The sequence below is a fragment of the Dietzia aurantiaca genome (genome assembly GCF_021033825.1).
GTDB lineage: Bacteria > Actinomycetota > Actinomycetes > Mycobacteriales > Mycobacteriaceae > Dietzia > Dietzia aurantiaca.
The window spans coordinates 1-55,965 of sequence record NZ_JAIFXZ010000003.1; the positions used below are offsets into that span (position 1 = coordinate 1).

A 55,965-nucleotide genomic window follows, 5' to 3' on the forward strand; every position below is an offset into this window, starting at 1 on the left:
GGTCGGCGGCCGGCTGACCGCACGCCTGCAGGGTCGGTCGGGACGGCCGGGACGGTCAGGCCGTGCCCGGGCCCCTCAGCGGGATTCGTCCAGCCGCGCCACCCGGCGGACGCCCGCGGTCTGGCGGTACGAGGACTCGACCAACTCGGCCACCTCGTCCCAGTCCACGGCGCCGGCGTCCAGCGGCAGGGCCAGCCACCCGGCTGGGCCGTAGTAGGCGGGCACGTGGAACCTCTCGTCCTGGTCCAGCGCCAGACGCTCGGCCGGGTCCGGAAGCACGAGGAGGGCCCGGTCGAGCAACGGATCGGCGTGGTCGCCCTTGACCTTGCCGCCGTAGACCGCGAACACCTTGGTCGTGAACCAGACCACCCGGCCGTGCGAGATCTTCTCCGCGGCGTCCGGGAACTCCATGCAGATGCCCCGCAGCCGTGCGAGCAGCGGATCGTCGGCGTCGAACATGATGGGATGTGCCACGCGGATAAGAATACGACCGGGATCGGGCCGGATTACGCGACTTGCGCGTACCGAATTTCGCCGAGTGGTCTGACCCGCTCACATTCTCCCAGAACAGGGCCCGGCACCAACATGATTTGCGACCACGCGACGACAGCGCGAGCGGCAGACCCGGCCCGGCCGGCGCCCTGCGCGACCAGGCAGCGCGGGCGGCAGACCTGGCCGGCGCCCCGCGGCCCGCGCCCCGCGGCCCGCGGCCTATCCCGCAGGCCGGTCAGAGATGGACGTCGTTGTAGGCGCGCTCGTCCTCGATCGGCTCGAGGTGGCTGGCGATGTGGGAGTTCGGCAGGGCCGCGTGGATTTCCTGCTCCACCGTCTCCACCAGGTCGTGCCCGCGATCGACGCTCCAGTCCCCCGGCACCAGGGCGTGGAACTCGACGAAGCGCCACTTGCCCGACTCACGGGTGCGCAACTCGTGGAAGTCGACGCGACCCGGCACACGATGGCGATCCAGTACCTCCTCAATCGCCCGGTTGTCCTCCTCCGGCAGGGTGGCGTCCATCAGCCCCATCCCGGATTCCTTCACCAACTTGTAACCGATGAACAGGATGTTCAGCCCCACTCCGATCGCCACCAGCGGGTCGAGGATCTCCCACCCGGTGAGCCACGCGAGCGTCAGGCCCACCACCACGCCGACGGAGGTGATCACGTCGGTGATGAGGTGCTTGCCGTCCGCCTTGAGGGTCGGCGAGCGGTGTGTGGTGCCGGCGCGCACGAGCGCCGCCCCGACGATCCCGTTGATCACCGCGGCGACCACCGAGATCGCCAGGCCGACGCCCATGGACTCCAACGGGGCCGGATTGATGATGCGCTCGACACTCACCACGAGAATGAACGCGGCGGCGATGAAGATCATCGCGCCCTCGACGCCCGCCGAGAAGTACTCGGCCTTGGAGTGCCCGTACTGGTGGTCGTCGTCGGCCGGTCGCTCCGCGACGGTCACCGCCCCGACCGCGATGAGGGCGGCGACCAGGTTGACCACCGACTCGGCGGCATCGGAGAGCAGGCCCACCGAACCGGTGACGTACCAGGCCGCCATCTTGAGCACGATGGTGACGATCGCCGTGGCCACCGAGAGCCACGCGAACTTCTTGAGTATCGACACGCGGACGAGCCTAGTCCGACCGCCACCGGTCTCGATCCGGACCTCCTCCGCCCAGATCCGGCCCTCGGGACCGCCCTCCCGGGCAGCTGATGCCGGTAGTCTCGTGACATGCACGTAGGACTGGTCTGGCTCGGAGCAGCAGTACTACTGGCCGCCGGAGAGGCGGCCGGTGGCGAACTGTTTCTGCTCATGCTGGCCGCCGGGGCGCTCGGAGGCGCGGGCGCGGCGTTCCTCGGCGTCCCGATCTGGGGCCAGGCCCTGGCGTTCGCCCTCGTCTCCGTCATCATGCTCGCCGCCGTGCGCCCGGTCGTCCGACGTCGTCTCCTCGCGGCACTGCCGGAGCACGACACCAACACCGCCGCGCTGACCGGACGGGACGGAACCGTCGTCGAAGCCATCGACTCCTCGAGCGGACTGATCGAGATCTCCGGGGACACCTGGACGGCGCGGCCGCTCATCGAGGGCGAGACGTTCGCCGCGGGCGACAAGATTCTCGTGCATGAGATCGAGGGCGCCACGGCCATCGTCGTGCGCGGCTTCTAGGACCGTCGCGGACTCCGCATCGGTCTGACCAATAAACCCGACACGCACGACACAACCAGAGGAATGCCATGGGTGGATTGATCTTCCTTGCCGTCATCGTCATATTGATCGCCTCGGTGGTGGTGAGCTCGGTCAAGCTCATCCCCCAGGCGGAGGCCGCCGTCATCGAGCGGCTCGGTCGCTACCAACGAACCGCCAGCGGTCAGCTGACGCTGATCATCCCGTTCATCGACCGGGTGCGCGCCAAGGTCGACCTGCGCGAGCGGGTCGTCACCTTCCCGCCGCAGTCGATGATCACCGAGGACAACCTCACGCTGAGCATCGACACGGTCGTCTACTTCCAGGTCACCGACCCCAAGTCGGCGGTCTACGAGATCAACAACTACATCATCGCTGTGGAGCAGCTGGCCACCACGACACTGCGTAACGTCGTCGGCGGTCTGACGCTCGAGCAGACGCTCACCAGCCGCGACATGATCAACAAGCAACTGCGTGGCGTGCTCGACTCCGAGACGGGTCGCTGGGGACTGCGTGTGGCCCGCGTCGAGCTGCGGTCGATCGATCCGCCGCCCTCCATCCAGGACTCGATGGAGAAGCAGATGCGCGCCGACCGCGAGAAGCGCGCCACCATCCTCACCGCCGAGGGCCAGCGCGAGGCCGCGATCACCACCGCGCAGGGCGCCAAGCAGGCCGCGATCCTCGACGCCGAGGGCAACAAGCAGGCGGCCATCCTCTCGGCCGAGGCCGATCGCCAGTCCCGCATGCTGCGTGCCCAGGGTGAGCGGGCGGCGCGCTACCTCGTCGCCGAGGGCCAGGCCGCCGCGATCGCCCGCGTCAACGCCGCGGTCAAGGCCTCCAAGCCGACGCCGGAGATGCTGGCCTACCAGTACGTGCAGAACCTGCCGGAGATGGCCAAGGGCGACGCCGCCACCATGTGGATGATCCCGTCACAGTTCGGCGACTCGCTGGAGAACTTCGCCAAGGCCGTCGCGAAGAAGGACGACGACGGGGTGTTCCGCTACGAGCCCTCCGAGGTCGACACGGATGCGGATCTGCCGTCCGCGCCGGACGAGTGGTTCGACACCTCCACCGATCCCGAGATCGCGCGATCCGTCGCCATGGCGGAGGCCGCGGCGAAGGGCACCACCTCGGTCGACGAGGAGGAGACCCGCGCGAGCAAGCCCAAACCCGGCGTCTTCGACATGGTTCCCGAATCCGAGGGTGGGGCCGCACCCGACCCCTCTACATCTGGTCAGGCCGCGCCCGGACAGTCCAGCACGCCCGCGATCGACGGGCCGCAGGCCCCGCAGCCTGGGGCTTCGCCCAGCGGTTACAGCGCCTACCCGGTCGAGGGCGAGCAGCCCCGCTGACCCCTAGCGTCGACGAGCTCCGAGGTGACGCCTCACATCTCACACTCAGGTCGTAACATGAGGGAGTGACACGTAACACTGGCCGCGGCGCCGACCGCCCTGCCGACGCAGTGCCTGACAGCACAGCGTCCGGTGATGCATCCTCCGACAGCACGTCTGCGGAGGATGCGGACGGCGGCGCCGCTGTCGTTCATGACGCGGAGGACATCCGCATCATCGAGGTGGCGTGTGCGGTCCTCGCCGAGCGCGGGATCAAGGCGTCGAGCACGGACGTCATCGCACGAGCGGCCGGCGTGACCCGGGTGACCCTCTACCGTCGGCTGGGGACGCGCGACCAGATGCTCCGGGCCATCTACGCGCACGAGGCACAGCGGTTGATGATGTCCGTCAACGCCCGGTTCACGTCGTTCGAGTCGCTGGAATGGGACCCGGTGCGGCACGTCGAGGATCTGCTCGTGGGCACGGTGTTCGACATCCGCGAGAGCGAGTTGGTCCGCCGGCTCATCGAGGTGGACAAGATCGAGACCATGGCTGTGCTGGCCGGGCAGTCCGACTCGGTGCTCGCCGCGATCACCGAGATCGTCGCGGAGTTCGTCCGCAACACCTGGGACGCCGACGTCCACACCCGCGCGATGAGCGACACCGAGGTCGAGGACTTGTCCCGCGAGGTCGGCAGCGCCGTCGGCCGGTTCCTCCACTCGCTGGTCGTGATGCCCGACGGCCCGCCGCTCGTGCAGTCCGAGGACGAGATCCGTGGCCTCGCGCGACGCGTACTCGTCCCGATGATCCTGCAGCGCTGAGAATCCTGCGGAGCTGCGAGACCCACGCCGGTGAGAATCCTGCAGCGATCCACGCCAATCGCAGCTACAGCGCGGTGGGCAGGCTCTCCGCACCCAGCTCGTGTTCCAGCGCCTCACGCAGTCGCGGGTAGCGGAAGTGATGATCGAGTTCGGTCAGGGCGTGGGGCAGGACCCGCTGATCCGCCAACGCGAGTTCGTCAGCGCCTCGCGTGCCGAGGAGCAGCCCGGGTGCCCACCCCGGCACCGGGACCACCGTCGGGCGATGCAGCACAGCGCCGAGTTCCCGCGTGAAGTCCGCGTTGGTGACCGGCTCCGGCGCGGTGCCGTTGACGACACCGGCGAGCGCCGGGTCGACGATCGCCCGCAGGTAGATGTCGGTGAGGTCGTCGAGCGAGATCCACGACATCCACTGCCGCCCGGAGCCGAGGCGACCGCCCAGGCCGGTCCGGGTGATCGCCGCCAGCGGCGGCAGCATCCCGCCGGCCGCCGAGAGCACGAGCCCGGTCCGGACGTTCACCACGCGCGCACCGGCCTGCCGGGCGGGTTCGCAGGCGCGCTCCCAGTCCGCGACGATCGCGGCGAGCGGCCCGGTCCCGTTGGCCGCCGATTCGGACAGTGGTTCCCCGCCGCGGTCGGCGCCGTAGAAGCCGACGGCCGACGCACACACCATCGCGGTGGCGCCGTCGCGCGCGGCCACGAGTTCCGCCAGCCGGCGGGTGGGGTCGATCCGGCTGTCGCGAACCTTCCGCAGGTGGCTGCCGGTGAAACGACCGGCGATCGACGCGCCGGCCAGGTGGACCAGGACGTCGACGCCGTCGAGCAGATCAGTCGCAGGAGCGGCCGGGTCCCAGACGCGCTCGGACCGGTGAGCGGGGGCGGGGTCGACGGCGTTGTCGTCGTCGTGACTCCCGGCGTCGTCTCTACCGGCGTTGAGGCCACCGCCCGGGCGGGTCAGCCGGAGGACGCGGTGCCCCGCGACGCCGAGGAGCGCGGTCACCGCCGTGCCGATAAGGCCAGACGCACCCGTCACCGCGACGGTCAGGGGCGTCGCCGCCGGCGCCGCTGCCGAGCCGAACTGCGCGATCGTCGCCAGATCGGCGGCCATCTGGCGGTACCGGTAGGCGAACACACGCGTCAGCATCGGCTCGGGGACGCGGGCCTCGACGCGATCGCCGAGCATGGCGGTGCCGGTCGGTCCGGCGGTCACGGTATGCACGTGCACCCAGCCGGTCGCCGTGGCGTAGGGCTCGGACACGCAGCGGTCGACGAAGCGCTCGCCGTCGACGAAACCCTGGGGGTCGTGCCGCGCGACCCACCGGGGGCCGAACCGTGCGGCCAGCGGTCCCGGCAGGGCGGTTCGGGGTTCGAGTACGGCCTCGCCGTTGCGCAGCGATCCCGCCTCGTGCACCGGGCGCAAGGACATGAACGGTGGGGACAGCCGCCGCAGCGCGCCCGGCGCGGCGAGGTAGCGCCACGCCTCGGCCGGGGCCACGGGAACCGTGCAGCTGACGTCGATGCTCATCGGACCGCACCCATCACTCTCGTCAGGGCAGCAGGCACAGCGGCGTCACATCGCCGCGGCCTTCAGCCATTGGAACGGTGAGGAAGGCGCACGACCACCAACCCCGGTTTTCGATCACCTGTCGCACCGTCGACCACTGCTCGGGAGCGAGCACCGGTTCACGACTGAGCACGAATCCCGAAGACCGGGTGGGATCACCCACGATGGCCACCGAGTAGTCGTCGGCCAGATAGGTGATCCGGTAGTTGACGGGCCCGTTCTCGTCCTGGAACGGAACCATCGGGAAGTTCACCCGGAGCGAGGCGTTGGTGTCGGTGTCGCGGACGGTGGCCGCACCCTCGATCACGGAATCGGAGCTGACGGCCGAACCGCAGGTGTTGCGGACCGACACCGTGCCGGGGGAGGTGATCTCGTACTCGGCCTTGGTGTCGTTGGTGCACTGCAGCGTGTACGGCTGCGGGATGGCGGCCACCTGATGCCACTGACCCGCATATCTCTCCAGGTCGACGGAGTCGACCTGGCTGAGCTCGGGTCCCCCCACGGAGCCGAGCGCGACGCCGTCGGGCAGCAGTTGCGAGGAACCGCCCCCCAGGCGTCCTCCGTCGGTGAGGTCCTGGGCGCCTGCGGTCGGGGCGGCCCCGAGACCGGCGGCGAGCAGTGGCGCGATCACCGAGATGGTGATCAGTGAGCGGATTCGGGTAGCGCGGAGCGGATTCATGAGTGGATCTCCTGTGCGGTACCGGCGGGGGTGGCGTTGGTGCCGTGAGCGGAATCGGAGGTGTCGTGTGCATTCCGGGAGGTACGGGCGCCGGCGCCGCTCCGCGGATCACCGGGCCACCAGACCTTGTCCCCGACCAGGGTGAACAGTGCCGGGACGACGAGCGTACGAACGACGAAGGTGTCGAGCAGCACACCGAGCGCCACGATCACGCCGACCTGGGTGAGCACGATGAGCGGCAGCACACCGAGCACCACGAACACCGAGGCCAGCACGATGCCGGCGGAGGTGATGACGCCGCCGGTCAGCGCGACGGCACGAACCATGGCCTCGCGGGTGGCGTGGGTGGCCGCCTCCTCCCGGGCGCGGATCGTCAGGAAGATCGAATAGTCCACGCCCAGCGCCACCAGGAACAGGAAGCTGTACAGCGGCACCGAGACGTCCAGTCCGGGGAAGCCCAGGATCTGGGTGGTGACGAAGGTGCCGAGCCCGAGCGCGGCGACCGACGACAACACCGTGGCAGCCATCACCAGCAACGGGGCGATCAAGGACCGCAGCACGAGGATCAGGACGACGAAGACCACCAGCAGGATGAGCGGCGCGATCAGCGTGAAGTCGCGGACGTTGCCCTCGGAGGTGTCGACCGCCTTGGCAACCGAACCACCGACGAGCGCCTCGGAACCGGGCACCGTGTCGACGGCGTCGCGTAGGCCGAGCACACTCTCCTCCGAGCGTTCGGTGGCCGGGGCGGCGTCCAGGACGATGTTCACCCGGCTCCACCCGGTGCCGGATTCTCCCGACGGGGTAGCGGAGACCACACCCGTGACGTCCTGGACGGCCTCGAGGACCTGCCTCTCGGTTCCCGTACGGGTGACGATCGTGACGGGGTCGGTGACGCCGGCCGGGTAGTGCTCGGCCGCCGTCTCCAGTCCCGCAGCCGACTCGGACGCGGTGCGGAACTGCTCGGTCTGACTCAGTCCCACGCGCGTGCCGAGGAGCCCGAACGCCAGCACGACCAGCAGCAACACGCACGACACCAGAACGGTGACGGGCCGCCGGACCACACGCGAGGCGATCCGGCCCCAGATCCCGGGCGGGACCTCGTCGTCGAAGCCGACGGGGGTCGTCGACGTGTGCAGTTCGTGCTTGCCGTGCTGCTCATGCTCACCCCGCGCCGCGGAGCCCACTGCGGAGCCCGTGGCGGCGGGAGTGGCGGCACCAGTGGCGGGGCGCGGGATGAACGGCCAGAAAAGACCCCGGCCGCACACGGCGAGCGCGGCAGGCAGTGCGACCAGCGCGAAGATCACGGCGATGATCAGCCCGACTGCCGCGGAGATACCGAGCGAGCGGTAGTTGGGCAGGGTCGCCAGCAGCAGGGTGAGCAGAGCCAGGACGACGGTGATGTTGCTGGCCAGGATCGCGGGCACGGCACCGCGGTAGGCGGCGCGCAGTGCGCCGCGCCTGTCCTCGTTCTTACGCAGTTCCTCGCGGTAGCGGGAGACGAGGAGCAGCGCGTAGTTGGTGCCGGCGCCGAAGACGAGGACGGAGACGATGCCCGACGTCGAGCCGTCGACGGTGACGCCCATGGCCTCCCCGAGCGCGGCGACGACGAGCGAGGCGACCCGGTCGGCGATTCCGATGATGATCAGCGGGACCAGCCACAGCACCGGGGAGCGGTAGGTGATGATGAGCAGCACCGCCACGACCAGCGCGGTGGCGGCCAACAGCCGGAAGTCGGCGCCCTCGAACGCTGCTGCGGTGTCGGCGGCGAAGGCCGGACCACCGGTGAGCTGCGCACTCACGCCGTCGTCGAGGCCGTCCGAGACAGCGGCGCGCATGTCGGCGACGAGCTCATTCCCCTCGCTGCCCGACAGGATCTCGGAGTCGACCGGCACGAGCATCAGGGCGGCCGCACCGTCCTCGGACGGGATGGGCCCCTGGGCCGGGACGCCCACGACCTCGGACATCCGCTCGCCGGCACCCACCGCGGCGGCGATGCCCTGCGGCCCCAACTCGCCGCCGTCGGCCCGGCTCACGACCAGGACCGCCGGAACCGAACCGGAGTCGGGGAACTCCGACTGGATCTGCGAGACAAGAGCGGCCTCGGCGTCGTCTGGCAGCGTGTTGGGCGCCTCGGACGCGGACCCGGACGACGCGAACGCGAACACCGCACCGGCGGCCACCAACATGACCAGCAGCATCACCCAGGCGGTCACCCGGCCGGTAAGGACACCGACCCAGCCGCTGTCGCGGGCAGCGCCGTGCGCGTCGGACCCGGTCACAGCCGGGTCTGTCGGTGGTGTGTCCGGCGACGATTGATCCGCTGTCATCAGTTCCCTTGTCCGCGCATGAAGTGGGGCGCTTTTATATGGCTATGCGTTGTATTCGGAGAGGAACGCCGAAAGGATGGCATTGACCTCGTCCGGGCGCTCCATGCTGGGCGAATGCCCCGCCCCGGGGATCTCGTGGAAGCTCGTCGTGGCGATGAGATCCTCGAGCCGCCGCGACTTGGCCGGGGGCGTCGCGGCATCCTCGGCGCCGACCATGATGAGGGTCGGCGCGATGACCCGGACGGCCTCGTCCTCACACGGGTCGCGGTCCGCGACGGACTCGATCGCCTTGGCCAGGCCCGCACGGTCCGTCCGATCGAGCGCCGCCAGCCAGTCTTCCACCCACGGGGCGTCGATGTTCCCCGGGGCCAACATGATGGGCGCGACCCGGGCCCGCAGCGGCCGGACCCCGGTGAGCCGGTACACCTTCGCCAGCGTCTTGTACCTACTGCGGTTGGCGGGCTCCTCGGCCGTGGCGGCGGTGTCCATGAGGGTGAGGGTGTGGACAGACTCCGGCTGCCGGGCCGCCAGCCGCATCCCGACGAAACCGCCCATCGACAGCCCCACGAAGTTCACCACCGGTATCTGCAGGTGCCGCAGCAACTCGGCCACGTCCACGGCGAGCGTGTCCATGTCGTACCCGCCCCGCGCCCGCGGCGAGTTGCCCTGGCCCCGGAAATCGATGGTCACGCAGCGGTAATCCGCCCGGAGATGTTCGATCTGGTGGTGGAACATCCAGCCCGAGAACAACAGTCCGTGGGCGAAGAACACCACCGGGGCGTCCTCGCGGCCCTCGGGTACGCCGGTGTCGGTGTAGGCGATCGTGGTGTGGCCGCGGCGGAACGTGGGCATCGGGACTCCTCGTCAGAGCTGTCACAGCCGCTGTCGCGGCCGCCTGGCCCCACGATACGGTGACGCGGACCACCGCATCGGCGACCGCGTGGCTCAGCCCCGCGCAACCCGGCGGCTCGCGGTCCGGGTCACCGCAGGGTGACGAGCCTGCGCGGGTCCTCGGGGCCGGCCGCGCGCTCGAGGTGCTGGTGCTCGTTGACCGCGATGCAGTTCATTCCCTCGCGGCCCACCACGACGCGCGCGATGCCCGTGTTGACGGTCACGCGCTGCAGCCGGGTCCACAGCCCCACCACGCCCTCGCTGTCGGCCAACAGACCGGCGGCCGCCAGCGAGATCGTGCCCGCCGACGACACCACGACGGTCGTCCTCCCCGTTCCCGAACGGTCCGCGGCAGCGGCGAGCGAGGCGGTCGTGGTGCTCGTGTACTGCGCGAACGCCTCGAGCCCGGCCCAGTGGCCGAGCGCGGCGTCGAGCTGGCGCTGGAAGGCCTGCTTGGCCTCCGCGGACGAGCCGGCGGTGTCGAGGGTGCCGTGCTCGGCCGACAGTCCGGCCACGCGCGCGGCCTCGAGGACCTCGTCGGCGTCGTACTCGGCCCAGCCCTCGTCGACCTCGACAGGGCAGTCCCAGCCCGCGTGCTCGCGCAGCGCCGCCAGGATGCCCTCGGCGGTCTCGCGCTGCCGGCGCAGCCCGCCGTGGATGATCACGTCCGGCCGTAGCCCGCGGGCGGCCATGTCCTCGCCGGCCAGGCGCGCCTGCAGATGCCCGGTCTCCGACAGCCGGTCATAGTCGCCGGAACCGAAGGAGGCCTGACCGTGGCGGACGAGATGAATGGCACCCATCAGCGATTCTCCGTTCCGTCGTGGCCGGTGATCGCGCCGAGGATCTCGCCCACCCTGGTGCGCACGTCGTGCACGCCGCCCGCGACCAGTGGGATCGCGACCCGCGGCACGGCCAGCAGCTCGGGCAGCACGTCGCGCACCCCGATCCGGCCCGGCGTGAGATCGCCGTGCCCGGTGCGGATGATGCGCAGGCAGCGCTGCTCGAGCAGTCCCACGGCCGGGCGGAACGCCCGGAACGCCGGGTTGGTGGTCTGCCGGTGGAAATAACGGTGGTTGATCTGCTGCGCGATCACCGCGAGCCGGAACAGGCCGAACACCTCGTAGAACCGCCACTGCTCCTCGGTGATAGTGATCCCCGCGAGCCGCGCGTACCGGTCCACCACCTGCTGGCGGGTGAGCATGCCCGCCGCGTTGGTGGGCTGACGGCGGAAGGCCTTGAACACCGGGCCGTCGTCGTCCTGTACCCAATAGGCCAGGGCGCCGCCCAGGTCCATGAGCGGATCGCCCACGGTGGCCATCTCCCAGTCCAGGACGCCCACGACGGTCGTGACGTCGTCGGGGTCCAGCACCAGATTGTCGAACCGAAAGTCGTTGTGGATCAGGCAGTGCCCGGAGTCCTCGGGCTGGTTGGCCTCCAGCCACTTCATCACCGGCGCAAAATCGGGCACGTCGGCGGTGCGCGCCCGCCGGTAGCGGGCGGACCATCCCTCGACCTGCCGCCGCACGTAGCCCTCGCCACGGTCGAGCTCCTCGAGCCCGGCCGCCGCGATGTCCACCGAGTGCAGGTCGACGAGCGCGTCCACCGCCGCCTCGGACAGCCGACGGGTGGTGACGCGGTCCATCCGCAGCTCACGCGGCAGATCCTTGCGCAGGATCGTGCCCGCCATCCGCTCCATCACGTAGAACTCGGAGCCGATGACCGCCATGTCGTCGCAGTACCCGACCATGCGCGGCACCAGCGGGTACACCGGCCGCAGCCCCGACTGCACCCGGTGCTCCCGGCGCATGTCGTGCGCGCCCCGGGCCTTGGTGCCGATCGGCGGGCGACGCAGGACCAGGTCGGCGCCCGGGTATCGCAGCAGGTAGGTCAGGTTCGAGGCGCCCCCGGTGTATTGCCGCACCTCCGGCAGGACCGGGTCGTCGTCGTCGCCCAGATCCACGCCGGCCAGCACCGACGGGTCATCGGGGGTGATCGACCGCAACCACGCGGCCACGGCCTCGACGTCGAACGAATCCTCCCCGCGCACCTCCCCCGTGCCGGGGACGCGCCGGCGTAGCGCCGGGTCGTGGTCACGTGAGGTCTGGCGGTCGCGTGCGCTCATCGGCTCTCCTCGGCGGTGGTGCGCGCCGCGGCGGCGTCGCGGTAGGGGGCGAGCAGGGCACGGGCGACGACGCCGAGGTGGACCTCGTCCGGGCCGTCCGCCAGCCGCAGCGCCCGCGCCGTGGCGTACGCGCCGGCCAGCGGGAAATCGTCGCTCATCCCGGCGCCGCCGTGGAGCTGCATCGCCATGTCGATGACCTGCTGCGCCATGCGCGGAACGGCGACCTTGATGGCGCTTACCTCGACCGCGGCCTGCCCCTCGGTGTCGAGCTTCCAGGCGGCGTGCTGGACGAGCAGCCGCGCCTGGTCGATCGCGATGCGCGCCTCGGCCAGTCGCTCGCGGTTGCCGCCCAGGTTGACGATCGGCTTGCCGAACGCCACCCGCTCCGACGCCCGGCGGCAGGCCAAATCCAGCGCGAGCTCGGCCAGGCCGATGAGACGCATGCAGTGGTGGACGCGCCCGGGGCCGAGGCGGCCCTGCGCGATCTCGGCGGCGCGACCCGGGCCGGCGATGATGTTGCTGACCGGCAGCCGCACGCCCTCCAGTCGCACCTCGCCGTGGCCCAGCGGCTCGTCGAACATCCCCTGCGCCGTGAGCATCCGCTCCACGGTCACGCCGGGGGCGTCCATGGGCACCAGGACCATGGAATGACGCAGGTAGCGGTGGGCGTCGGGGTCGGTGACGCCCATGAAGATCCCGACCCGACAGTCCGGGTGACCGACGCCCGTGGACCACCACTTGTGGCCGTCGAGGACCACCTCGTCGCCGGAGATCCGGGCGGTCGCGGCCATGGTCGAGGCGTCGGAGGACGCGACCTCGGGCTCGGTCATGAGGAACGCGCTGCGGATCTCGCCCGCCAGCAGCGGGTCCAGCCAACGATCCTTCTGCTCGGCCGAGCCGTACTTGAGCAGGACCTCCATGTTCCCGGTGTCCGGGGCGTTGCAGTTGAACACCAGCGGCGCCAGGAACGAGCGGCCCATCTCCTCCGCGACCGGGGCGTAGTCGCTGTTCGTCAGGCCGGCGCCGCCGCGGGTGCCGTAGCGCTCGGCGTAGGGGCCCTCGTGGCCGGCGGGCAGGAAGAGGTTCCACAGCCCCTCCGCCCGGGCTGCCGCCTGCAGCGCCGTGAGGCGCGGGTCGACCGCCCACGAGTCCTCCCCCGCCAGGCGACGACGAGCGATGTCCGCGTGGATCTGTGACTCGACCGGCGCGATCCGAGTAGCGATGAACTCCCGGACCGCCGCGGTGAGGTCAGCGGCGCGGGGGGACGGGGAGAAATCCATGACTGCATCGTGGCACACCGGGGTGAACGGGTTCTCCCGCTCTCGGCCGGGTCTCCCCCGCTCTGGCAGGATCGCGGAGGTGACCGACAACTCGCGTACGGCGTTCGCGGACCGGATCGACCCGGTTCGCGCCTGGTCGACGCGCCGGACCTACCGGGTCGCCGATTTTCGCCCGGACGAGCTCGTGGCGGCCAAGGCCGGGCGCCGTATCTCGGTCGTGTTGCCGGCCCGGAACGAGGAGACGACGGTCGGACTGATCGTCGAGGCGCTGCGCACCGAACTGGTGATCGGGGTGCCGTTGATCGACGAGCTCGTCGTCGTGGACTCCCATTCCACCGACTCGACCGCGGCGGTGGCCGCCGGCGCCGGGGCCCGCGTGGTGGCGCAGGGCGAGATCCTCCCCGCCCTCGGTGACGTGCCCGGCAAGGGCGAGGCGTTGTGGAAATCGTTGGCCGCCACTGACGGCGACATCGTCGTGTTCCTCGACTCCGACCTGCGCGAGTTCGACACCGACTTCGCCGTGGGGCTGCTCGGGCCGTTGCTGACCGAGCCGGGCGTGGTGTTCTGCAAGGGCGCCTTCGACCGGCCCCTCGACGACGGCCGCACCGTCCTGCCCGCGGGCGGGGGCCGCGTCACCGAGCTCGTCGCGCGGCCGCTGCTGGCCACCCACTGGCCCGCGCTGACCGGGTTCATCCAGCCGCTCGGCGGCGAGTACGCGGGCACCCGCGCGGCGCTGGAGTCGATCCCGTTCGCCGGCGCGTACGGGGTGGACATCGGGATCCTCATCGACCTCTACGAGGCGTACGGTCTCGACGCGCTCGCCCAGGTCGACCTCGGGCGGCGCGTGCACCGCAACTCCCCCGACTCGGCGCTGTCCGTGATGGCGATGCACCAGCACCTGGCCGTGCTAGAGCGGCTCCGGCGGCACGGGCGGGCGGCCTGGGGTGGCGGTGCGCGGGGCGGTGATGGCGTGGGTGGCGGTGTTGGCGACGACGACGAGCCCGGCGACACCCTGACCCTCCACCGGCGCGATGCCGAGACCGGCGAGTTCGTCTCCGAGTCGATCCGGGTGGCGCCCGGCGAGCGGCCGCCCATGCGTGAGGTGCGGGCGCGCTGACCCAGGGGCCGGCATGCCTCGCGCCCGCGGCGTGCGCGCCCTGTCGCCTGCCTCACCCCGGGGACGTGCGCGCCCTGTCGCCTGCCTCACCCCGCAGGCTTGCGCACCCGGAATGAAGCAATCCGGGTGCGCAACCGGGCGCCACAGTGACATTCAGAGCGCGTAAGTCCCAACGGGCTGGGAGGACCCGGTGAGCATCGGCATGAGCGGCACGACCGGCGGGAACGGGCGCGTCTGCAGGGCCGCGACATCGAAGCCTGCTTCCGCGAGCAGCGCCTCGGTGTCCTGATTCGGCCGACAGCCCCCGCCGACGTGGCCCCACACCGGCGCGATGCGGTCGGCGAACCGGCCCAGCCGACCGGGCGCGCGCACGTGCTCGAGCAGGCGGATCTCGCCGCCGGGCCGATCCTCCGCGTCGGGGCGCTCTTGCGGGCCGCGCCGAGCCTGGGCGCCGGGGCGCTCTTGCGTGCCGCGCCGGAGGACCCGCCGGGCCTCGGCGAGCGCGGCCGGCACGTCCGGAACCGTACACAGGACCAGCCCGAAGACCACGGCGTCGGCCTCGCCGTCCGCGAGCGGGAGCGCCTCGGCCACCGCGTCCACGACCTCGATGGACGTCCCCGCACCAGCCTCCCCGGCCGTGCGGGCCGCGCGTCGCCGGGCGTACGCGCGCAGGTGCGGGTCGGGCTCGACCGCCACGACACGGGTCACCTCCGGCGGGTAGTGCTCGAAGGTCACTCCGCTGTCGGCGCCCACCTCCACCACCGTGCCTCTCAGCCCCGCGACCAGGCGCCGACGAGCCCGGGCCAGGCCGAGCCGCTCCAGCATCGGGCTCGCCACGACCCAGCCGCGGGAGAAGAACGACGCATCGTCGCGGTCTGAGTTCTCGGTCATGATCACCTCCGGCTAAACACCCACGATCTCACGCCGACGGGCACTAGCGGATACCCTTGCGGGTATCAATGGTGCCGAAGTGAGCGCCACGCCGTGCCCGGCAACGCCCTGTGGAGGAGACTGGAACCCCACGGCGATACCGAACACGTCCACCGGCGACACCGAACACCCCGGTGGCTCACCGGCACGGACCCGCCGCCCGCCCCGACCCCACACCGAAAGGACGCCCACGTGGACGCAGCCGAATGGAACGCCCGCTACCTCGCGCAGCCCGACGCCTGGGGCACCACCCCGGCCGCCCGCATCGTCGCCGAGGTCACGGCCGCCGAGGACGCGGGCCTGACCGTGGGCACCGCGATCGACCTGGCCTGCGGCGACGGCCGGCACGCCCGCTGGCTCGCCGCGCACGGCTGGCGGGTCGAGGCCGTGGACTTCTCCGAGGTCGCGATCGAGCAGGCCCGCGCCAAGGATTCCGACGAGGGGCGCACCGGAAGCGTGGACTGGGTGGTCGGCGACGCCACCGCGTGGGAGCCGACCGAGAAGGTCGACCTCGTGGTGATCGGCTTCCTCCACCTCGGCATGGCCGACCTCGTGGCCGTGCTGCACGCCGCAGGCGGGTGGCTGCGGCCCGGCGGACACCTCGTCTACCTCGGCCACGCCGCCGAGAACCTGCGCCGCGGTGTGGGCGGGCCGCAGGATCCGACCGTGCTGCCCGGGATCACCGAACTCGCCCGCGGCGCCGAAGCGCTCGAGGTGGTCTCGCTCCGTCACGACCTGCGACCCGCAGGCAAGGCCACCGCCGTGGACGTGCTGCTCCACGCCCGGAGCTGGGTCGACAGATGACCCGTCCGCGGGCCGCCGAGGGCAGCAGCCCCGCCGGGGATACCGCCGGGGCCACCCCTGGCCCTTCCGCGCCCAACCCGGCGGCCGACCCGGCGCAGAAGCGGATCCTGACGGTCCTCGTCCTGGGCCAGCTCCTCGCCGGGGCCGGCCTCGCGGCAGGCGTCACCGTGGGCGCGCTGCTGGCCGAGGACCTGCTCGGCGGGCCGGGATTGTCCGGGCTGCCGTCGGCGCTGTTCACCGGCGGGTCCGCCCTCGCGGCGATCCTGGTCGGCCGGCTGTCCCAGGCCCGCGGTCGGCGCCCCGGCCTGGCGACCGGCTTCGCTTTCGGTGCCCTCGGGGCGATCGGGATCGTCGTGGCAGCCGCGCTCGGGTCCCTGCCCCTGCTGTTCCTCGCCTTTGTCGTCTACGGCTCCGGCACCGCCACCAACCTGCAGGCCCGCTACGCCGGCGCCGACCTGGCCACGCCCGCCAGCCGCGGCCGGTCCCTGTCCTACGTGCTGCTCGGGACCACCTTCGGAGCCGTCGCCGGCCCTAACCTCGTCGGCCCCATGGGGTCTGTCGCCGACTCGCTCGGTCTGCCCACGTTGGCCGGCCCGTTCCTGCTCGCCGCGGCAGCGTACGGCGGCGCCGCGATCGTGATCTCCCTGCTCCTGCGCCCGGACCCGCTTATCGAGGCGCGACGCCGGGCGGCCGTGGCCGCAGTCGAGGAGGGTCCCGGGCTCGACGACGCGACCGAGCCCGACGACGCCGCCGGGCCTGACGCGACCGAGCCCCGTGCCCCCGGCGCCGCGGCACCCGGCCCGGTGGGTGGTGACGCGGTGGAGGCGTTGTCGTCGTCGTCCACTTCTTCGGCTTCTACCTCGCCTTCTACCTCCCCCTCTTCGCACTTCCCCGCTGACCCCGCCGAGCGGCCGCGTGTGTGGAACGCCGACGTGATCACCGGCGTGGTGGTAATGGCGCTGACGCAGTTCGTGATGGTCGGGCTGATGACCATGACACCGGTGCACATGCGCGCGCACGACCACGCCGTGACCATGGTGGGGCTGATCATCTCGCTGCACGTCGCCGCGATGTTCCTGCCCGCGCCGCTGTCTGGGTGGCTGGTCGACAAGTACGGCACGCGGACGGTGGCGGTGGCGGCGGGCGTGGTGTTGCTGTCGTCCGGGGTGATCGCCGCGCTCGCGCCGCCACAGTCGACGGCGCTGGTCGCGCTCGCGCTGATCCTGCTGGGCGTCGGCTGGAGCCTCGGGCTGGTGGCCGGCACCACCGTGCTCACGACGTCCGTGCCGCTCGACGTCCGCGCGACGGTGCAGGGCCAGGCCGACGTGGCCGTGGCCCTGTCCGGCGCGGCGGGCGGGCTGCTGTCCGGGCTGGTGTTCGCGTGGATCGACTTCCGCGGGCTCGGATTCGCGCTCGCGGCGCTGTCGCTCATCGTGGTGGCCGCGGTGCGGGGACGCCGGCGCTGAACGCGGCAGGCCTGATCGCGCGGTGGGCGCGGTCGGCGCGGTCGCGCGCCGAGGGCATCGTCGCGCGGTGGGCGCGGTCGCGCGCCGAGGGCATGATCGCGCGCCGAAGGGTGCGCTCGTCGCGTGGTCGCAAATGCACCTCCAGCGCGGACGCGTCCTGGGAAAACGTGAGCGGGTCTGACCACGCGGCGAAACCGGAGCCGACGACGGCCGCGCGTCAGGCGACCGTTTCCGTCTCCGGAGCTCGCGGTGTCTGCGGGCGACGGCCGGCAGCCGCCCGCTCGGCAAGGTCGACCCGCCACCACACGACGAAGCCCCAGATGACGAACGCCGCGTAGACCAGGTAGAGCGCCGCCGACGGGTAGTAGCCGGCCTTGAGCAGCAGTGGCACGCCCACGATGTCGACCGCGATCCACAGCAGCCAGAACTCGGTCCAGCCGCGCGCCATTCCGTACGTGGCCAGGACGGAGCCGGTGAAGATCCAGGCGTCGGCCCACGGGCCCCACGAGCCGAGCTCGGCGAAGACCCAGCCGAAGACCAGGGTGCCGACGAGCATGCCCACGACGAGGCCCGCACGCTGACGACCCGTCGCCCAATGGGGCCGGACGGCCGGGACGTCCTCCACGCTGCCGCCGGGGCCCTCGGCCGCCGAAGCGTTCCGGCGCTTCTCGCTAGACCAGCGCCACCAGCCGTAGACGCCCACCGCCAGGAACATGACCTGGCGGCCCGCCTGTCCGTAGAGGTCCACGTCCTGCGGGGTGTGGAAGACGCCGCCGAGGAACACGGTGAGCAGGGTGAGGTTGCCGACGATTCCGACCGGCCACGCCCAGACCACGCGGCGCATGCCGCCGATCGCGGCGGCCAGGCCGAAGAGATTGCCGATGATCTCGCGCCACAGGATCGGGACTCCGCCGATCAACAACTGCGCGTCGAGGAATGAGACGAGAAGGCTCATCGTGTGCCCCTTTCACGGGCTCAACACAGACGGCCCAGGGCTTATGCCGCGTCACCCCTCTCACCACGGCCGGGTGGGCCGGGGCTCGCGCAGGTGGCGCGATGTTCTCTTCCATCCGGACTATGACCGTCGGCCCCGGGATCCAACCGGGTCTGCTGACCCCCGCCGAAGCGGGGCGCTCGCGGGCTCGCCTCCGGTCGTGGGACCGGTGACATCACCGCCGGTGGGGAATCTCACCCCGCCCTGAGAACGTGTTCTCATCTCTACCCCTGCACGGGCGCCGCCGCAACCCGGGCGGCGGCGCTGGGCGCAACGGACTCATCGAAAAGAGGGTTTCGGGCGATTTCACTCGACCGATGTGTGCGAAACACTCTTCTCGATGGGCCGTGCGGCGGCGGGGCGCGGCGGGGCGGGGGTGAGGCTGCGCGTCAGCCCAGCGTCAGCTTGTCGCCGGACACCGCGACCGGGATGGCGTCCAACGGCCGCGGCGCGGGCGCGAGGGTATTGCGGCCGTCGGTGGCGTCGTACTCGGCGCCGTGCAGCGGGCACCGCAGCGTCATCCCCTCGATAACCTGCACGTTCCCACCCTGGTGGGTGCAGCGCGAGGAGTAGGCCACGAACTCGCCCTCGGCCGGCTGCGCGACGATCACGTTCTCGTCGCCTGCCTTGAACTGCTTGGCCGTGCCAACCGGGATCTCGGCGGCGTCGATGGTCGTGGAGGGGACGGTCGTGGTCTGCTGCACCGTCGAGGCCGGTTCGGGCGTGGGGGTCATGCCACACGCGGAGGCGATGCCCGGCAGGAGCACGATCCCGGGAAGTGCCATGAGGACCGTGCGGCGCTGGGTGCACGGCCCGACCCTGGTGGCGGACGTAGCGGCGGGGGAGTCGGTCATGAGGCCATGGTATCCGTCCCCGCGTGGTAGGAAACTCCGGCGACGGCCCTAGGCTGCCCCCATGACGGTCCGCAGACTCGCCCCGCATTCCACCACCATCTTCGCCGAGGTGTCGCAGCTCGCCACCAGGCACGATGCGATCAACCTCGGCCAGGGCTTTCCCGACACCGACGGCCCCACATCGATGATCGAGGCGGCGGCGCGGGCGATGCGCGAGGGCCACAACCAGTACCCGCCGGGGGCGGGCGTGACGGAGTTGCGCCAGGCGATCGCCGAACTGGAGCGCTCTGGCACCGGCCTGGTGCGCGACCCCGACACCGAGGTGCTGGTGACGGTCGGCGCGACCGAGGCGATCGCCGGTGCGGTGGTGGGCCTGGTGGAGTCCGACGACGAGGTGGTCGTGATCGAGCCGTACTACGACTCCTATGCGGCGACCATCGCGATGGCCGGCGCCACCCGTCGCCCGGCCCGGATGGTCCTGAAGGACGGCCGCTTTCGGCTCGACGTGGACTCGCTGCGGGCCGCGTTCTCCCCGCGGACGAGGGCCGTGCTGGTGAACACGCCGCACAATCCCACCGGGGCCGTCCTGCCGCGCGAGGACCTGGAGCAGATCGCGGCACTGTGCCTCGAGTTCGACGCGATCGCGATCTCGGACGAGGTGTATGAGCACCTCACCTTCGACGGCATCGAGCACGTGTCCATCTCGACGCTGCCGGGGATGGCCGAGCGGACGCTGCGCATCTCCAGCGCGGGCAAGATGCTCAACTGCACCGGCTGGAAGGTCGGCTGGGTCACCGGGCCCGCGGACCTGGTCGCGGGGGTGCGCGCCGCGAAGCAGTATATGAGTTTCACCGGCGCCACGCCGTTGCAGCTGGGGGTCGCCCACGCGCTTCAGCACGAGCAGCAGTGGATCGACTCGCTGCGTGACGGCATGCAGGAACGACGCGATCAGCTCGTGGAGGTCCTCTCGGGCGTCGGGTTCGATCTCGTCGTCGGGCAGGGCACCTACTTCCTGACCGCCGATCCCCGCCCGCTCGGGGTGACCGACGCGGCGGCCTGGTGCCTCGACCTTCCGGGGAGGATCGGGGTGGCGGCGGTGCCGTTCGCGCCGTTCACCGACCGCTTCGCCGGCGAGTGGTCGCACCTGGTGCGGTTCGCGTTCTGCAAGCGGCCCGAGGTGCTCGACGAGGCCGGCCGCCGGCTGCAGGCGCTCAAGGGCTGACGCGGTCGGCGCGCGCGGGGAACCGGCCACCGGGATTTCCCCCTCTGACCTGGGGTGCCCTGCCCGGCCCGAGCAGGGCACCCCAGGTCAGCGCGGTGAAGCGGTGGCGCGCCGCCTCAGCGACCGTGGGTGAGGACGATCTTGCCGACTGCGCCGCGGCCGTCCATGAGCTCGAGCGCGTCGGTGGCCTGCTCCAGCGGGAACTCCATTCCGACGAGCGGGTCGAGCTTGCCCGCGGCCAGCAGCGGCTGCACCTCGGCCCACTGCTTCTGCAGGTAGCCGGGGTTGCTCATCCAGTACTCTCCCCAGCCCACGCCCACGGCGCTCTTGTTGCCCAGCAGCAGGCGGTTGACCTTGACGGTGGGGATCTCGCCGCCGGTGAACCCGATGACGAGGATTCGGCCCTCCTGGCCCAGGGCGCGGATCGAGTCGGTGAACCTGTCACCGCCCACGGGGTCGACGACGACGTCGACGCCCTTCCCGCCGGTGAGCTCCTTCACCGCGTCCTTGAAGCCCTCGGGCGCAATGGCCTCCGACGCGCCCGCCTGCTGCGCCAGGTCCCGCTTCTCCTCGGTGGAGGCCACGGCGATCACGCGCGCACCCATCGCGGTGGCGAACTGGGTGGCGGCGATCCCGATCCCGCCCCCGGCCCCGTGCACGAGCACCGTCTCCCCGGCCTGCAGTCGGCCGCGGTGGGCGAGCGCGAAATGCACGGTCAGCACGTTCATCGGCACCGACGCGCCCTGCGCGAAGCTGAGGCTGTCGGGCAGCGGGAACACCTGTGACGGGTCGGTGGCGACCACCTCGGCGAAGCCGCCGAGGCCGGGGAAGGCGCACACGCGGTCGCCGGCGGACAGGCCCGAGCCCTCGGGCGCCGAGCGGACCACGCCCGCGATCTCCGAGCCCGGCACGAACGGCAGCGGCGGCGACATCTGGTACCTGCCGCGGGTCTGCAGGACCTCCGGGAAGGTCACGCCCGAGGCGTGGACGTCGATGACGACCTGCCCCTCCCCCGCGTCGGGTTCGGGGATGTCGACCACCTCGAGGGCGGCGGGTCCGTCATGGCTGGAGATGTGGATGGCACGCATGCGGTCCATAGTGTCAGTCGCCTGGACACATGTCAGGGAGTCGGGGCGCCCCCGGTCAGCGGATCGCGTTCACCGCGCCTGCTCCACGTCACGGCGGCGGCCCTGCTTCCGCCTCCGCCACAGGTACAGGACCAGCCCCAGCGCCACGACCACCTGCCCGATCTGGAACGCCAACGCCATCACGATGAACTCCCGCCCGAACGCCGTGGGCAGCAGCAGGAGTAGAGCGCAGAGGAACAACAGCGTCACGGTGAGGATCTGTCCGCCGCCCATGAGTGCGCGCGGGAGCGAGATGAGGCGCCCGCGGCCGACCATGAGCACCGAGTTCATCGCGATGAGCAGACTCACCGGCACGCCGATCTGTGCGGGGAACAGGAACAACACCGGAAACAGCGGATGCGTGCTGAGCGTCACCGTCCCCGCGAGCAGAAACTGCGGAACGCTCCACAGTGCCGTGAGGAAGGCGCAGATCACTGTGATCCACGAGCCGCCCACCAGGATCTTCACCTGTGGAGGATAACCCCGGCGGCGACGGACGGAAACCGTGCCTCGGCCCGCCGGGCCCGCGCGAGGCGGCTGCGAACCGGGTGTCAGGCGGCGAACCGGACGTCAGGCGTTCTCCCGCCGGAACACGCGGGTGCCCCACCAGATGGCCGCCGCGAACAACACCAGGGCCCACCCGATCCCCCACAGCATCGTGGAGGCGACGAAGGTCCCGGCGAAGGCGGACCGCGCCGTGTCGACGATGTAGCGGAAGGGGATGAGATCCGAGACCCGCTGGAGCCAGGCCGGGCCGAGCGTCATGGGCAGGAGGATCCCGGACAGCAACATGATGGGCATCATGAGCATGTTGGTCAGCGGCGCCATGACCTGCTCGCTCTTGGAGGTCAGCGCGAGCGCATTGGAGGCGGCGGCGCCGGCCGCGCCGGTGAGCACGGTGAGCCCGATGCCCAGGACGACGCCCCGGATCGGCGCCTCCATCCCCATGGCATAGCCGAGCCCCACCAGGATCAGTGCCTGCACGAGCAGCTGCAGGATGTCGCGCATGACCCGGCCGAACAGCAGCGCGGTGCGACTGGCCGGGGTCACGCGTTCGGCCTCGACCACGCCCTCGCGCCACTCGGCGATGAGCCCGAAGCCGGCGAACAGGGCACCGAAGATCCCCAGCTGGACCAGCAGGCCGGGGACGAAGAACGTGTAGGCGTTGGTGGCGCCGAACTGCTCGGTGAGCGGGGTGAGCAGCGGCGCGAACAGCAGGAGGTACAGAACCGGCTGCATGATCCCGATGAGCACCCACGCCGGGTTACGCAGGTTCATGCGCAGCTGTCGACGGAAGATGATGGTCGATTCGCGGAAGAAGGACACTGGGGACTCCTGGACGGGCGGAGAGCGGAGGGCGTCGGTCAGCTGTCGCGGAGCGAGCGGCCGGTGAGGTCGAGGAACACGTCGTCGAGCGTGGGGCGGGTGACGTCGACGGACACCAGCGCGATGCCGGCGGAGTCCATCTCGCGCACGATGTCGGGGAGCGCCAGCGCCGCGCGGTCGATGCGCGCGGTCAGTCGGGTGGAGTCGACGACGACGTCGTTCACCGCCCGACCGGAGACATTCGCGCGGTCCCGCACGGCGCGGTCGAGCACGCCCGCCGCGTCGGCGGCGCGGGCGGGATCCGCCACCTCCACCTCCACGAGGTCTCCGGAGACCTGGCGCTTGAGGTTCTCGGCGGTGTCCTCGGCCACGATCTCCCCGTGGTCGATGATCACGATCCGGTCGCTCAGCGCATCCGCCTCGTCCAGGTAGTGGGTGGTGAGGAAGACGGTCGCGCCGCGGCGCTCCCGCAGCCCGCGGATGTGCTGCCAGAGATTGGCACGCGCCTGCGGATCCAGCCCGGTGGTGGGCTCGTCGAGGAACACCAGCGACGGCGAGTGCACCAGACCCATCACCACATCCAGTCGCCTGCGCTGCCCGCCGGACATCTTCGAGCACTTCCGGTCCCACAGCCCGTCCAGCTCGAGCTCCTCGAACAGCTTCCGGGCCTGGACCGTCGCGTCGGCCCGGCTCATGCCGTAGAGCATGGCGTGGTCCACGACCTCCTCACCGGCGCGGGGTTCGGAACCGGTGGAGCCGACCTGTGAGACGTACCCGATCCGCCTGCGGACCTCGGCCGACTGGGTCACCACGTCATACCCGGCGACGGTCGCCTCCCCGGCGGTCGGCCGCAGGAGGGTCGTGAGCATGCGAAGCGTAGTGGTCTTGCCCGCACCGTTCGGGCCGAGGAACCCGACGACCTCGCCGTCCGCGACGTCGATGTCCACCCCGGCGACGGCGTGCACCTCCACCTTCTCGCGGCCCCTACGGCTGTGGAAGGTCTGTCGGAGTCCACGGGCACGGATCATCTCGGACGGCTCCCCACGTGTGTGCGCTACTGGCCACGAAAACAGTAGAGCCCCGCGGCGCGCTGGTCTATACGTTCACGCGCACCGGGGTCGGGCGGTCGTCGCGGGCCCGAACCCGGGCACGGGCTCACTCCCTGGTGAGGGCCTCCCCGATCGGGGTGTCACCGTCGGAGAAGTCGATCGTCCGCCCGATTGTGTCCGGCCTGCGCAGCACCGCCGCGATCACGTCCGCCACGACGTCCCGGCTGGTCTTGCGGTCCTCGCTCTTGTCGTCGCCCACACCGATCGACTCGCCGCCGGGCTCGTCGGTGAGCGCGCCCGGGCCGAGAATCGTCCACTTCAGATCCGTCTCACGCAGGTGCGCGTCCGCCGCCGCCTTGGCCTCGGCGTACGGGAAGAACGAGTTGTCCTCGGGCACCCCGTGGTCCGGGCCCGCCCCGTCGTAGGACACCATCACGTAGCGCTCGACACCCTCCGCCACGCAGGCGTCCATCGAGCGGATGGCGGCATCGCGATCCACCGCGTACGTCCGCTCCGGGTTGCCGCCGCCGGCGCCGGCGGACCAGACCACCGAGCCGCTGCCGCGCAGGACTTCACGAAACTCGTCGTCGTCGAGCTTCTCGACGTCCGCCACCACGGGGGTGGCGCCGGCCGCACGCACGTCCTCGGCGTGATCGGGGTTGCGGATCACCGAATACACCTCGGCTCCCGCCTCCGACAAGATCCGGGCGGCGCGCAGGGCCACCTTGCCGTGGCCGCCGACGATGGTCACTGGAAGCTCGATACCCATGGCCTCCGTTCTACCCGCCCGATCGCGGGCGCGACCAGCAGATGCATGAGACTCACGTCACACCATGTGAGCGCTTCTCACTCCGTCCGGTCACAACTGCGCAACGACACGCCGTCGGGCCCGTTTCCAGCTCGTCCCGTGTCGTACCCGGCAGGCATCATGTCGGATGTAAGCCGGTACTCACCGGCCGATCTCGCGCAGTCGCATTCGGAGTAACGCATGTCCATGTCCCGGTCAGGCAGTCCCACACGCCCGGGGACCCTGGTTCCGCTCGCCCTTCTCGCCGGGCTGGCCACCCTGGTCCTCGTCATCTCCGGGTGCACGGTCCCCGTGCCCACCGGCTCCGCAGGCGAGACCACCCCGTCCGAGACCTCGCAGTCGCCGCGGCCTGCCGAGCTCACGGTGACCCCCGCGGACGGCGCGACGGACGTCGCCATTAGGGACGGCGTGTCCGCAGCGGTGGAGGACGGCACCATCACCGAGGTCGTTCTCACCAACGACTCCGGCAACCGGATCGACGGCACGATCTCGGCGGACGGCACCGAGTGGCGGCCCGACATCCCGCTCGGGTACGGCCGCACCTACACGCTCGAGACCACCTACAACGGCGAGACCGGCGGCCCGAGGACGGACACGCGGTCGTTCACCATGGCCAACCCGCAGTCGACCGTGGGAGTCGACCTCGTCACGACGGGCGGCGCCCCGCTGGAGTCGGGGCGCGAGTACGGCGTGGGCATCGTTGTGGCCGCCACGTTCGACCAGCCCGTCTCGGATCGCGACGAGGCCGAGAAGTACATGCACGTCAGCACCACCCCCGAGGTCGAGGGCAACTGGTTCTGGCTCGACGACTCGACCGCGCACTGGCGCCCGAAGGACTACTACGCGACCGGCACCGAGGTGGAGGTGGACCTCGACCTGGAGGGCCGCAACCTCGGCGGCGGCCAGTGGGGCGCGGACGACGCCGCGGTGGACTTCTCGATCGGCGAGCGCCGGGTCACGATCGCCGACGACGCCACCAAGACGGTCTCGGTGTACCACGGCCAGGAGCTGATCAAGACAATGCCCACGTCGATGGGCAAGGGCGGCTGGGCCACCTACGGCGACGTGACCATGCACTTCTGGACCCAGCCCGGCACCTACACGGTGCTCGACAAGGCCAGCTCGGTGCTCATGGACTCCACCACCTACGGGCTCCCGCTGTCGGCCGGCTACCGCACGACCGTCGCGCACGGTGTCCGCATCTCCAACAACGGCATCTACTTCCACGCCATGCCCGCGACCGTGTGGGCGCAGGGCAACACCAACACCTCGCACGGCTGCCTCAACCTGTCGTCGGCCGATGCCGAGTGGTACTTCGACCAGGCCACCACCGGCGACGTGGTGGAGATCCGTGGCACGCAGGGTCCGGATCTCGAGCAGTGGAAGAACGGCGACTGGTCCGTGCCGTGGGACGTCTGGCAGACCGGCTCCGCCGATTGACTGCGGCCCGCCTTGCCGCCGCCCGCCTGGCCGGCCGTCAGCCGCCCGCCGCCCGCCGCCCGCCTCGAAGTAAAGAATCCGCTGCCCCCTCGGGAGGCAGCGGATTCTTGCGTCTGGGCCCGGCCCGGGCGGTCGTCTGGGCCCGGCGCCGGGCGCCAGATCCCACTTGGTCGGCATCACTGCGAACCTTGTTGGCGCCCCCTGAGCGGCAGGATGGTTGTGAACCGGGATCAGGGAGTTGATGTCAATGAGCGTGACGGTCGAACCTCGACGGTTTACGCCGGATCAGATCCGAGAACACGTGTTGGCGTACACGCAGGCCAAGCATGGGACGAAACGGGCGTACCTGGACAAGCATGAGATCGGGAAAGACCAGATGTACCGGTGGCGGGCTGCGTTCACCGACGGGGACCTCGACTCCGGCAAGATCCCGCGCCAGTCTGGTCGTATGACGCACAAGGACATCTCTGAGATCGAGCGGCTCAAGCGCTTGCTCGCCGAGCGTGATTCCCAGATCGGCGAGCTCGAAGGTGAGATCGACCGCTCCAGGAAGGTGGCTGATGCGCTGGGAAAAGCTATCGGCGTCATGCACTCACATGGCGTCGAACCCGACAAGGCGGAAAACGACTAACCGAGCAGCAGCAGGCCCGGTTCGACGAGCTCGTCGCTGCCGAGGATCGACTACTGGCCGAGCTCACCGCCGCGGGCACGACCAAGACTGCCGCGATGGCGTTGATCGGTTTGGCCAAGTCGGCGCTGCATTACCGGCGCAATCCCCGGCCGGGCGTGGCCGAGCCGGTTGCGCACCGTGACCGGCGCCAGCCTTCGGCTATCACCGACCAGGAGCGGTCATGGGTCATCGACCAGCTCAATGCCAATGAGGGGGTGCCGGTCGAGCAGGTCTATTACCTGAGCCTGGATTCCGGCGAAGGCGGGTTCGTCAGCCTGGCCACGTTCCACCGCGTCGCCCGGGCGATCGAGCGATCGTCGTGCCGGAGGCAGCGCCGGGCGGGCACCCCGGATTCGGCTCGGCGTCCGGCCCCGGACCTGCGGGGCACAGGCCCTGGGCAGGTGCTGTGCTGGGATATCACAGTCTTGCCTGGGCAATACCGGGGACAGTCGTTCGCCCTGTACGCGGTAATCGACCTGTTCAGCCGCAAGATCGTAGGCCACACCGTGCAACCGCGTGAGGACCACATCGTGGCCGCGAAATGGATGGGCAACGTGCTCGACTCCCTCGGCGGACGCACCAGGGTCGTGCACTCCGACAACGGCGCGGCAATGACCTCCAACAAGATGAAAAACCTGCTAGGAAAACGTGGCGTCACCCAATCGCTATCTCGGCCCGCGGTCAGTAACGACAACCCCCACATCGAGTCCTGGTTCTCCACCGTCAAGTACCACCGCCGGTACCCACAACTGTTCGACGACGTCCACGATGCAGCCCGCTGGTGCGATGAGTTCATCGAGTTCTACAACAGCGCCCACCGGCATTCCGGGCTGAACGGATACACCCCTGACCAGGTCTTCTCCGGAACCTGGCGTGACGTACACGAGCGCCGGCAAGCAGCCGCCGAGCAGGCTTTCCGGAACAAGCCCATCCGATTCAGTAGGGCACCAGTTGTGCCCGCACCGCCAGAGCACACCCGCCTGGCCATCACCGCACGGAAAGCACCCGCCGCAACGAGCACAGTCGAACAACTACTCGCCGCGTAGAACTAACAAAAGTTCAAAAGAGGTTGACACCGAGCGCCACTGCGAAATCCACCCGAAATAATCGCAGTGAGGTCGACAAAATCGGGCGCGGCCCCGGCGGCGGGCCGAGCCGGCGGCCGGGGCTGGGCCGTGGCATCGGCCGGGCCTGCCTGATCGGCCGCCGCCGACCCTGGCCCCGCGTAGGTCAGCCGATCAGCGGACGCCCATCATGTTCTTCTTTATCCACGGGGCCAGCAGCGCGATCATCACGGCCACCACGATCGAGGCGATCCCCAGGGTGAGGAAGTAGAAGCGCTCGGCGCCGGCGTCGCTGGGATCGTAGTAGCCCGCCAACACACCGGACAGCGCGCTGCCGATGGACACGGTGAGGAAGAACAGCGCCACCATCTGCGTCTTGAACGCCTCCGGGGCGAGCTTGGTCGCCAGCGACTGCCCCACCGGCGAGAGCAGCAGCTCGGCCATCGTGAACAGGAACAGGATGCCGACGATCGCCAGCAACGGTGTGGCGGTGCTGCCCACGAAGAACAGGAACACCAGGTAGGCCGCACCCATGATGAGGTTGGCCAACGCGAACTTCATCGGCGTGGACGGCTGGCGCTTGCCGAGCTTGACCCACATCGCGGCGAAGACGGCCGCGAAGATGATGATGAACAGCGGGTTGATGGACTGCACCCAGCTGGCGGGGAACTCCCAGCCGCCGATGTTGCGGTCCAGCCGCTGGTCCGAGTAGATGGCGATCACGGTGAACTGCTGCTGGAACAGCGCCCAGAACATCACCGAGGCGAGGAACATCGGGATGAACGAGATCACGCGGCGACGCTCGTCGGCCTGCGTCTTGGAGCTGCCGATGAGGATCGCGAACAGGACCACGGCGCCGACTGCGGCGATCGCGGTGACGATGTTGGCCAGCCACTCCAGCGGGACGAGGCCGGTGGCGATGGCCGCCACGATGAGGACGACGACGACAACGCCGACACCCAGGTAACGGACACGCAGCGCGCGGGGCAGTGGATCCGGAACCTCCACGCCGATGCCCCTGAGAGTGGAGCCACGCATGGCGACGTACTGGATCAGTCCGATCGCCATACCGACCGCGGCCGCACCGAAGCCCCAGTGGAAACCGTGGGTGTCCCACAGCGCGCCGGTGACCAGCGGGCCGAGCAGGCCACCGATGTTGACGGCCATGTAGTAGATCGAGAACGCGGCGTCCCGGCGGTCGTCGGTCCGGCGGTACATGTCGCCGACGACGGTCGAGGTGGTGGCCTTGAGCGTGCCGGCGCCGACGCCGACAAACACCAGACCGATGCCGAGTCCGATGGCATCGGGGATCAACGCCAGGGACATGTGCCCCAGCATGATCAACACGGCAGAACCGAAGAGCGTGCGCTCCGCGCCGAAGAGCCGGTCGGAGACCCAGCCGCCGAGGATCGCGGAGGCGTAGACGAGACCGCCGTACGCACCGACGATGGAGGTGGCGATCTGCTCGGAGAAGCCCAGACCGCCCTCGCCGACCGCGTAGTAGATGTAGTACGCCAGCAGGCCCTGCATGCCGTAGAAGCTGAAGCGCTCCCACAGCTCGATGCCTGAGAGGTTGGCCAGACCGAGTGGATGGCCGAAGAACCTACGGTCCGAATCGGCGAGAGCCACCTCGGGATTCCGAGTTGTCATGTCAGACAGTGATACTCCTGACAGCGGCAGGTGACAAACCCGTGCTATTCGCCACGCCCGACAGGGTGGGAGTCGACATTCCCACCGGCGAGCGGGACAATCGGTTACCCAGCCCGAGTACACCCACTCGGGGCACCCCGAGCAGAACGCGCAGGAGCACCTCCAGTGACCCGAGCCGACACCCCGGCCCGATCTATCCGCCCCCTTCACGGAAGGGGGCACACCGGATGAGCATCGCGCTCTCACTACTGATCGGCGTCGTCGTGGTCCTGGCGATCACCGCGCTGACGGGCTACTTCGTAGCCCAGGAATTCGCGTTCATGGCGGTAGACCGCTCCCGCATGGGCGCCGCCGTCGAGAAGGGCGACCCTGTCGCCGAACGCGTCCTCGGCGTCACCCGACGCACCTCGTTCATGCTGTCGGGCGCCCAGCTCGGCATCACCGTCACCACCCTGGTCGTGGGTTATGTGGCCGAACCCCTCATCGGGCGGGCCCTCGGCGAGCTCCTCGGCCTCGCCTCCGTGCCGCAGGCCGTCGGCGTGGTGGTGGGTACCGTCCTGGCACTGCTGTTCTCGACAGTGGTCCAGATGATCTTCGGCGAGCTGGTGCCCAAGAACCTGGCGATCGCCAAGCCGGAGCCGGTCTCCCGCTGGCTGGCGCGGTCCACCTCGATCTACCTGGCCGTCTTCGGCTGGCTCATCGGCCTGTTCGACAAGGCCTCCGAGGCCCTGCTCAGGCTGGTCGGCATCGAGCCGGTCCACGACAAGGAGCACTCGGCCACCGCCCGCGACCTCGAGCACATCGTCGCCGAGTCCGGCGAGGCCGGCGAGCTCTCCCCCGAGCTCAGTCGACTGCTCGACCGCATGCTCGACTTCCCCGGCCAGCCCGCCGAGCACGCGATGGTCCCGCGCTCGCGCACCGACGTGGTCCGCGGGGAGGACACCGTGTGCGACGTGCTGTCGAAGATGGCGAAGGGCCACACCCGCTATCCGGTGGTCGGCGAGGATTCGGACGACGTGATCGGCGTCGTCGACCTGCACGACCTGCTCATCGTCTCCGACGACAGGGACACGACCCTGATCCAGGTGTCCGAGCTGATGCGGGCACCGATCGTCGTGCCCACCTCCCTGCCGCTGCCGGAGGTCGCGAACCGGCTCGGTGACGCGGGCTCGGAGATGGCCGTCGTGGTGGACGAGTACGGCGGCTTCGCCGGGGTCGTCACCATGGAGGACATGGCCGAGGAGATCGTCGGCGAGATCGTCGACGAGCACGACCCCCAGGCCGCGGCGGGCATCCCCGTCGGAGAGGGTGACGGCTGGCTGGTCAGCGGCGACACCCATCTCGACGAGGTGGAGCGCCTGCTCGACATCACGCTGCCGGACACCGACGCCGAGACCCTGGGTGGCCTCGTGATCGAGACCTCCGGCGACCTGCCCGCGATCGGCGACCGCGTGGACGTGGACCTGCCCGACACCGACGTGTTCGAGGAGCTGTCGCGCTCGCGGATCCTGCACACCGAGGTCCGGCAGATCGAGCGTCGAGTGCCCTCCCAGCTGTACGTGGCGGTCGAGGAGGCCACCCGATGAACACCGAGACCGTCACCCTGCTCGCCGCCGAGGCACCGTCGGGGGCCATGAACAACCCGCTGGTCGTGCTGGCCGCGACCGTCCTGCTGATCGTGGCCTCGGCGTTCTTCGTGGCCGTGGAGTTCTCGTTGATCTCCGCGCGCCGCCACCGTCTCGAGGACGCGGCCGCCACCAGCGTCGCCGCGCGCGCCGCGCTGCGGAACGCCTCCGAGCTGACCCTGTTGCTGGCGGGCGCGCAGCTCGGCATCACCCTGTGTGCCCTGGCCCTGGGTTCGATCACCAAGCCGGCCGTCCACCACTGGCTCACGCCGGTGTTCTCCGGCTGGGGCCTGCCCCTGTGGACGGCGGACGTCATCGCGTTCATCCTCGCGCTGATCATCGTCACGTTCCTGCACCTGGTGGTGGGTGAGATGGCGCCCAAGTCGTGGTCCATCGCGCACCCGGAGTACTCGGCCACCCTGCTGGCGCTGCCGATGCGCGGGTTCCTCTGGCTCACGCGCCCGCTGCTGCTCCTGCTCAACAACACCGCCAACGCGATCCTGCACAAGCTCGGTGTGGACGCGAGGGACGAGGTCTCGTCCGGGCAGGACGCCGATTCGCTGCGCGAGCTGGTGCGTCACTCGGGTGAGGCCGGGACGCTCGACGAGTCCCGCCAGCGCCAGCTGCTCAGTGCCCTCGAGCTCCAGGAGCTCACCATGGGTGACCTGCTCGGCGAGCGCGATGCCGACACCCCGGCCACGGAGTCCGAGATGTCGTCGGTCTCCGTCGACGCGAGCCCCGAGGAGATCCGCGAGACCGCCCGCCGGACGGGCCACCTCCGCCTGCTGGTGCTGGAAGACGATACCGCGGTCGGCGTGGTGCACGCGCGGGACTCGATCGATGTCACCGGGGCCGCCACCGCCCGTGAACTCATGCGGCCGTGCCTGTCACTGGAGTTCGATCTGTCCGTCGCGGAAGCCTTCCGCCGGATGCGTGATTCGCGGGCGCATCTCGTCGTCGTCGAACAGTCCGGCGATCACCCGGGCACCCACGTCTCCGAGGTGCGCGGCGTCGTCACCCTCGACGACGTGGTCCGCCGCCTCCTCCCGGCAACCTCCGGTTAGGCGCGGGGCCGGGCCTGGTCCGGTTCGGTTTGGCTCGGTCCGGTCCGGCTCAGAACAGCCCGATCAACTTCAGCAGGCCCCACAGCGCCAGCCCGGCCATCCCGATCAACACCAGCAGCATCAGCCCCACCGCACCCACCGCCCGCAGCAGATAGCCGCGGGCGGTGGTGTCTATCGTGCGACCGTCGGCGATCGTCTGGTTGACCAGTCGCAGGTTCTTGGAGGTGGCCTTGTGCGCGACGTCAGCCACGTCGCCGACGAACGGGACCGTGCCCAGCACCGCGTCGACCAGGTAGTTCCAGCCGATGCGGAACAGGATCCGGACCGGCACCCGGTTACGCACAGCCTCGACCATGACGACCGCCGCCACCACCGTGCCCACCGCGTCGCCGACGCCGGGCACGAACCCGATCACCGGGTCCACCCCCACGCGGTAGCGGGTGCCGGGGATGCGGACGAGGTCGTCGAGCACGCGCGCCAGACCGGCGGTCAGGGGTGACCCGCCGGTGCGGTCGACGGGGACCGGCGCGGCGGACACGCCCGGGGTGGGCGTGCTGCGTGCCGGCGCGACGGGGGTCGCACGCGGCCTCGGGTCGGGCGTCGGGTCGGGGCGGGCGCCGGTCATATCGGCCGAGCGTACGGGCCGTGACGTGGCGCGCCACCGCGATGCGCCAGCGGACCCGCATCAGTCCGCGGGGAGCCGGACGGTGACGACGACACCGGCGCCGGGGGCGGTGTCGAGCTCGACGGTGCCGCCGTGCGCGCGGACCAGCTCGTCGACGATGCTCAGCCCGAGCCCGCTGCCGCCGCCCCGCGTGCGCGTGCGCGAGTCGTCGGCCCGGTGGAAGCGCTCGAACGCCCGCGCGGCGTCCTCGGGCGCCATCCCGGGGCCGTCGTCGCGGACCGTGATCACCGCCTCGTTCCGCTCGTGGGCGACGGCCACCCTCACGTGAGCCTCGGGCGGGGTGTGACGCAGGGCGTTGACGACGAGGTTGGTCACCACCTGGTGGAGCCGGCCCGCGTCACCCGTGACCACCGGCACCCCCGCGACCTGCAGGTCGATCTCCCGCAACGGGTCGGTGGCGCCGGCGGCATCGACCACGTCGCAGACGACCTCGGCCACGTCTACGGGCGCGTGGTCGAGCGGCCGCTCGGCGTCGAGGTGCGCGAGGGTGAGCAGGTCCTCGACGATCCGGGACATCCGGAGTGATTCGGCCTCGATCTTCGTCAGGGCGGCGTCGGAGTCCGGGAGGGCGCCCATCCGGTGCAGTTCCGCGAACCCGCGGATCGACGTGAGCGGGGTGCGCAGCTCGTGGCTCGCGTCGGCGGCGAACCGTCGGGTGCGTTCCTCCGAGGCGCGCGCGATCGACTCCGCCGCGCGCGCCGCCGCCTCCGACTCGCCGCTCGCGGCCAGGGCCCCGCGCAGCGAGTCGACCATCTCGTCGAGACTGGCCGTGAGATCGCCGACCTCGGTGCCGCGGGGCCGCGGCGGCAGACGCCGCTGGAGATCCCCGGCGGCGATCTGGCCGGCCGCCGAGCGGACCTCGTCCAGTGGCCGGAGCGCGCGGGTGACCAGCGACCACCCCGCCGCCCCCACGACGAGCAGGACCGCGGCCCCCACCACGGCGGAGACCGTGATGAGGAGCGCGACGGTCTGTTCCACCTCGCGGTCCATGGGCAGCCCGACGATCGTCGTCCCCTCCGACGACGGCAGGACCACCACCCGCCAGTCCCCGTCGCCGGTACCGGTGACCGTGATCGGGGTGCCGGTGGCAGGACTCGCAGGGACCTCGGGGCGCTCGCCCGTCTCGTCAACCGACAGCACCACCGAGCCGGACGCGGACCGCTCCTCCACGTAGAAGCGGCTCGGCGGTGCGCCCCGGGACGGTGGGCCGGAGCCGGTGTCGGTGTCGGTGTCGGAGCCCGGGCCAGCGGTCTGGCCGGGCGGCACGCCGGGAGCGCCCGGCGGGCGGTGCGCCCATCCGCCCGCCGCGTCCATCAACTGTGCGTCGACGCGGTCGATCAGCTGCGCGCGCATGGTCACCGCCACCGCCGCGCCCGATGCCACCAGGCCCGCCAGCACCAGCAGGACCATCGTCACCACGAGGACGACCCGCAGCGGGATGCGCTCGATCCTGCCCCGCATCATCGGGGCTCGCGCATCACGTATCCGACCCCGCGCAGGGTGTGGAGGTACTTGACCGGGCCGGTGTCGACCTTGCGGCGCAGGTAGCTCACGTAGGACTCGACGACGTTGGCGTCCCCTCCGAAGTCGTAGTCCCACACGTGGTCGAGAATCCTCGCCTTGGACAGCACGACGCCCGCGTTGACCATGAAGTAGCGCAGCAGCGCGAACTCCGTGGGCGAGAGCGCGACCGCCTCACCGGCTTTGAACACCTCGTGGGAATCGTCGTGGAGCTCGATGTCCGCGAAGGCGATCCGATGATCGGCCGCAGGCTCGTCGCGGGGTGCCGCGCCCCGGCGCGCGAGCACCCGGATCCGGGCGATCACCTCCTCGAGGCTGAACGGTTTGGTCACGTAGTCGTCGCCGCCGATCGTCAACCCCCGCACGCGGTCGGCGACCTCGTCCTTGGCCGTGAGGAAGAGCACGGGGGCCGTGGAGCCGTCCGCGCGGAGCCGGGCCAGGGCGTCGAACCCGTCCATCCCCGGCATCATGACGTCGAGCACCACCACGTCGGGGCGGAACGTGCGGGCGACGTCGATCGCCCTCGTGCCCGTGTCGGCGGTGGCCACCTCGAATCCCTGGAACGTCAGACTGACCTGGAGCAGTTCGACGATTCCCGGTTCGTCGTCGCAGACGAGCACGCGGACGGCGGCGCCCTGGGCGTCCGTGGCTGCGGTCATGGTCATGAGTGTGCCCGAATCCTCTCGCCTGATCAGGCCGGTGTGCGCTGGCCGCCGGGCGGGCTCATGCCCTCGGGCGGGGCCATCCCCTCAGGCGGGCTCATGCCCTCGGGCGGGGCACCCATCGGACCGCCGCCGCCCGGACCACCGCCGGGCCCGCCTGCGCCGCCCGGCCCGCCACCGCTCGCCGCGTTCTCCTCCGCCGACGCCACGCCGATCGCGATGTCGAGCGAATACCCGGCCCGCGGGTCGCCGGTGACGGTGGGCAGCTGCGCATCCCAGCCGTCGCTGAAGATGCCGTCGGTCTCCAGGCTCACCCGCGACAGATTGGCGACCGAGGCCGAGTACCCGGAGTCCGCCGCGTACACGGCCTCGGACACGTCCTGCGGCAGCGCGATCTGCGAGGTCAACCGGGCGTTCTCCCCGGCGACCGCCGCGGCGAGCGTGTCGTACACCTCGAAATGCAGATGCGGCCAACGTCCCGCGTAGCAGCCCGGGAAGATCGAGGTGAACGTCACGCGCCCGTCGGCGTCGGCGGTCTGGACACCGCGCAGGTAGTTCTGGTCCGTCACGCCGTCGCTGTAGAGGGAGTACCTGCCCTCCCGGTCGCACTGCCACAGGTAGACGGCCATGCCGGCGCCGGGCGCACACGACTGCGTGAGGTCCTGCAGGCTCATGGTCACCGTCATAGGTACCCCCTCGGCGGTGCCGCTCATGGTGCCGAAACTCGTGGTGATGTCGCTGCGGTGGACTCCGGATTCGACCAGGACGTTGGGGCCGTTGGACCCGTCACCCGGGTAGGGGCCGGCGGTCTCGCCGGGCGCGGCGGCAACGCAGTCGGCGGCGTCGGTCGCGGCGCCGGTGGTCGCCGCCGTGCTCCCCGCGGCCGCGGTCGTCCCGGTCGAGCCGGTGTCCGTGGCAGCGCAGCCCGCCAACCCGAGCGTCGCCAGTCCGGCCGCGCCGAACAGTCCCCTCAGGGCGCTGCGTCGCGACAGGACGGCCATGTCGTGGCGCAGGCCCAGGTCGTGTTCATGCTGGTCGGGGCGGTCGTCGTGGCGTGTCATCACAGTCCTTCTCTTCGGCGATGACCTGACGGTAGGGCCGCTTCCCGTACGCCGGCTGGAGGTCTCCTGTGAAGTTGCTGGACGCCCGCGGCCGCGATCCCGGAAGCGGCGGCGGGCAGATTCTGGTTTCGTGGAGTGATGACGCCCTCGACCGCCCGTCCGCACACACGTCACCGTACCCGCCCCGCCGCCGGCCTCGCGGCTGCCGCCCTCGCCGTCGTCATGGTGGGTTCCGGGTGCGCGGCGCTGACCGGCGACACCGGCGCGGACGAGCTGCAGGAGTTCCTCTCGGTCCTCGAGCGCGGCGACCTCGCCGGGGCGGCGGCTATGACCACCGAACCGGCGGCCGCGGAGGAAGCCCTCACCGCGAGCGTCGCCGGCATGGGTTACCCCGCGCTGTCGGCCGACACCCCCGACGGCGACCGGCGCCCCGACCGCGACCCTGTGGCCGTGGAGTTCACGTGGGATCTGGGGGACGGTGACGACGACGGCGCCGAGGGCGACGACGAGGCCACCCCCAGCCCCACGGACACCGGCAGCGAGGCCGGATCTCGCTCGGTGACCACCTCGGGACAGGCGGGCACCGTCAAGGTGGACGACCAGTGGAAGGTGCAGTGGGAGCCCACGATCCTGGATTCCCGTCTCGTCGCGGGCGGGTATCTGGAGTACGCCGAACTGATGGACTACGACACCGACATCCTCGACCGCACGGGCGCGCCGCTCATGCAGTGGACCCCGGTCACGGCCGTGACGCTCGCCCCGGACGCCGCCGCGAGCGCGGACGCGGTGGCGCAGCTGGTGGGCAGCGCGGCGCCGACGATCACCGGGCAGTCGATCCGCGACGGTATGGCAGAAGCAGGCGACCAGCCGTACCAGGTGGTGGGGCTGCGGCCGAGCGATATCGACCCGATCCGTGAGCAGCTGGCCGCCGTGCCGGGGGTGACGCTGCCCGAGCGGGGAGATCTCATCCGCACCGACCGCGAGTTGAGCTCGCCGGCGCTGAACGGTCTTTCCAACGCGTGGATCGAGGCGCTACAGGCCTCCGGCGGCTGGTCGGCGGATATCGTCAACCCGGATGCCGAGCCGATCGAGCTGGGCGGGGCGCCGGCGGGCCAGGTGGACGATCTGACCTCCACGCTGCAGATCTCGATGCAGCAGGCCGCGCAGTCCGCGGTGGACGGCTCCGGTCAGGCGGCGTCGATCGTGGCGATCCAGCCGTCCACCGGCGGCATCCTCGCAGTGGCGCAGAACTCGGCCGCTGATCAGCAGGGGCCGGTCTCACTGGAGGGTCGCTTCCCGCCCGGCTCCACGTTCAAGGTGGTCACCACGGGCGCCGCTCTCGAGTCCGGGGTGGTGGGCCCGGAGGAGATCGTGCCGTGTCCGGCGCAGATCACCGTGTCGGGGCGCACGATCCCCAATAACGACGACTTCGCGCTCGGCGACGTGCCGCTGGAGACGGCGTTCGCGCGCTCGTGCAACACCAGCCAGGCGGTGATCAGTGACCGGCTCGAGCCGGAGGCGATGAAGAACACCGCCGCACAGCTGGGCCTGGGGGTGGGCTTCTTCGTCCCGGGCCTGAACAACTACACCGGCTCCGTGCCCGTGACCGAGCGCGGTCCGGGCCGCGTGGAGGCGGCGATCGGGCAGGGCGAGGTGCTGGCCAGCCCGTTCGGCATGGCGGTGATGACCGCGTCGCTGGCCAACAACGGCCGGATGATCCTGCCGGAGCTCATCTCCGGGATGCCGGCGGTGGCCAACGATTCGCCGGAGCCGCTGCCGCAAACCGTCGTCGATACCCTCCGGCGCTACATGGTGCAGACAGTGCAGACCGGCACGGCCACGGCCGCCAACTCGGTGCCGGGGCTCGGCGGCAAGACCGGAACCGCGGAGGTCGGCAACGGGCCGTCCCACGGCTGGTTCGTGGGCTCGACCGGCGACATCGCGGTGGCGGTGCTCATCGAGGGCGCAGATTCCTCCGGGCCGGCGGTGTCGATGGCGGCGAACTTCCTCACCTCCGCCGGCCAGCCCGCGCCGCTGGCCGCCGGCTGAGCGCAGGTAGGCGGGGCCGTCGGTTCGGTGGCCGGTGGCCCGCCGACCCTGGGCCCGGTGTCGTCGGGTCGAGCAGCGGTGAGCCGAGCGCAGTCAGGGGGCCGAGCGACGGGAACGGGTAGTTTCGGCTCATGCGCCTGAGCGACCTGCCCCTCCCCGATGCCGCGGCCCGCCGCCTGTCCCGACTGCCTTTCGTGTCGACCCCGTCCCCTGCCGACACCAACCGGCGGGTGCTGATCACCGGCGGCGCCTCGGGCCTGGGCCTGGCGCTGGCCACAGCGTTTCTCGAGCGCGGCGACCGGGTGATGATCGCCGATCTGGCGCCCGCCGACTCCCGGCCCGCGTCCATCCCCGAGGACGCCCGCTACCTGCGTCTCGACGTACGCTCGGAGGACGAGTGGCAGGCCGCGCGCGACGAGATCGATGAGATCTGGGGTGGCCTCGACGTGCTGGTGAACAACGCCGGGATCGCGCAGGGCGGCCGGATCGAGATGCTCACCGAGGACGACTGGCGCCTCATCACCGACATCAATCTGCTGGGCGTGGCCCGCGGCTGCCGCACCTTCGTGCCGATGCTCAAGAAGCAGGGCCGCGGCCGCGTGGTCAACACCGCCTCGCTGGCCGGGCTGGTGCATCCGCCCACGATGAGCTCGTACACCGCGGTCAAGGCGGCCGTCGTGGCGATCTCGGAGAGCCTGCGCTGGGAGCTCGAGCCGTTCGGCGTGGACGTCTCGGTGATCTGCCCGTCGTTCTTCCGCACCAACCTGGCCTCGAGCCTCAACTCCTCCGCCCCCGCCGCGGCCGGGTTCGCCTCCAAGCTCATCACCCGCGCGAAGCTCGACGCCGACCAGATCGCCGCCGAGGTCATGCTCGCGCTCGACGCGGGCGAGTTCCTCATCCTCCCCGACCCCGACGCCCGCAAGAACTACCGCGGCAAGCGGCTGCTCCCGGCGGTCTACGCCAAGACCATGCTCGACATGGGCCGCAAGTTCGCGGCCGCGACCGGCAAACACTGACGCGCCCGGCGCCCGACGCCCGCGCATGCCCGGCCCCGCCGTCACATCCAGCCGGCCGCCTGACGCACCAGCAGCGCCGCGGCCACGACCGTGAGCGCCACGCCGGACAGCCGGGTCACGGTCGCCGCCGCGGACGGCCGCCCGCTCAGGTACCGGGCGGCCAGCAGCCCCACGGCGAAGTAGACCACCGCGCAGCCGGCCAGATGCACCGAGCCCAGGACCATCATCTGGGCCGGCATAGGCAGAGCCGCGTCCGGGGCGGCGAACGGCGGCAGCAGTGCCCCGAGCAGCAGGATCACCTTGGGATTGAGCAGACTCACGCCCACGCCGCGCGCGAACTGCCCGCCGCTGGAGGTGGAGCCGGCAGCGGGGGCCGCGCCGGTGTGAGTGTCGGCGGCTCCGACCATTCCCGGCGCGCCGGGGTCGAGCCCGCGATCGAGAACACCACCGCCCAACTCGTTCCGGCCCGGCTCACGCAGCATCCCGATGCCCAGCCAACCGATGTAGAGCGCGCCGACCACCGTGAGCACACCCAGGATCATCGGGTCCCCGGTGAGCAGGAGGCCCAGGCCCGCGGCCACCACGATGGTCGCTGCCAGGTGCCCGGACAGCATTCCGCTGATCGCGGGCACCACGGAGCGGTTCCGCAGGCCGGAGGAGATCGCGTACGCCCAGTCCGCCCCGGGCGTCAGCACGAACAGCATGGACACCGCCCAGAACGCGGCGACAGAGGTGAGTGGCATGACTGAAATGCTATGAGCGTTCCTGCGAAAAGTGCTCCCGAGTTACTCGCCGATCAGCCTGTTCTGCGGGAGAATGTCCCGCATGGATCGCATTGACCGAAATATTCTCTTGGCACTCCAGGAGCGGGGCCGGCTCACGCTCGCCGAGATCGCCGACCGGGTGCGGTTGAGCGTGTCGTCGTCGCACCGAAGGCTCCGCGCGCTGGAGACCTCCGGCGCGATCACCGGATACCGCGCGGTGATCGACCCGTCGGCGGTGGGGCTCGACTTCGAGGCCCTCGTCTTTGTGACCATGCGCTCGGGCGAGAAGGCCACGCTCACGGCGTTCGAGGCGGGGGTCGCGGAGCTGCCGGACGTCGTCTCGGCGCAGCGACTGTTCGGCGAGCCCGACTACCTACTGCGGATTCTCGTTGCCGATCTCGCCGCGTTCCAGAAGCTCTACGACGAGCACCTGGCCGGCCTGCCCGGGGTCGGGAACCTGCGCTCGACGCTGGTGATGCGCACGGTCGTCGAGGACCGCGGGGTGCCGCTCTGAGCGGGGTCCGGCGAGCATCAGCGGGTGCGCCTGCGACCACGCCCGCCCCACGTACTCTGCAGGGCATGAGCCCCTCGAACCTGATGTCCCGCGCCGACCTCGACTTCCTCCTCCACGACTGGCTGCGGGTATCCGAGCTGACCGCGCGCGAGCGGTACGCGGACCACTCGCGGGAGACGATCGACGCGGTGCTGGACCTGTCGGCCGAGCTCGCCGAGAAGTACTTCGCGCCGCACAATCGGGCCTCCGACCTCACCGAGCCCCGGCTCGTCGGCGAGGACGTCGAGCTCATCCCCGAGATCGGCGAGGCGCTGCGCCGGTTCGCCGACGCCGACCTCGTGGGCGCCGCCATGGATGCCGAGGTGGGCGGCATGCAGCTGCCCTACACCGCGTACCTCGCGTGCATGGCCTGGTTCTACGCGGCCAACATCGGCACCGCCGGCTACCCCCTGCTCACCACCGGCAACGCCAACCTGCTGCTAACGCACGGCAGCGAGGAACAGATCGAGCGCTACGTCCGGCCGATGATCGAAGGCCGCTTCACCGGCACCATGTGCCTGTCCGAGCCGCAGGCCGGTTCCAACCTGGCGGACATCACCACGCGCGCCGAGCCGCAGCCCGACGGCACCTACCGCCTGTTCGGCCAGAAGATGTGGATCTCCGGCGGCGAGCACCAGATGGCCGAGAACATCGTCCACCTCGTCCTGGCGAAGGTCCCCGGGTCCCCGGCCGGCACGCGGGGCATCAGCCTGTTCGTGGTCCCGAAGTTCCTGGTCGACGAGGACGGCTCGCTGGGCGAGCGCAACGACGTCGTCGTCACCGGCCTCAACCACAAGATGGGCTTTCGCGGCACGGTCAACACCGCCCCCACCCTGGGCCAGGGCCTGCACACGCCCGGCGGTCAGGCGGGCGCGGTCGGGTACGTCGTGGGTGAGGAGAACACCGGGCTCAAGAAGATGTTCACGATGATGAACGAGGCCCGCCTCGGCGTGGGGCTGGGCGCCACCGCGCTGGGCTACACCGGATACCTCAAGTCGCTCGACTACGCGCGGGGCCGCCCCCAGGGCCGGTCGGCCGGCGCGGACCCGGCGTCGCCGCAGGTCATGCTCACCGGGCACGCGGACGTGCGGCGGATGTTGCTCGCCCAGAAGTCGTATGTGGAGGGCGCGCTGGCGTTGGGCCTGTACTGCGCGAGGCTTGTCGACGACGAGAAGTCCGGCTCCCCGGAGGAGGCGGCGGCCGCGAAGACCGTTCTGGACGTCCTCACGCCGATCGCCAAATCGTGGCCGTCGCAGTGGTGCCTGAAGGCCAATGAGCTGGCGATCCAGGTGCTCGGCGGGGCCGGATACACGATCGACTACGACGTGGAGCAGCACTACCGGGACAACCGCCTGAACCCGATCCACGAGGGCACGCACGGGATCCAGGGCCAGGATCTGTTGGGCCGCAAGGTGCTCGCCGGGGGTGGCGCCGGGCTGGCCGCGCTGACCGAGCGGATCACCGAGACGTGCGACCGGGCCGCCGCGGACGGGCCCGGCTCCGAGCTCGCCGAACTGGCCGCGCTGCTGCGCCCGCGCGTCACCCGTCTCATCGAGGTGACCACCGCGTTGGCCGAGGTGGGCGCGAGCGATCCGGAGGCGTTCCTGGCCGATGCCACCGAGTATCTCGAGGCGACGGGGCACATCGTGATCGCGTGGATGTGGCTCGAGCAGCTTCTCGCACTGGGCTCGCGGGTGGACGAGGCCGCCGAGGGATCCGACGCCTTCTCCGCCGGCAAGCTCCAGGCCGCCCGCTACTTCCTGCGCCGCGAATTGCCGATCGTCGACGCCAAGCTCGACCTGCTCGCCTCCGGCGACCGCACCACGCTCGACATGCGTGACGACTGGTTCTGACCGCGCCGGGGGACGGCTGGGGCTGGGACGGCGACCTGTACCAGCCTCGTTCCGACGCCGGACGCCGCGAAGCCCGGACCGACTCGAGGTGGTCGGCCCGGGCTCCGGGTCTGCGGAGTACGGGGATTCAGGGTCCCCGCCGCGGGTCAGGTCACATCTCGGGGACCATCACCTCGTCGATGAGGTAGACGGTCGCGTTGGCGGTCTCGACGCCGCCACAGATGACGTTCGCGCCGTTGACCATGAGCTCGTCGCCCGAGCCCGTGACGTCCACGTCGGCGCCGTTGAGGGTGGTCTGCATGCCGACGACCTCATCGGGGGTCATCTCGCCCTCGACCACGTGGTAGGTGAGGATGTCGGTGAGCATCTCCGGGTTGGTCTTCAGCTGCTCCATGGTCGCGTCGTCAATCTGCGCGAACGCGTCATCGACGGGCGCGAAGACCGTGTACTCGCCACTGTTGAGGGTGTCGACCAGGTCGACCTCCGGGTTCACGCCGCCCGAGACGGCCTGCACCAGCATGGTGAGCATCGGGTTGTTCGAGGCCGCGGTGGCGACCGGCTCCATGGCCATGCCCTCGACCGAGCCGGGCCCGTCCGGGTTGGCCTCGGCGTAATCGGCGCAGCCGGGACCCACGAGCGACGCGGGCTCGGCCTCCATGGCGGAGGTCTCGGAGGAAGAGGACATCGCGGACGAGGTGGTCATGGCCGAGGTGGTGCCCTCGGCGTCGCTCGAGCCGTCGTCGGTGGAGCAGCCGGCCAGGACGAGCCCGCCCACAGCAGCGGCGGCGGCGACGGAAGCGATGCGCCGGGAGATCGTGGTGCCCATGGTGATGGTCCTTTCGGTCGAGCCCTGATCGCCAGTAGGTGATCTGTGGTGGGCTCCGTGTGCTGGGTCACCGGTGGTTCGGCACTGCAGACGTAGCGGATGGGTGCGGCGCAGAACTTTTTTCTGAACCGGTCCGTCGGCGGTTCCGCTCCGAACTCCTCACATGAACACAGCAGAGGCTCACACAACGGGGCCCGGGCAGGGCCCCCGCCGGGGTCGCCGGCCCTTAGCAGCGGCGCGCGCCCTGTCGGGCGTCCTCGCGGTGGGGGTCGCGCTGTCGCTCGGACACGCGATCGCCGCGGCCTTCGACACGGCGGCCTCACCCTTCCTCGCGGTGGCCGACTCCGTGGTGGACCGCGCGCCCGCCCCGGTACGCGAGATGACCATCGACACACTCGGCACCGCCGACAAACCCGCCCTCCTGATCGGGCTGTCCGTCATCCTCGTGCTCATCGGCATCGTGGCGGGTCTGCTCGAGCGGCCCCGGCGACCGATCGGCTCGGCCGTGATCGCCGTCCTCGGCGTGGTCGGGGCGCTCGCGGCAGCCCTGCGCCCCAACGGCAGCCCGCTCTGGGCCCTGCCGACCCTGCTCGGCGCGATCGTCGGTGTGGTGGCCCTGCGCCTGCTGGTGGGGGCACTGTATCGGGGCCGCGAATCAACTGGATCAGCGCCGCCGGCCGAGTCCGCGGCATCGGCCACGACCGGCCCCGACCGGCGCCGCTTCCTGATCCTGGCCGGCTCCGCCGTCGCCGTCATCGCCGCGGCGGGCGCCACCGGTGTCGCGCTGGGCCGGCGGGCCGCCGACGTCGTGGCCGAACGCACCGGCTTGCGCCTGCCACGCGTGCTGCCGCGGCAGAAGGCCCCCGCCGTCCCGGCCGGCATCGTGCCCGACGCCCCCGGGGTCACCCCGTTCCTTACCGGAAACGACGAGTTCTACCGCATCGACACCGCCCTGCGCGTCCCCGCGATCACGGCCCGCGACTGGCGGCTGCGTATCCACGGGATGGTCGAGCGCGAGATCGAACTTGACTGGGACGGCCTGACCGCCCGCGAGGCACAGGAGCGGATCGTCACCCTGACCTGCGTGTCGAACGAGGTCGGCGGTGGCCTGGTGGGCACCGCCGCCTGGACCGGCTTCCCCATAGCCGACCTGCTCGCCGAGGCCGGCCCCCTGCCCGGCGCGGACATGCTGCTGTCCACCTCCGTCGACGGCTGGACCGCCGGCACCCCGCTCGAGGCGCTCACCGACGGCCGCGACGCCCTGCTGGCAGTCGGCATGAATGGCCAGCCCCTGCCGCTGGAACACGGCTACCCCGTCCGCCAGATCGTCCCGGGCCTGTACGGCTACGTCTCCGCCACCAAGTGGGTGATCGACTGGGAGGTCACGCGGTTCGACCAGGCGAGCGCCTACTGGACCGATCGCGGCTGGGGCGAACGCGGCCCGATACGGACCGCCAGCCGGATCGACCGACCGGCCCCGCTGGCGGAGCTCGAGGCCGGCCTCGTCGTCGTCGCCGGAACGGCATGGGCCCAACGCCGCGGTATCGACCGGGTCGAGGTGCGGGTCGACGACGGACCCTGGACCGATGCCCGCCTGTCGCCGGCCTACTCGCTCGACACCTGGCGCATGTGGTCGTTCGACTGGGACGCCGAACCCGGCCTGCACACGCTGCACGTCCGGGCCACCGACGGCCGCGGCGAGGTCCAGACCGAGCAGCGCCGCCCCACCGTCCCCGACGGCGCCACCGGCTGGCACAACCGCACCTTCCGGGTGACGGCGTGATGGCCGTCCTCGACACGCCGCGGGCCGCGCCGGTACAGCGCGCCGCCCCCCGCACTAGACTGACGCTCGTGCCCGAGCCCACCGCCCCGTCGATGGCCGACCCGGGGCGCCTGCTGGAGCTCGCCGCCGGCGGCGATCTCGACGCGTTCGCCCGCTTCTACGACCTCCTCGCGCCCCGCGCGTACGGCCTCGCGCTGCGCGTCCTGCGCGATCCGGGTTACGCCGAAGAGACCGTGCAGGAGGTGTTTCTCCAGGTGTGGAAGCAGGCCGTCGACTACCGGCCGTCGCTCGGCTCGGTGCAGTCGTGGGTGCTGACCATCACCCATCGCCGCGCGGTGGATCGCGTGCGGGCGGAGAGCTCCGCGACGCGCCGCGACGAGGTCGACGCCGCCGCCGCGGCCGCGTCCGGGTCCCCTGCCTCCGACGACGTCGCCGAGCAGGTCACCGAGCGGATCGGCCGTGACGAGGACGCCGCGCGCGTGCGCGGATGCCTGGAGACCCTGACCGACACCCAGCGCGAGTCCATCGAGATGGCCTACTTCACCGGGTTGACCTACCGCGAGGTCGCCGACCGGCTCGGCGCGGCCCTGCCCACGGTCAAGTCCCGCATCCGCGACGGGCTGCGGCGGCTGAAGGGCTGTCTGGGAGGTGCGTTGGCGTGAGAAGCCATCACGATCATCCCGAGACCGCGGGCGGCATCAACCCCGCCGATCTCGACCTGTACGCCCTGGACGCCCTGCCCCCGCGCGAGGCCGAGGCCGTCGAGGAGGCGCTGGTCAGCGCGCCGGAGGAGCAGCGCGCGTCGATGTTCGCGCACATCGCGTCCACGCAGGAGGTCGCCGCGGACATGGTCGCCGTCGCCGGCCTCGACACGGCTCCCCCGCCCGCGCTGCGGGCCCGCGTCCTCGACGAGGTGGCCGCCCGGGCGCGGCGGGACCGCGTTGGTGGACCTCGAGACGATGACGACGACGCCACCGGCGACCCCGTTTCCGGCGACCGGTCGGGGGGCGGCGGCTCGGTGACCGATCTGAGTGCGATGCGGGCGCGTCGCCGTCCCCGGATGTGGACCGTCATCGGCGCGGCGGCGGCCGCGATCCTGCTGGTCGCGGCCGGTGTGGGCATCGGGCGGGTCATCGACGGCTCCGCCCCCGAGGACAACCTGCCCGTGGCGGCCCCGCCGTCCGGGGCCATGCCGGAAGACGTGACGATGCTGCTGGCCTCAGACGACCTGGAGATCACCCGCGGCCAGGTCGGCGGCGCCGGGTTGGCCACCGTGTTGGCGTCGCGGTCGGCGGACATGGCCGTCGTCTCGATGACCGGTCTGCCCGATCCCGCCGAGGGTCGCGCCTACCAACTGTGGCTCATGGGCGACCACGATCCCATCCCCGCCGGGACCATGGAGTCGGGCGAGGTGGGCCCGTCGCCCGCCGCGCAGATCGAGGGCATCCGCGGCTCCGAGCAGATCGGTCTCACCGAGGAGCCCGCCGGCGGCTCACCGGCCCCGACGGGCGAGGTCCTGCTCGCGCTCAACCTCGACTGAGTGCGGGCTGGGCCCGCTCCGCCTTGGCTCGCCGGCTGCACGCGGACCTGGGGCGGGCATCGCGAGCCCCCGGAGCCCGGCCCATCGGCAGAAAATACTCTGACCAGCGGTGCCCTACTCTATGCGTGCAGGTCACTCCAGGTCAGCGGTGTGCGCGGGACGCGTCAGATTAGGGCTGCCACCACGGGCGGAGGGGGCGATCCCAGGTCTGCTCGTCGGTCAGACGCACGGCGAGGATCTGGTGGAGCTGGATCTTGTTGTGCTCGAAGCCGTACTGACAGGCACCCATGTACAGGCCCCACAGCTTGGCCATGGGCTCGCCGACCTCCTCGACCGCGGAGTCCCAGTGCTCGACGAGGTTGGCGCACCAATCACGCAGGGTCATGGCGTAATGCGGGCGCAGGTTCTCTTCGTGGAGCACCTCGAAGCCGGCGTTCTCTGCCTCCACGTGCACCGTTCCGGCGCCGGCCAGCTCACCGTCCGGGAAGATGTAGCGGTCGATGAACTGCCCGGCCTTGACCTTGCCCGCGTTGTCGGGCCGCGTGATGCAGTGGTTGAGCAGGATCCCGCCCGGCTTGAGGTAGCCATAGAGCTTGCTGAAGTAGTCGTGGTAATTCTTGCGGCCGATGTGCTCGGTGATGCCGATCGAGCTCACCGCGTCGAAGTCCCGCTCGGGCACGTCGCGGTAGTCCTGCAGCCGGACCTCGGCCAGATCGCCGAGCCCCTCGGCCTCGATCGCGGCCCGGCCCCACTCGACCTGCTCCTTGGACAGGGTCACGCCGATCACGCGGACGCCCCGGCGCGCGGCGTAGCGGACCATGCCGCCCCAGCCGCAGCCCACGTCGAGGAGCCGGTCGCCGGCGGAGAGACCGAGCTTGTCGAACACCAGGCGGTACTTGTTCTCCTGAGCCGTCTCCAGTGACGCGTCGACCTCGGGATAGCAGGCGCACGTGTACGTCATGGACGGGCCGAGGATCCACTCGTAGAAGCGGTTCGACACGTCGTAGTGGTAGCTCACCACCTCCGAGTCGCGCTCCTTGGAGTGCCGCCTTAGCCCGCTGACCACGCGCTTCCACGCCGGCGGCACCTCCTGCGCCGGGATCGGCGGCACGGTGAGGTTCTCGCGGCCGATCGAGCGGGCGATCCGCAGCAGCGTCCGCGCGTCGGGCGTGCGGGTCATGGTCTTGCGGAACACCTCGAGCGAGCCGAAGACGTCGCGCGGGGCGCCGGGGTGCACACCCTCCACCTCGAGCTCGCCCATCAGGTAGGCCCGGGCCAGCCCGAGGTCGCCGGGGGCGGTGACGAAGTACTGCAGCGCCTTCTCGCTCTTCAGGCGGAGCACCAGGTCGCTGTCGGCCGGCCCGATCGCCGAGCCGTCGTAGGCCTCTATCCGCAGCGGCGGCTCACCGGTCGCGAAAGCGCCGATGATCTCGCCGATCGTCATTGTGCCCGAGGGCGTGCTGCTGCGGGTCGTGGTCATCGTGCTCCTACCGCCTTGTCGTAGAGGGTCGCGAACCGACCGTTCGGGTCGAACTCAGCCTTGAGGCGCGTCGCCTGCTCGCCGCCGTACAGCTCGGCGAACTCCTCGCGCGAATAGAAGACCTCCGAGTACAGCGACTTGTGGCCGCCGAGCCGGGAGACCTCCTCCTCGATCCGCCGGTTCCACGCACCCTCGGCCATCCCCGGCTCTATAGGTGCAGAGGACCAGAAGCCGATGTTGACGTAGGTGGTGCCCGGGTCGAGCGGGTACAACGGCCACGGCCGGTCCGACCCCGGCGCCGGGGTGGACTCGCGCAGTCGCAGCGGGCAGATCCACAGCGGCTCGATGGGCACCTCGCGCAGGAACCACTCGAGGAACTCGGTGGCGTGATCGATGGTCACCTCGACGTCCTGAACGACCCGCTCGCGCGGCCCCTCGCCCTTGAGCGCGCCGATCTTGTTGCCCAGGTCGTAGCGGTGATCGAGGCCGATGATCTTCCAGTAAGCGGACGAGCGCAGCAGCTGCTGCGGCCAGAACTTCCGGATCCGCGGGTTCTGCACGCCGAACGCCCGCGAGCACCAGAACCAGTCGGTGTCCCAGCGCCACAGGTAGTCACGGATGGTCAGCCGGTCGCGCTTGACCGTCCCCTCGGGCCCGTCGTGCTGGACCGACCGGTAGAAGATCGCCTGCTTGTCGGTCGCGCCGGAGTAATCGGAGGTCGAGCCGGGCTCGTCGCTGTGCCGCCCGAGGCAGAGGTAGGCCTCGTCGGTGGAGAAGACGATGCCGTCGAGGAAGTCGACGCGGGAGGTTTCGGAGCCCGGGCCGGAGCCTGCGCTACCGGTGTCGGATGAGCCGGCGGCTGTTGCGTCGTCGTCGTACCTTCCCTCCACGCTGATCCGCTCCAGCGCCGCGGTGAGCGCGGCGATCGAGTTGAACCGCACGTGGCGCAGCTCGACATAGCGCCTGACCGGCTCCAGGGCGATGCGCAGCCGCACCGCGTAGCCCAGCGAGCCGTACGAGTTGGGGAAGCCGCGGAAGAGGGTGCGTTCGCGCTCGGTGCCGTCGGGGCGCGCGGTGACGATCTCGCCCGTGCCGGTCAGCACGTCCATCTCCAGCACCGACTCGTGCGGCAGCCCCAGGCGGAAGGAGGAGGACTCGATGCCCAACCCCGTTACCGCGCCGCCGAGCGTGATGGTCTTGAGCTGCGGCACCACGTACGGCATGAGGCCGTGGGCGAGCGTGGCGTCGACCAGGTCCTCGTAGGTGCACATGCCCTGGACGTCGGCGGTGCGGGCGTCCGGATCGACCGAGATGACGCGCGTGAGACCGGTCGTATCAAGACCGGGCGACGACGACGAGGCCCGCGGCCGGAAGAGGTTGGACGTCTTCTTCGCCAGTCGCACCGGGGATCCCTCGGGCACCGCCCGGAAGCTGTCGACGAGTCGCTGCACACCTTCCGCGTGGCGGGCGGCACCCACCTCGAGAGGGTCAACGACAGTCACGGCAGATCCCATGAGATCCACCTTAGTGCGGCCCGGCGACGGTCGTGATCGATCCGCACGGCCGCGTCCCCTGGCCCGCCCCCGGAACACTCCCGGACGTCCGCGTGATAGACCGCCCCCGGCTGATCTCACGCGCATCACGATTGTGGCACCAACGTCCTCTTCCTCCCTCGTTCCGGTCAGACCGGGCGAGAAGGTCCCGTACCGTCTGCGGCAACACAGGCCCCGGCAGGGCCGTCTCTGCAGCACGACGAGGTCAAGGAGTTCCCATGTCACCCCACGCACCCCGCACCCGACGCCGCGCGATGGTGGCGGCCTCCGGGCTGGCCGCCCTGGCGCTGACCCTGAGCGCCTGCAGCGGCGACGACAACGCCGACGACACGGTCGCCGAGGCCACGAGCGCGGTCGCGTCCGCCGCCACCGAGGCCACCAGCGCCGTAGGCTCCGCCGCCGCCGAGGCCACGAGCGCCGTGGGTGAGGCCGGGGACGGCGACGATCACGAGGGGAATGACCACGGCGATCACGACGGCGACGACCATCCCGATAAGGACCGCGAGTACCTGGACGCACTCCGCGACAACGGGGTCACCGTCCACGACGACGTCGACTTCCTCATCCGCGGCCACGACGCGTGCCGCGATCTCGAAGTCGGCGACAGCGCGGACGTGGTGATCGCCAAGTACTACGAGGCACATCCCGAGGCACCGGAGAACGAGGGCGCGACCGTCCTGGAGGCGGCCGTGAACGCCTTCTGCCCGGACTACGCGCCGGCGCTGAACAACTAGAACCCTGCCCGGTCGAGCGCCTCCGCGGTGAGGCGTCGGCCGAGCGCGATCATCTCGTCGGCCCGGTGGAAGTCGAACGCCGTGCACGAGTCGGACGGCACCTCGACCAACACGTCCGGCCGGTTCGCCGCCATCCGGTAGGCGGTGATGATGCTCTCCATCACCTCGATGGAGTGGATCACCACGTCGAAGATCCGCAGCGTCCCGGGCAGGGAGGCGTCACCGGGGTCCTCTGACTCGACCTCTGCCTCGCCGCGGGCCACCGACTCCTCGACCTCGTGCGAGGGCTCTGCATCCGTAGTGGCGCTGGCCGTGACGGCATCCGAGGCGGACGCCGCCGCCTCGGTCAGCGTGCCCGGTTCATCCCGGCCGTCCGGGCCCGCGGTGGTGTCGTCGCGGAGATCTCCGCCCTCGGCGGCGCCCTGGCCCCAGCGGGCGGCGATCGAGCGCACCAGGTCGGCGTCGCGGACGTCGGCGGCCGCGGTCCGGATCCGGCCGGTCAGCGTGCCGGCGGACCGGGCCGCCCCCGGGCCCTTGCGGGTGTGGCCGGTATCGGCTTCGGCGCCGTCGTCGGGACCCGGGTTCTTGAAGACCGACGTCACGCGCATGCCTGTGCGCCGGCCGGTCAGGGACACCGCCAGCAACATGTCGCTCTCGACCGGGGCGAGCGGCTCGAGCGGCACCGGGTTTGTCACGCCTCCGTCGATGACCAGCCTCCCGCCGACCAGTGCCGGGGTGATGACGCTGGGGATCGCGAACGAGGCCCGCACCGCGACGTCCGCCGGGCCTTGCGTGAACCAGATCTCGCGGCGCGCCTTGAGGTCCGTGGCCACCGCCGTGAACGGCAGGCGCATGCCCTCGATGCGGATGCCGTCGAGCATCGACCCGATCACCGCCATGATCTTGTTGGCGCGGATCGCGCCGCCGCCGGCGAAGGACGGGTCCAGCAGTCTTAGGACGTCGCGCTGGGACAGCCCGCGCACCCACTCCTCGAAGTCGTCCAGCTTGCCGGCCGCGTACAACGAACCCACCACGGCGCCCATCGACGCGCCCGATACGCCCACCACCTCGTGGCCGCGGGCCTCGAGCTCGCGGATCACCCCGATGTGCGCATAGCCGCGTGCCCCGCCGGACCCCAGTGCCAACGCGATCCTCATTCCGCGCCACCCCTTCCGCGTTCGCCGAACGTCTCCCAGTGTGCACCGTGAACTCCCTGGTCGGGCGTGCCGACCGGGCGTCCGTGTCGTACCCGACACCTATCGTCCGCGCTGTATCGACCGTCAGTTCGATACCGGGCCCCGCGGTCCGCACCGATTGACAGATCACCACATCGAGGAGCATCCATGTCCCACACCCTGTTCGCGCCGGTCGATCCCGCGATGCTGAAGATCGCGGCCACGATCGAGCGCTGCGGAATCAACATCATCCATGTCGGCGAGGGCTGTGACTGCCGGGACTGTCACGCGGCCCCCATCCCTCCGGAGCAGGAGTTCGGGTACACGATCGGCCTCACCGAGCTGGGCCATCCGGAACTGCTGGTGCGCGGACTCGGCGGCCGGGAGTCGGCCGCGCTACTGAACAGGTGGGGGGACGTGGTCCTGGGCGGCGAGACACTCGATGCCGGACACCTGCTGTGCGAGGGACCTGGCGGACACACCTGGGAACTCGTGCCGGTCCACCGGCCCGATCGCACGCTGCGCTGGGCGGGCCTCTACTACGGAGCCGCCGGCTCCGGGCCGCCCCCACTGCCCGGTGAGGTGACCGCACTGGAGCTGATCCCGGCCCGCCGGCCCTGCCCCTGCGGGGCCTGCGACTGATGCCCGGGCGGGCCGGCCGCCGACCCCGTCGTAGGGTTGAGCCATGCCCCGCCATCAGCTGCGCCTGGACGCGAGTTCGCCGACGATCATCGTGCCGATCACCGCGCGGGACCTCACCGAGCTCGACCAGAGCGCGGCGGCCTCGGCGGCTGCGCCGGCCGGTGCGGCCGCCGAGTGGCGGGTCGACCTCTTCACGCCGTTCACCGACGGCGGCGGGGCCGATCCGGCGCAGGCGGTCGCCGCGCTCGAACGGCTGGCGGGGCTCCTGCCGGACACTCCGATCCTCGCGACGTTCCGCACCACCGCCGAGGGCGGGTCGGCCGAGATCGCCGCCGACTCCTACGTCGCGCTGATCGATGCCCTGGCCGCCACCGGCCTGGTCGCGGCTGTGGACGTGGAGTACCGGCACCCCGAGGCGGGTCGGGCGATCGCCGCGGCGCACCGGCACGGCGTTCCGGTCGTGGCTTCCAACCACGACTTCGACGCCACGCCCCCCACCGAGGAGATCGTGGCCCGACTCGAGGCCATGGAGACCGCCGGGGCGGACGTGGCCAAGATCGCGGTCATGCCGCACTCGGCCGCCGACGTGGTGTCGCTCCTCGACGCGACCGAGCGCCGCTACCGTCGGGCGCGGATCCCGCTCATCACCATGTCGATGGGTGCGTTGGGCGCGGTCACCCGTATCGGCGGAGGTGCGTTCGGGTCCGCGGCGACGTTCGCCACCGTCGGCGCGGCATCGGCGCCGGGCCAGCTCCCCGCCGACGGGGTGCGGGGCGCGCTGGACCTCCTGCACCGCGGGCGCTAGCTAGCCGTAGCGGCGCAGAACCTCCGTGCGCAAGCCCTTGGTGGCCGTGTCGGCGATGCTCTTCTGCGCCTTCTTGACCACCATGCCGGGGAGCTTGATCTTCAGGTCCACCTCGAGGTCGAAGATCACCTCGGTGGTGCCGTCGCCGTTGTCGGTGAGCCGGTAGCGCGCGTTCTGCAGCTTCTGTGAGCCGCTCTCGATCAGCGACCAGCTCACCTCGCCGTCGTACCACTCGTACCTGACGACCATCTCGTCGGTGACCCCGTACTGCGAGATCTTCTCCCACACGACGATCGGCCAGCCGTCCGCGTCCTCCTCACGGACCTCCACCGCACGGTGGGCGTCCGACCAGTCGACGAGGGACCTGACGTCCGCCATGACCTCCATGATCTCGGGGATACCGGCCTCGATGGTGATGACGGATTGCACTGAGACTGCCATGCCCAGTAAAGCTACCCTCACGCGCGCACAACAGTGCAAGGATCGGTGCATGGCGGACCAGCACACGGACTCGGGCACATACCGCGCGGTGGCACTGCTGCGCGGGATCAACGTGGGCAAGGGCAACCGGATAGCGATGGCCGACCTCCGGTCCGTGACCGAGAAGGCCGGCTGCACGGCCGTCGCGACCGTCCTGGCCAGCGGAAACGTGGTGGTCACCGACCCCCGGCCCCCGGCCGAGCTGCGGCAGGCACTCGAATCGGCCTACTCCGCGGCCTTCGGCTACGACGCGGTGGTTCAGGTCCTCACGCGCGACGCCGTCGCGGCGGCGGTCGACGCGTACCCGTTCGAGACGCTCGACGAGCACCACGATTACCTGGTGTTCTCCGACTCCGAGGAGGTCACCGCACGAGTCCTGCGCGACATGACGAACGCGGTCCGGCCCGGCACCACGGAAATCGTGGCGGCCGGGCCGGGCTGCGTGTACTGGCGGGTGTCCCGTGGCGATTCGTTGAAGTCCACGGCGGCGAAGGTCACTGCGGCCAGGGAGCACGCGCGTCATCTCACCACCCGGAACCTCAAGACCCTGCACAAGATTCTCGCGCTGGGCTAGAGGCGGATCGGTCAGTGACTGATCAGGGCGCCTCTACGGACGCGCCGAGGGTGTCGACCAGGGCCGCCAGGGGGCCGAAGATGGCGGGGAAGATTCCGTCCCACATTGCCTGCAGCTGGGTGAGGTCGAACTGGGGCATCGGTCACTCTCCTTCTATTCATGAACGGCGCGCGGCTGTTCCGCAGGCACCGCATTCCTATTGTCACAGGATCCAGGCACGCGTGCTCGTTTGCAACCCCGGCGCCGTGGCAGACTGCCTCCGATGCCCCACCACGACGCCCGCCGATCCCTCGCCGCCGCATTCGTGGTGGTCACCCTGACCACGGTCGGGTGCTCGACCGGCGCATCCGGGAAGGAGGAAACGGCTGTGGGGTCGGACGCCCCGGCTACGTCGAGCTCCTCGCCCTCGCCATCGACCGGGCCGCCGTCGACCGGGCTGACGGCGTCGTCGTCGACCCCGTCGCCACGTCCTTCGTCGCCCGCACCGGCCCCCGCCACTCCGCCGTTCGTCGCGTCGGCGACCTGGGGCGACTCCGACTTCGGGGTCACCCTTCGCGTGGCACCGACACCCTCGGCGCTCCGGGCGACCGGCCCCGCCGACGCGGCCACGGCCTGGGCCGAGGTGCTGCGCCTGGCCCCCGACGCGGACACCCCCGGCATGCGCGAGCAGTTCGACTGCCACTGGACCTGGGCGCGGCTGCTCGAGCCGGACAAGCCCACGTGGAACCTCGAACCGTGGCGGCCCGAGGTGACGGCTGACGTGATGCTGCTGGAGGGCTGCAATCCGGGAGGGCCGGAGGTATGACGACGACGAGGTCCGCGCACACCGGCGCCGACGGGGACGGGGCGGGCCTGGCCCGCGATCTCCGGGGCGTCGGGACCCCGGTGGTGCAGCTGCACGGACTGTCCTCGAGTCGGCGCCGCGATGAACTGTGGGGCCTGGACCTCACGGCGGGCCGGGAGGGACTGCGCGTCCTGCGTTATGACGCGCGCGGCCATGGCCGGTCGCCCGGATCGCCCGATCCGGCCGCGTACACGTGGCCCGCGCTCGCCGGGGACCTGCTGGGACTGCTCGACGAGGTCTTCCCCGGCCGCGCGGTGCACGGGGTGGGCACGTCGATGGGGACGGCGACCCTGCTCACGGCTGCCGTGGCCGAGCCGGCGCGGTTCGCCTCCCTCACGCTGGGGATCCCGCCGACCGCGTGGGAACGGCGCGCGGAGCAGTCGAAGCTCTACGAGCTGGGCGCGCGGCAGGTGGCGCGGTGGGGCGTGGCCCGGTGGGCGGAGCTGACCCACCGGCCGCCCACCTCGCCGGCGATCGACCCGGACCGCCCGTTCCTGCCGCCGGATGTGGCGGACGAGTGGCTGCCGGCGGCGTTCCGGGGCGCGGCGGCCTCCGATCTTCCGTCGCGGGACGAGGTGTCGCGGCTGACGATGCCGGTTCTGCTGCTGGCCTGGCCGGACGACGCCTCGCATCCGCTGGAGGTGGCCGCGGAGCTGGCGGGGCTGCTGCCCGATGCACGCCTCGAGGTCGCCCGCTCCCCGGCGGAGGTCGAGGCGTGGCCGCGGGCGGTGTCGGACTTCATCGAGGGCCTCACTGACGAGACCGGAGCAGCCCCGCCCCGGTAGCGCGGGTGGCCACCGCGGCGCGACTACGGGCGCCGAGCCTGGTGATAATGCGGCTGACGCGGTCCTTGACCGTGTGCACGCTCAAGTGGACCCGGTCGGAGATCTCCTGGTTGGAGTAGCCGTCGGCGATCAGGGCGATGATCTCGAGATCGTCCTGCAGCCCCATCACGCGCGCC

Annotated in this window: 54 protein-coding genes and 1 riboswitch (1 of these 55 only partly in view); of the genes, 25 read left to right on the plus strand and 29 right to left on the minus strand. The window is 71.0% G+C overall.

Annotation, left to right across the window (positions count from 1 at the left end):
* Positions 1-75: 75 nt before the first annotated feature.
* The gene (locus K3888_RS04765; RefSeq protein ID WP_230929103.1) at positions 76-474 is read right to left on the minus strand and encodes an MmcQ/YjbR family DNA-binding protein; all 399 of its coding nucleotides are present in this window, start codon (positions 472-474) and stop codon (positions 76-78) included.
* A gap of 253 nt (positions 475-727) precedes the next feature.
* Positions 728-1,618, minus strand: coding sequence for a cation diffusion facilitator family transporter (locus K3888_RS04770; protein ID WP_230929104.1), 891 nt, complete (start codon positions 1,616-1,618; stop codon positions 728-730).
* A gap of 108 nt (positions 1,619-1,726) precedes the next feature.
* Here K3888_RS04770 and K3888_RS04775 point away from each other — a divergent pair, with 108 nt between their 5' ends.
* The 3 genes from K3888_RS04775 to K3888_RS04785 all read left to right on the plus strand — a co-directional run bounded on the left by K3888_RS04775 (position 1,727) and on the right by K3888_RS04785 (position 4,331).
* Positions 1,727-2,161: an NfeD family protein gene (locus K3888_RS04775; protein WP_230929105.1), complete on the plus strand. Its 435-nt coding sequence runs from the start codon at positions 1,727-1,729 to the stop codon at positions 2,159-2,161.
* A 68-nt stretch (positions 2,162-2,229) separates the two neighbouring features.
* On the plus strand, positions 2,230-3,531 hold the full coding sequence (locus K3888_RS04780) for an SPFH domain-containing protein (RefSeq protein WP_230929106.1): 1,302 nt from the start codon (positions 2,230-2,232) through the stop codon (positions 3,529-3,531).
* Positions 3,532-3,596: 65 nt separating this feature from the next.
* A complete protein-coding gene (locus tag K3888_RS04785) occupies positions 3,597-4,331 on the plus strand; it encodes a TetR/AcrR family transcriptional regulator (RefSeq protein ID WP_230929107.1) in 735 nt (244 codons plus the stop codon).
* 64 nt (positions 4,332-4,395) lie between these two features.
* Here K3888_RS04785 and K3888_RS04790 read toward each other — a convergent pair whose 3' ends face one another.
* The 7 genes from K3888_RS04790 to K3888_RS04820 form a co-directional block, all read right to left on the minus strand.
* The gene (locus K3888_RS04790) at positions 4,396-5,853 is read right to left on the minus strand and encodes a TIGR01777 family oxidoreductase (protein ID WP_230929108.1); all 1,458 of its coding nucleotides are present in this window, start codon (positions 5,851-5,853) and stop codon (positions 4,396-4,398) included.
* Positions 5,854-5,875: 22 nt separating this feature from the next.
* Positions 5,876-6,571 (minus strand): lipocalin family protein, encoded by a 696-nt coding sequence (locus K3888_RS04795; RefSeq protein ID WP_230929109.1) that lies wholly within the window; start codon positions 6,569-6,571, stop codon positions 5,876-5,878.
* A complete protein-coding gene (locus K3888_RS04800) occupies positions 6,568-8,772 on the minus strand; it encodes an MMPL family transporter (RefSeq protein ID WP_269074852.1) in 2,205 nt (734 codons plus the stop codon). Before K3888_RS04800 ends, K3888_RS04795 begins: the two co-directional genes overlap by 4 nt.
* 171 nt (positions 8,773-8,943) lie before the next feature.
* Positions 8,944-9,753 carry an alpha/beta fold hydrolase gene (locus K3888_RS04805; protein WP_230929111.1) on the minus strand — a complete coding sequence of 270 codons (810 nt, stop codon included), beginning with the start codon at positions 9,751-9,753 and terminating at the stop codon, positions 8,944-8,946.
* A 128-nt stretch (positions 9,754-9,881) separates the two neighbouring features.
* A complete protein-coding gene (locus tag K3888_RS04810; protein WP_230929112.1) occupies positions 9,882-10,592 on the minus strand; it encodes a histidine phosphatase family protein in 711 nt (236 codons plus the stop codon).
* Entirely contained in the window at positions 10,592-11,914 is a 1,323-nt protein-coding gene (locus K3888_RS04815) for a phosphotransferase family protein (RefSeq protein ID WP_230929113.1), read from the minus strand. The genes K3888_RS04810 and K3888_RS04815 overlap by 1 nt, the downstream gene beginning before the upstream one ends.
* Positions 11,911-13,194 carry an acyl-CoA dehydrogenase family protein gene (locus K3888_RS04820; protein WP_230929114.1) on the minus strand — a complete coding sequence of 428 codons (1,284 nt, stop codon included), beginning with the start codon at positions 13,192-13,194 and terminating at the stop codon, positions 11,911-11,913. Before K3888_RS04820 ends, K3888_RS04815 begins: the two co-directional genes overlap by 4 nt.
* Positions 13,195-13,273: 79 nt before the next feature.
* Here K3888_RS04820 and K3888_RS04825 point away from each other — a divergent pair, with 79 nt between their 5' ends.
* Positions 13,274-14,311: a glucosyl-3-phosphoglycerate synthase gene (locus K3888_RS04825; RefSeq protein ID WP_230929115.1), complete on the plus strand. Its 1,038-nt coding sequence runs from the start codon at positions 13,274-13,276 to the stop codon at positions 14,309-14,311.
* 153 nt (positions 14,312-14,464) lie between these two features.
* Here the strand turns inward: K3888_RS04825 and K3888_RS04830 are convergent, their stop codons facing one another.
* Entirely contained in the window at positions 14,465-15,202 is a 738-nt protein-coding gene (locus K3888_RS04830; protein WP_230929116.1) for a class I SAM-dependent methyltransferase, read from the minus strand.
* A gap of 231 nt (positions 15,203-15,433) precedes the next feature.
* On the opposite strand from K3888_RS04830, the gene K3888_RS04835 reads away from it, so the two are divergent.
* Both K3888_RS04835 and K3888_RS04840 read left to right on the plus strand, forming a co-directional pair.
* The gene (locus K3888_RS04835; protein WP_230929117.1) at positions 15,434-16,045 is read left to right on the plus strand and encodes a class I SAM-dependent methyltransferase; all 612 of its coding nucleotides are present in this window, start codon (positions 15,434-15,436) and stop codon (positions 16,043-16,045) included.
* Positions 16,042-17,511 carry an MFS transporter gene (locus K3888_RS04840; protein WP_230929118.1) on the plus strand — a complete coding sequence of 490 codons (1,470 nt, stop codon included), beginning with the start codon at positions 16,042-16,044 and terminating at the stop codon, positions 17,509-17,511. Before K3888_RS04835 ends, K3888_RS04840 begins: the two co-directional genes overlap by 4 nt.
* 217 nt (positions 17,512-17,728) lie before the next feature.
* Here K3888_RS04840 and pnuC read toward each other — a convergent pair whose 3' ends face one another.
* Positions 17,729-18,466, minus strand: a complete 738-nt coding sequence (gene pnuC / locus K3888_RS04845; protein ID WP_230929119.1) for a nicotinamide riboside transporter PnuC — start codon at positions 18,464-18,466, stop codon at positions 17,729-17,731.
* Positions 18,467-18,565: 99 nt separating this feature from the next.
* Positions 18,566-18,721, minus strand: a riboswitch (FMN riboswitch).
* Positions 18,722-18,894: 173 nt separating this feature from the next.
* Positions 18,895-19,359: a Rieske (2Fe-2S) protein gene (locus tag K3888_RS04850; protein ID WP_230929120.1), complete on the minus strand. Its 465-nt coding sequence runs from the start codon at positions 19,357-19,359 to the stop codon at positions 18,895-18,897.
* A 61-nt stretch (positions 19,360-19,420) separates the two neighbouring features.
* Between K3888_RS04850 and K3888_RS04855 the strand changes: the two genes are divergently transcribed.
* Positions 19,421-20,581, plus strand: a complete 1,161-nt coding sequence (locus K3888_RS04855) for a pyridoxal phosphate-dependent aminotransferase (protein WP_230929121.1) — start codon at positions 19,421-19,423, stop codon at positions 20,579-20,581.
* Positions 20,582-20,697: 116 nt separating this feature from the next.
* Here the strand turns inward: K3888_RS04855 and K3888_RS04860 are convergent, their stop codons facing one another.
* From K3888_RS04860 to K3888_RS04880, 5 genes are all read right to left on the minus strand, one after another.
* Positions 20,698-21,669 (minus strand): NADPH:quinone oxidoreductase family protein, encoded by a 972-nt coding sequence (locus tag K3888_RS04860; protein WP_230929122.1) that lies wholly within the window; start codon positions 21,667-21,669, stop codon positions 20,698-20,700.
* 69 nt (positions 21,670-21,738) lie between these two features.
* The gene (locus K3888_RS04865) at positions 21,739-22,176 is read right to left on the minus strand and encodes a hypothetical protein (protein WP_230929123.1); all 438 of its coding nucleotides are present in this window, start codon (positions 22,174-22,176) and stop codon (positions 21,739-21,741) included.
* A 102-nt stretch (positions 22,177-22,278) separates the two neighbouring features.
* A complete protein-coding gene (locus K3888_RS04870; RefSeq protein ID WP_230929124.1) occupies positions 22,279-23,034 on the minus strand; it encodes an ABC transporter permease in 756 nt (251 codons plus the stop codon).
* Between the two features lie 38 nt (positions 23,035-23,072).
* On the minus strand, positions 23,073-24,062 hold the full coding sequence (locus tag K3888_RS04875) for an ATP-binding cassette domain-containing protein (RefSeq protein WP_230929125.1): 990 nt from the start codon (positions 24,060-24,062) through the stop codon (positions 23,073-23,075).
* A 127-nt stretch (positions 24,063-24,189) separates the two neighbouring features.
* A complete protein-coding gene (locus tag K3888_RS04880; protein ID WP_230929126.1) occupies positions 24,190-24,852 on the minus strand; it encodes an SDR family oxidoreductase in 663 nt (220 codons plus the stop codon).
* Positions 24,853-25,071: 219 nt separating this feature from the next.
* On the opposite strand from K3888_RS04880, the gene K3888_RS04885 reads away from it, so the two are divergent.
* The 3 genes from K3888_RS04885 to K3888_RS04895 all read left to right on the plus strand — a co-directional run bounded on the left by K3888_RS04885 (position 25,072) and on the right by K3888_RS04895 (position 28,047).
* On the plus strand, positions 25,072-26,331 hold the full coding sequence (locus K3888_RS04885) for a L,D-transpeptidase (RefSeq protein WP_230929127.1): 1,260 nt from the start codon (positions 25,072-25,074) through the stop codon (positions 26,329-26,331).
* A gap of 247 nt (positions 26,332-26,578) precedes the next feature.
* On the plus strand, positions 26,579-26,962 hold the full coding sequence (locus K3888_RS04890) for a helix-turn-helix domain-containing protein (RefSeq protein WP_206473968.1): 384 nt from the start codon (positions 26,579-26,581) through the stop codon (positions 26,960-26,962).
* A 95-nt stretch (positions 26,963-27,057) separates the two neighbouring features.
* Positions 27,058-28,047, plus strand: coding sequence for a DDE-type integrase/transposase/recombinase (locus K3888_RS04895; protein WP_230929128.1), 990 nt, complete (start codon positions 27,058-27,060; stop codon positions 28,045-28,047).
* Between the two features lie 192 nt (positions 28,048-28,239).
* On the opposite strand, the gene K3888_RS04900 is transcribed toward K3888_RS04895, so the two are convergent.
* Positions 28,240-29,715 carry a peptide MFS transporter gene (locus K3888_RS04900; protein ID WP_230929129.1) on the minus strand — a complete coding sequence of 492 codons (1,476 nt, stop codon included), beginning with the start codon at positions 29,713-29,715 and terminating at the stop codon, positions 28,240-28,242.
* Between the two features lie 227 nt (positions 29,716-29,942).
* On the opposite strand from K3888_RS04900, the gene K3888_RS04905 reads away from it, so the two are divergent.
* A complete protein-coding gene (locus K3888_RS04905) occupies positions 29,943-31,301 on the plus strand; it encodes a hemolysin family protein (protein ID WP_230929130.1) in 1,359 nt (452 codons plus the stop codon).
* Between the two features lie 47 nt (positions 31,302-31,348).
* The gene (locus K3888_RS04910) at positions 31,349-32,404 is read left to right on the plus strand and encodes a CNNM domain-containing protein (protein ID WP_230929403.1); all 1,056 of its coding nucleotides are present in this window, start codon (positions 31,349-31,351) and stop codon (positions 32,402-32,404) included.
* Positions 32,405-32,453: 49 nt separating this feature from the next.
* Here the strand turns inward: K3888_RS04910 and K3888_RS04915 are convergent, their stop codons facing one another.
* From K3888_RS04915 to K3888_RS04930, 4 genes are read right to left on the minus strand one after another with little or no spacing between them, the layout of a single operon-like run.
* Complete coding sequence (locus K3888_RS04915) at positions 32,454-33,029, minus strand: DUF4112 domain-containing protein (RefSeq protein ID WP_230929131.1); 576 nt, start codon at positions 33,027-33,029, stop codon at positions 32,454-32,456.
* Positions 33,030-33,089: 60 nt separating this feature from the next.
* Positions 33,090-34,553, minus strand: a complete 1,464-nt coding sequence (locus tag K3888_RS04920; protein WP_230929132.1) for a sensor histidine kinase — start codon at positions 34,551-34,553, stop codon at positions 33,090-33,092.
* The gene (locus tag K3888_RS04925) at positions 34,550-35,269 is read right to left on the minus strand and encodes a response regulator transcription factor (protein WP_230929133.1); all 720 of its coding nucleotides are present in this window, start codon (positions 35,267-35,269) and stop codon (positions 34,550-34,552) included. The genes K3888_RS04920 and K3888_RS04925 overlap by 4 nt, the downstream gene beginning before the upstream one ends.
* A 32-nt stretch (positions 35,270-35,301) precedes the next feature.
* On the minus strand, positions 35,302-36,333 hold the full coding sequence (locus K3888_RS04930) for an intradiol ring-cleavage dioxygenase (RefSeq protein WP_230929134.1): 1,032 nt from the start codon (positions 36,331-36,333) through the stop codon (positions 35,302-35,304).
* Between the two features lie 138 nt (positions 36,334-36,471).
* Between K3888_RS04930 and K3888_RS04935 the strand changes: the two genes are divergently transcribed.
* Positions 36,472-38,382, plus strand: a complete 1,911-nt coding sequence (locus K3888_RS04935) for a penicillin-binding transpeptidase domain-containing protein (protein WP_230929135.1) — start codon at positions 36,472-36,474, stop codon at positions 38,380-38,382.
* A gap of 131 nt (positions 38,383-38,513) precedes the next feature.
* On the plus strand, positions 38,514-39,398 hold the full coding sequence (locus tag K3888_RS04940; RefSeq protein ID WP_230929136.1) for an SDR family NAD(P)-dependent oxidoreductase: 885 nt from the start codon (positions 38,514-38,516) through the stop codon (positions 39,396-39,398).
* 41 nt (positions 39,399-39,439) lie between these two features.
* On the opposite strand, the gene K3888_RS04945 is transcribed toward K3888_RS04940, so the two are convergent.
* Entirely contained in the window at positions 39,440-40,141 is a 702-nt protein-coding gene (locus K3888_RS04945) for a LysE family translocator (RefSeq protein WP_230929137.1), read from the minus strand.
* Positions 40,142-40,223: 82 nt separating this feature from the next.
* Here K3888_RS04945 and K3888_RS04950 point away from each other — a divergent pair, with 82 nt between their 5' ends.
* A complete protein-coding gene (locus K3888_RS04950) occupies positions 40,224-40,676 on the plus strand; it encodes an Lrp/AsnC family transcriptional regulator (RefSeq protein ID WP_230929138.1) in 453 nt (150 codons plus the stop codon).
* Positions 40,677-40,741: 65 nt separating this feature from the next.
* Positions 40,742-42,568: an acyl-CoA dehydrogenase gene (locus tag K3888_RS04955; RefSeq protein WP_230929139.1), complete on the plus strand. Its 1,827-nt coding sequence runs from the start codon at positions 40,742-40,744 to the stop codon at positions 42,566-42,568.
* 151 nt (positions 42,569-42,719) lie between these two features.
* On the opposite strand, the gene K3888_RS04960 is transcribed toward K3888_RS04955, so the two are convergent.
* Positions 42,720-43,394, minus strand: coding sequence for a fasciclin domain-containing protein (locus K3888_RS04960; protein ID WP_230929140.1), 675 nt, complete (start codon positions 43,392-43,394; stop codon positions 42,720-42,722).
* A gap of 163 nt (positions 43,395-43,557) precedes the next feature.
* Between K3888_RS04960 and K3888_RS04965 the strand changes: the two genes are divergently transcribed.
* From K3888_RS04965 to K3888_RS04975, 3 genes are all read left to right on the plus strand, one after another.
* Positions 43,558-45,177 (plus strand): molybdopterin-dependent oxidoreductase, encoded by a 1,620-nt coding sequence (locus tag K3888_RS04965; RefSeq protein WP_230929141.1) that lies wholly within the window; start codon positions 43,558-43,560, stop codon positions 45,175-45,177.
* Positions 45,178-45,245: 68 nt separating this feature from the next.
* Entirely contained in the window at positions 45,246-45,839 is a 594-nt protein-coding gene (sigK, locus tag K3888_RS04970) for an ECF RNA polymerase sigma factor SigK (RefSeq protein WP_295650401.1), read from the plus strand.
* Entirely contained in the window at positions 45,836-46,717 is an 882-nt protein-coding gene (locus K3888_RS04975) for an anti-sigma factor (protein ID WP_230929142.1), read from the plus strand. The genes sigK and K3888_RS04975 overlap by 4 nt, the downstream gene beginning before the upstream one ends.
* A gap of 169 nt (positions 46,718-46,886) precedes the next feature.
* Here K3888_RS04975 and K3888_RS04980 read toward each other — a convergent pair whose 3' ends face one another.
* Positions 46,887-48,197, minus strand: a complete 1,311-nt coding sequence (locus K3888_RS04980) for a class I SAM-dependent methyltransferase (RefSeq protein WP_230929143.1) — start codon at positions 48,195-48,197, stop codon at positions 46,887-46,889.
* A complete protein-coding gene (locus K3888_RS04985; RefSeq protein WP_230929144.1) occupies positions 48,194-49,711 on the minus strand; it encodes an FAD-binding oxidoreductase in 1,518 nt (505 codons plus the stop codon). Before K3888_RS04985 ends, K3888_RS04980 begins: the two co-directional genes overlap by 4 nt.
* Positions 49,712-49,968: 257 nt before the next feature.
* Between K3888_RS04985 and K3888_RS04990 the strand changes: the two genes are divergently transcribed.
* Positions 49,969-50,484 (plus strand): DUF732 domain-containing protein, encoded by a 516-nt coding sequence (locus K3888_RS04990; RefSeq protein ID WP_230929145.1) that lies wholly within the window; start codon positions 49,969-49,971, stop codon positions 50,482-50,484.
* Here K3888_RS04990 and K3888_RS04995 read toward each other — a convergent pair.
* On the minus strand, positions 50,481-51,641 hold the full coding sequence (locus tag K3888_RS04995; RefSeq protein ID WP_230929146.1) for a patatin-like phospholipase family protein: 1,161 nt from the start codon (positions 51,639-51,641) through the stop codon (positions 50,481-50,483). The genes K3888_RS04990 and K3888_RS04995 overlap by 4 nt on opposite strands.
* 186 nt (positions 51,642-51,827) lie before the next feature.
* On the opposite strand from K3888_RS04995, the gene K3888_RS05000 reads away from it, so the two are divergent.
* Positions 51,828-52,301, plus strand: coding sequence for a DUF4262 domain-containing protein (locus K3888_RS05000; protein WP_230929147.1), 474 nt, complete (start codon positions 51,828-51,830; stop codon positions 52,299-52,301).
* A gap of 43 nt (positions 52,302-52,344) precedes the next feature.
* Complete coding sequence (gene aroD / locus K3888_RS05005) at positions 52,345-53,106, plus strand: type I 3-dehydroquinate dehydratase (protein WP_230929148.1); 762 nt, start codon at positions 52,345-52,347, stop codon at positions 53,104-53,106.
* Here aroD and K3888_RS05010 read toward each other — a convergent pair whose 3' ends face one another.
* The gene (locus tag K3888_RS05010) at positions 53,107-53,547 is read right to left on the minus strand and encodes an SRPBCC family protein (RefSeq protein WP_230929149.1); all 441 of its coding nucleotides are present in this window, start codon (positions 53,545-53,547) and stop codon (positions 53,107-53,109) included. It lies immediately after the preceding gene.
* Positions 53,548-53,596: 49 nt separating this feature from the next.
* On the opposite strand from K3888_RS05010, the gene K3888_RS05015 reads away from it, so the two are divergent.
* From K3888_RS05015 to K3888_RS05025, 3 genes are all read left to right on the plus strand, one after another.
* Positions 53,597-54,160 carry a DUF1697 domain-containing protein gene (locus tag K3888_RS05015; RefSeq protein WP_230929150.1) on the plus strand — a complete coding sequence of 188 codons (564 nt, stop codon included), beginning with the start codon at positions 53,597-53,599 and terminating at the stop codon, positions 54,158-54,160.
* Between the two features lie 262 nt (positions 54,161-54,422).
* Positions 54,423-54,965, plus strand: coding sequence for a DUF2599 domain-containing protein (locus tag K3888_RS05020; RefSeq protein WP_230929151.1), 543 nt, complete (start codon positions 54,423-54,425; stop codon positions 54,963-54,965).
* Positions 54,962-55,789 carry an alpha/beta fold hydrolase gene (locus K3888_RS05025; protein WP_230929152.1) on the plus strand — a complete coding sequence of 276 codons (828 nt, stop codon included), beginning with the start codon at positions 54,962-54,964 and terminating at the stop codon, positions 55,787-55,789. The genes K3888_RS05020 and K3888_RS05025 overlap by 4 nt, the downstream gene beginning before the upstream one ends.
* Here K3888_RS05025 and K3888_RS05030 read toward each other — a convergent pair.
* Positions 55,755-55,965: the 3' end of a PAS domain S-box protein gene (locus K3888_RS05030; RefSeq protein ID WP_230929153.1), read on the minus strand. 542 nt of this gene lie beyond the right edge of the window; only the last 211 of its 753 coding nucleotides appear in the window; its start codon lies off the right edge, out of view; it ends in the stop codon at positions 55,755-55,757. The genes K3888_RS05025 and K3888_RS05030 overlap by 35 nt on opposite strands.

What these genes read in the sequence shown, in the direction of transcription:
- K3888_RS05000 (WP_230929147.1), top strand. Translation starts at nt 51,828, where the DNA reads ATGTCCCACACCCTGTTCGCGCCGGTCGATCCCGCGATGCTGAAGATC.
- K3888_RS04980 (WP_230929143.1), bottom strand. Translation starts at nt 48,197, where the DNA reads ATGACCACGACCCGCAGCAGCACGCCCTCGGGCACAATGACGATCGGC.
- K3888_RS04855 (WP_230929121.1), top strand. Translation starts at nt 19,421, where the DNA reads ATGACGGTCCGCAGACTCGCCCCGCATTCCACCACCATCTTCGCCGAG.
- K3888_RS04955 (WP_230929139.1), top strand. Translation starts at nt 40,742, where the DNA reads ATGAGCCCCTCGAACCTGATGTCCCGCGCCGACCTCGACTTCCTCCTC.
- K3888_RS04990 (WP_230929145.1), top strand. Translation starts at nt 49,969, where the DNA reads ATGTCACCCCACGCACCCCGCACCCGACGCCGCGCGATGGTGGCGGCC.
- K3888_RS04780 (WP_230929106.1), top strand. Translation starts at nt 2,230, where the DNA reads ATGGGTGGATTGATCTTCCTTGCCGTCATCGTCATATTGATCGCCTCG.
- K3888_RS04960 (WP_230929140.1), bottom strand. Translation starts at nt 43,394, where the DNA reads ATGGGCACCACGATCTCCCGGCGCATCGCTTCCGTCGCCGCCGCCGCT.
- K3888_RS04985 (WP_230929144.1), bottom strand. Translation starts at nt 49,711, where the DNA reads ATGGGATCTGCCGTGACTGTCGTTGACCCTCTCGAGGTGGGTGCCGCC.
- K3888_RS04930 (WP_230929134.1), bottom strand. Translation starts at nt 36,333, where the DNA reads ATGACACGCCACGACGACCGCCCCGACCAGCATGAACACGACCTGGGC.
- K3888_RS04820 (WP_230929114.1), bottom strand. Translation starts at nt 13,194, where the DNA reads ATGGATTTCTCCCCGTCCCCCCGCGCCGCTGACCTCACCGCGGCGGTC.
- K3888_RS04995 (WP_230929146.1), bottom strand. Translation starts at nt 51,641, where the DNA reads ATGAGGATCGCGTTGGCACTGGGGTCCGGCGGGGCACGCGGCTATGCG.
- K3888_RS04895 (WP_230929128.1), top strand. Translation starts at nt 27,058, where the DNA reads ATGGCGTTGATCGGTTTGGCCAAGTCGGCGCTGCATTACCGGCGCAAT.
- K3888_RS04905 (WP_230929130.1), top strand. Translation starts at nt 29,943, where the DNA reads ATGAGCATCGCGCTCTCACTACTGATCGGCGTCGTCGTGGTCCTGGCG.
- K3888_RS04830 (WP_230929116.1), bottom strand. Translation starts at nt 15,202, where the DNA reads ATGACCGAGAACTCAGACCGCGACGATGCGTCGTTCTTCTCCCGCGGC.
- K3888_RS04885 (WP_230929127.1), top strand. Translation starts at nt 25,072, where the DNA reads ATGTCCATGTCCCGGTCAGGCAGTCCCACACGCCCGGGGACCCTGGTT.
- K3888_RS05015 (WP_230929150.1), top strand. Translation starts at nt 53,597, where the DNA reads ATGGCGGACCAGCACACGGACTCGGGCACATACCGCGCGGTGGCACTG.
- K3888_RS04950 (WP_230929138.1), top strand. Translation starts at nt 40,224, where the DNA reads ATGGATCGCATTGACCGAAATATTCTCTTGGCACTCCAGGAGCGGGGC.
- K3888_RS04810 (WP_230929112.1), bottom strand. Translation starts at nt 10,592, where the DNA reads ATGGGTGCCATTCATCTCGTCCGCCACGGTCAGGCCTCCTTCGGTTCC.
- K3888_RS04875 (WP_230929125.1), bottom strand. Translation starts at nt 24,062, where the DNA reads ATGATCCGTGCCCGTGGACTCCGACAGACCTTCCACAGCCGTAGGGGC.
- K3888_RS04775 (WP_230929105.1), top strand. Translation starts at nt 1,727, where the DNA reads ATGCACGTAGGACTGGTCTGGCTCGGAGCAGCAGTACTACTGGCCGCC.
- K3888_RS04840 (WP_230929118.1), top strand. Translation starts at nt 16,042, where the DNA reads ATGACCCGTCCGCGGGCCGCCGAGGGCAGCAGCCCCGCCGGGGATACC.
- K3888_RS04925 (WP_230929133.1), bottom strand. Translation starts at nt 35,269, where the DNA reads ATGACCGCAGCCACGGACGCCCAGGGCGCCGCCGTCCGCGTGCTCGTC.
- K3888_RS04850 (WP_230929120.1), bottom strand. Translation starts at nt 19,359, where the DNA reads ATGACCGACTCCCCCGCCGCTACGTCCGCCACCAGGGTCGGGCCGTGC.
- K3888_RS04790 (WP_230929108.1), bottom strand. Translation starts at nt 5,853, where the DNA reads ATGAGCATCGACGTCAGCTGCACGGTTCCCGTGGCCCCGGCCGAGGCG.
- K3888_RS04800 (WP_269074852.1), bottom strand. Translation starts at nt 8,772, where the DNA reads ATGCTGCTGGTCATGTTGGTGGCCGCCGGTGCGGTGTTCGCGTTCGCG.
- K3888_RS04815 (WP_230929113.1), bottom strand. Translation starts at nt 11,914, where the DNA reads ATGAGCGCACGCGACCGCCAGACCTCACGTGACCACGACCCGGCGCTA.
- K3888_RS04945 (WP_230929137.1), bottom strand. Translation starts at nt 40,141, where the DNA reads ATGCCACTCACCTCTGTCGCCGCGTTCTGGGCGGTGTCCATGCTGTTC.
- K3888_RS05025 (WP_230929152.1), top strand. Translation starts at nt 54,962, where the DNA reads ATGACGACGACGAGGTCCGCGCACACCGGCGCCGACGGGGACGGGGCG.
- K3888_RS05020 (WP_230929151.1), top strand. Translation starts at nt 54,423, where the DNA reads ATGCCCCACCACGACGCCCGCCGATCCCTCGCCGCCGCATTCGTGGTG.
- K3888_RS04890 (WP_206473968.1), top strand. Translation starts at nt 26,579, where the DNA reads ATGAGCGTGACGGTCGAACCTCGACGGTTTACGCCGGATCAGATCCGA.
- K3888_RS04900 (WP_230929129.1), bottom strand. Translation starts at nt 29,715, where the DNA reads ATGACAACTCGGAATCCCGAGGTGGCTCTCGCCGATTCGGACCGTAGG.
- K3888_RS04795 (WP_230929109.1), bottom strand. Translation starts at nt 6,571, where the DNA reads ATGAATCCGCTCCGCGCTACCCGAATCCGCTCACTGATCACCATCTCG.
- K3888_RS04920 (WP_230929132.1), bottom strand. Translation starts at nt 34,553, where the DNA reads ATGATGCGGGGCAGGATCGAGCGCATCCCGCTGCGGGTCGTCCTCGTG.
- K3888_RS05010 (WP_230929149.1), bottom strand. Translation starts at nt 53,547, where the DNA reads ATGGCAGTCTCAGTGCAATCCGTCATCACCATCGAGGCCGGTATCCCC.
- aroD (WP_230929148.1), top strand. Translation starts at nt 52,345, where the DNA reads ATGCCCCGCCATCAGCTGCGCCTGGACGCGAGTTCGCCGACGATCATC.
- K3888_RS04860 (WP_230929122.1), bottom strand. Translation starts at nt 21,669, where the DNA reads ATGCGTGCCATCCACATCTCCAGCCATGACGGACCCGCCGCCCTCGAG.
- K3888_RS04935 (WP_230929135.1), top strand. Translation starts at nt 36,472, where the DNA reads ATGACGCCCTCGACCGCCCGTCCGCACACACGTCACCGTACCCGCCCC.
- K3888_RS04940 (WP_230929136.1), top strand. Translation starts at nt 38,514, where the DNA reads ATGCGCCTGAGCGACCTGCCCCTCCCCGATGCCGCGGCCCGCCGCCTG.
- K3888_RS04915 (WP_230929131.1), bottom strand. Translation starts at nt 33,029, where the DNA reads ATGACCGGCGCCCGCCCCGACCCGACGCCCGACCCGAGGCCGCGTGCG.
- K3888_RS04910 (WP_230929403.1), top strand. Translation starts at nt 31,349, where the DNA reads ATGAACAACCCGCTGGTCGTGCTGGCCGCGACCGTCCTGCTGATCGTG.
- pnuC (WP_230929119.1), bottom strand. Translation starts at nt 18,466, where the DNA reads ATGAGCCTTCTCGTCTCATTCCTCGACGCGCAGTTGTTGATCGGCGGA.
- K3888_RS04965 (WP_230929141.1), top strand. Translation starts at nt 43,558, where the DNA reads ATGAACACAGCAGAGGCTCACACAACGGGGCCCGGGCAGGGCCCCCGC.
- K3888_RS04805 (WP_230929111.1), bottom strand. Translation starts at nt 9,753, where the DNA reads ATGCCCACGTTCCGCCGCGGCCACACCACGATCGCCTACACCGACACC.
- K3888_RS04880 (WP_230929126.1), bottom strand. Translation starts at nt 24,852, where the DNA reads ATGGGTATCGAGCTTCCAGTGACCATCGTCGGCGGCCACGGCAAGGTG.